Annotated in this window: 60 protein-coding genes and 2 tRNA genes (1 of these 62 cut by a window edge); 33 read left to right on the plus strand and 29 right to left on the minus strand. The window is 67.3% G+C overall.

Annotation, left to right across the window (positions count from 1 at the left end):
* Positions 1-77: 77 nt before the first annotated feature.
* From GNX95_RS38100 to GNX95_RS38125, 6 genes are all read left to right on the plus strand, one after another.
* A complete protein-coding gene (locus GNX95_RS38100) occupies positions 78-1,505 on the plus strand; it encodes a protein kinase family protein (protein WP_163512643.1) in 1,428 nt (475 codons plus the stop codon).
* A gap of 171 nt (positions 1,506-1,676) precedes the next feature.
* Complete coding sequence (sigM, locus tag GNX95_RS38105; protein ID WP_163512644.1) at positions 1,677-2,336, plus strand: RNA polymerase sigma factor SigM; 660 nt, start codon at positions 1,677-1,679, stop codon at positions 2,334-2,336.
* Positions 2,333-3,109 carry a hypothetical protein gene (locus GNX95_RS38110; RefSeq protein ID WP_163512645.1) on the plus strand — a complete coding sequence of 259 codons (777 nt, stop codon included), beginning with the start codon at positions 2,333-2,335 and terminating at the stop codon, positions 3,107-3,109. Before sigM ends, GNX95_RS38110 begins: the two co-directional genes overlap by 4 nt.
* Positions 3,110-3,226: 117 nt before the next feature.
* Positions 3,227-4,228, plus strand: coding sequence for a thioredoxin-disulfide reductase (gene trxB, locus GNX95_RS38115; protein ID WP_187369760.1), 1,002 nt, complete (start codon positions 3,227-3,229; stop codon positions 4,226-4,228).
* A 25-nt stretch (positions 4,229-4,253) separates the two neighbouring features.
* Positions 4,254-4,580 (plus strand): thioredoxin, encoded by a 327-nt coding sequence (gene trxA, locus GNX95_RS38120; protein ID WP_163512647.1) that lies wholly within the window; start codon positions 4,254-4,256, stop codon positions 4,578-4,580.
* Positions 4,581-4,737: 157 nt separating this feature from the next.
* Positions 4,738-6,582 carry a bifunctional metallophosphatase/5'-nucleotidase gene (locus GNX95_RS38125; protein WP_222854252.1) on the plus strand — a complete coding sequence of 615 codons (1,845 nt, stop codon included), beginning with the start codon at positions 4,738-4,740 and terminating at the stop codon, positions 6,580-6,582.
* A gap of 339 nt (positions 6,583-6,921) precedes the next feature.
* On the opposite strand, the gene GNX95_RS38130 is transcribed toward GNX95_RS38125, so the two are convergent.
* Together GNX95_RS38130 and GNX95_RS38135 are read right to left on the minus strand one after the other, a co-directional pair.
* Positions 6,922-7,422 carry a VOC family protein gene (locus GNX95_RS38130; protein WP_163512648.1) on the minus strand — a complete coding sequence of 167 codons (501 nt, stop codon included), beginning with the start codon at positions 7,420-7,422 and terminating at the stop codon, positions 6,922-6,924.
* Positions 7,419-7,922, minus strand: a complete 504-nt coding sequence (locus tag GNX95_RS38135) for an RNA polymerase sigma factor (RefSeq protein WP_163512649.1) — start codon at positions 7,920-7,922, stop codon at positions 7,419-7,421. The genes GNX95_RS38130 and GNX95_RS38135 overlap by 4 nt, the downstream gene beginning before the upstream one ends.
* A 119-nt stretch (positions 7,923-8,041) precedes the next feature.
* On the opposite strand from GNX95_RS38135, the gene GNX95_RS38140 reads away from it, so the two are divergent.
* A complete protein-coding gene (locus GNX95_RS38140) occupies positions 8,042-9,232 on the plus strand; it encodes an N-acetylmuramoyl-L-alanine amidase (RefSeq protein WP_246281912.1) in 1,191 nt (396 codons plus the stop codon).
* Between the two features lie 13 nt (positions 9,233-9,245).
* Here GNX95_RS38140 and GNX95_RS38145 read toward each other — a convergent pair whose 3' ends face one another.
* Positions 9,246-10,157, minus strand: coding sequence for an alpha/beta fold hydrolase (locus GNX95_RS38145; protein ID WP_246281913.1), 912 nt, complete (start codon positions 10,155-10,157; stop codon positions 9,246-9,248).
* 41 nt (positions 10,158-10,198) lie between these two features.
* Here GNX95_RS38145 and GNX95_RS38150 point away from each other — a divergent pair, with 41 nt between their 5' ends.
* Positions 10,199-10,789, plus strand: coding sequence for a TetR/AcrR family transcriptional regulator (locus GNX95_RS38150; RefSeq protein WP_163512650.1), 591 nt, complete (start codon positions 10,199-10,201; stop codon positions 10,787-10,789).
* On the opposite strand, the gene GNX95_RS38155 is transcribed toward GNX95_RS38150, so the two are convergent.
* Both GNX95_RS38155 and GNX95_RS38160 read right to left on the minus strand, forming a co-directional pair.
* Positions 10,776-11,723, minus strand: coding sequence for a threonine ammonia-lyase (locus GNX95_RS38155; RefSeq protein ID WP_163512651.1), 948 nt, complete (start codon positions 11,721-11,723; stop codon positions 10,776-10,778). The genes GNX95_RS38150 and GNX95_RS38155 overlap by 14 nt on opposite strands.
* 56 nt (positions 11,724-11,779) lie before the next feature.
* Positions 11,780-14,137 (minus strand): polysaccharide lyase 8 family protein, encoded by a 2,358-nt coding sequence (locus GNX95_RS38160; RefSeq protein WP_163512652.1) that lies wholly within the window; start codon positions 14,135-14,137, stop codon positions 11,780-11,782.
* A gap of 191 nt (positions 14,138-14,328) precedes the next feature.
* Here GNX95_RS38160 and GNX95_RS38165 point away from each other — a divergent pair, with 191 nt between their 5' ends.
* Positions 14,329-18,651, plus strand: a complete 4,323-nt coding sequence (locus GNX95_RS38165) for an endo-alpha-N-acetylgalactosaminidase family protein (RefSeq protein ID WP_163512653.1) — start codon at positions 14,329-14,331, stop codon at positions 18,649-18,651.
* A 40-nt stretch (positions 18,652-18,691) separates the two neighbouring features.
* Here GNX95_RS38165 and GNX95_RS38170 read toward each other — a convergent pair whose 3' ends face one another.
* Complete coding sequence (locus tag GNX95_RS38170; protein WP_163512654.1) at positions 18,692-19,345, minus strand: GNAT family N-acetyltransferase; 654 nt, start codon at positions 19,343-19,345, stop codon at positions 18,692-18,694.
* 133 nt (positions 19,346-19,478) lie between these two features.
* Here GNX95_RS38170 and GNX95_RS38175 point away from each other — a divergent pair, with 133 nt between their 5' ends.
* A complete protein-coding gene (locus GNX95_RS38175) occupies positions 19,479-20,804 on the plus strand; it encodes an aminotransferase-like domain-containing protein (RefSeq protein WP_222854253.1) in 1,326 nt (441 codons plus the stop codon).
* A 10-nt stretch (positions 20,805-20,814) separates the two neighbouring features.
* Positions 20,815-21,750, plus strand: a complete 936-nt coding sequence (locus GNX95_RS38180) for a D-alanine--D-alanine ligase family protein (protein ID WP_163512655.1) — start codon at positions 20,815-20,817, stop codon at positions 21,748-21,750.
* Here GNX95_RS38180 and GNX95_RS38185 read toward each other — a convergent pair.
* Positions 21,725-22,531, minus strand: coding sequence for an NAD(P)H-binding protein (locus GNX95_RS38185; RefSeq protein ID WP_163512656.1), 807 nt, complete (start codon positions 22,529-22,531; stop codon positions 21,725-21,727). The two genes, GNX95_RS38180 and GNX95_RS38185, sit on opposite strands and share 26 nt — an antisense overlap.
* 61 nt (positions 22,532-22,592) lie before the next feature.
* Between GNX95_RS38185 and GNX95_RS38190 the strand changes: the two genes are divergently transcribed.
* Positions 22,593-23,240, plus strand: a complete 648-nt coding sequence (locus tag GNX95_RS38190) for a helix-turn-helix domain-containing protein (protein ID WP_163512657.1) — start codon at positions 22,593-22,595, stop codon at positions 23,238-23,240.
* Between the two features lie 108 nt (positions 23,241-23,348).
* Here the strand turns inward: GNX95_RS38190 and GNX95_RS38195 are convergent, their stop codons facing one another.
* The 9 genes from GNX95_RS38195 to rpmH form a co-directional block, all read right to left on the minus strand.
* Positions 23,349-23,633: a PASTA domain-containing protein gene (locus GNX95_RS38195; protein ID WP_163512658.1), complete on the minus strand. Its 285-nt coding sequence runs from the start codon at positions 23,631-23,633 to the stop codon at positions 23,349-23,351.
* A 93-nt stretch (positions 23,634-23,726) separates the two neighbouring features.
* Positions 23,727-24,689 (minus strand): ParB/RepB/Spo0J family partition protein, encoded by a 963-nt coding sequence (locus GNX95_RS38200; protein ID WP_163512659.1) that lies wholly within the window; start codon positions 24,687-24,689, stop codon positions 23,727-23,729.
* Complete coding sequence (locus GNX95_RS38205; RefSeq protein WP_163512660.1) at positions 24,686-25,678, minus strand: ParA family protein; 993 nt, start codon at positions 25,676-25,678, stop codon at positions 24,686-24,688. Before GNX95_RS38205 ends, GNX95_RS38200 begins: the two co-directional genes overlap by 4 nt.
* 180 nt (positions 25,679-25,858) lie before the next feature.
* Complete coding sequence (rsmG, locus tag GNX95_RS38210; protein ID WP_163512661.1) at positions 25,859-26,545, minus strand: 16S rRNA (guanine(527)-N(7))-methyltransferase RsmG; 687 nt, start codon at positions 26,543-26,545, stop codon at positions 25,859-25,861.
* Positions 26,546-26,558: 13 nt separating this feature from the next.
* Positions 26,559-27,104 carry a Jag family protein gene (locus GNX95_RS38215; RefSeq protein WP_425483943.1) on the minus strand — a complete coding sequence of 182 codons (546 nt, stop codon included), beginning with the start codon at positions 27,102-27,104 and terminating at the stop codon, positions 26,559-26,561.
* Positions 27,105-27,235: 131 nt separating this feature from the next.
* The gene (gene yidC / locus GNX95_RS38220; protein ID WP_163512662.1) at positions 27,236-28,408 is read right to left on the minus strand and encodes a membrane protein insertase YidC; all 1,173 of its coding nucleotides are present in this window, start codon (positions 28,406-28,408) and stop codon (positions 27,236-27,238) included.
* Entirely contained in the window at positions 28,405-28,704 is a 300-nt protein-coding gene (gene yidD, locus GNX95_RS38225; RefSeq protein WP_163512663.1) for a membrane protein insertion efficiency factor YidD, read from the minus strand. The genes yidC and yidD overlap by 4 nt, the downstream gene beginning before the upstream one ends.
* Positions 28,701-29,048, minus strand: a complete 348-nt coding sequence (gene rnpA, locus GNX95_RS38230) for a ribonuclease P protein component (RefSeq protein WP_163512664.1) — start codon at positions 29,046-29,048, stop codon at positions 28,701-28,703. Before rnpA ends, yidD begins: the two co-directional genes overlap by 4 nt.
* Positions 29,049-29,056: 8 nt before the next feature.
* Positions 29,057-29,200 carry a 50S ribosomal protein L34 gene (gene rpmH, locus GNX95_RS38235; RefSeq protein WP_222854358.1) on the minus strand — a complete coding sequence of 48 codons (144 nt, stop codon included), beginning with the start codon at positions 29,198-29,200 and terminating at the stop codon, positions 29,057-29,059.
* Positions 29,201-29,826: 626 nt separating this feature from the next.
* Here rpmH and dnaA point away from each other — a divergent pair.
* The 7 genes from dnaA (at position 29,827) to GNX95_RS38270 (ending at position 36,718) form a co-directional block, all read left to right on the plus strand.
* Positions 29,827-31,323 carry a chromosomal replication initiator protein DnaA gene (dnaA, locus tag GNX95_RS38240; protein WP_343035100.1) on the plus strand — a complete coding sequence of 499 codons (1,497 nt, stop codon included), beginning with the start codon at positions 29,827-29,829 and terminating at the stop codon, positions 31,321-31,323.
* A 397-nt stretch (positions 31,324-31,720) separates the two neighbouring features.
* Positions 31,721-32,848 carry a DNA polymerase III subunit beta gene (gene dnaN / locus GNX95_RS38245; protein ID WP_163512667.1) on the plus strand — a complete coding sequence of 376 codons (1,128 nt, stop codon included), beginning with the start codon at positions 31,721-31,723 and terminating at the stop codon, positions 32,846-32,848.
* A gap of 62 nt (positions 32,849-32,910) precedes the next feature.
* Entirely contained in the window at positions 32,911-33,804 is an 894-nt protein-coding gene (gene gnd / locus GNX95_RS38250) for a phosphogluconate dehydrogenase (NAD(+)-dependent, decarboxylating) (RefSeq protein ID WP_163512668.1), read from the plus strand.
* A 70-nt stretch (positions 33,805-33,874) separates the two neighbouring features.
* Positions 33,875-35,011, plus strand: coding sequence for a DNA replication/repair protein RecF (gene recF / locus GNX95_RS38255; protein ID WP_163512669.1), 1,137 nt, complete (start codon positions 33,875-33,877; stop codon positions 35,009-35,011).
* A complete protein-coding gene (locus GNX95_RS38260; protein WP_246281914.1) occupies positions 35,004-35,528 on the plus strand; it encodes a DciA family protein in 525 nt (174 codons plus the stop codon). The genes recF and GNX95_RS38260 overlap by 8 nt, the downstream gene beginning before the upstream one ends.
* 57 nt (positions 35,529-35,585) lie before the next feature.
* A complete protein-coding gene (locus GNX95_RS38265) occupies positions 35,586-36,152 on the plus strand; it encodes an RNA polymerase sigma factor (RefSeq protein ID WP_163512671.1) in 567 nt (188 codons plus the stop codon).
* Positions 36,149-36,718 (plus strand): hypothetical protein, encoded by a 570-nt coding sequence (locus tag GNX95_RS38270; RefSeq protein ID WP_163512672.1) that lies wholly within the window; start codon positions 36,149-36,151, stop codon positions 36,716-36,718. Before GNX95_RS38265 ends, GNX95_RS38270 begins: the two co-directional genes overlap by 4 nt.
* A gap of 4 nt (positions 36,719-36,722) precedes the next feature.
* Here GNX95_RS38270 and GNX95_RS38275 read toward each other — a convergent pair whose 3' ends face one another.
* On the minus strand, positions 36,723-36,917 hold the full coding sequence (locus GNX95_RS38275; RefSeq protein ID WP_163512673.1) for a hypothetical protein: 195 nt from the start codon (positions 36,915-36,917) through the stop codon (positions 36,723-36,725).
* 156 nt (positions 36,918-37,073) lie between these two features.
* On the opposite strand from GNX95_RS38275, the gene GNX95_RS38280 reads away from it, so the two are divergent.
* From GNX95_RS38280 to GNX95_RS38320, 10 genes are all read left to right on the plus strand, one after another.
* Positions 37,074-37,904 (plus strand): helix-turn-helix domain-containing protein, encoded by an 831-nt coding sequence (locus tag GNX95_RS38280; RefSeq protein ID WP_163512674.1) that lies wholly within the window; start codon positions 37,074-37,076, stop codon positions 37,902-37,904.
* Positions 37,905-37,906: 2 nt separating this feature from the next.
* Positions 37,907-38,101, plus strand: a complete 195-nt coding sequence (locus tag GNX95_RS38285; RefSeq protein ID WP_163512675.1) for a DUF397 domain-containing protein — start codon at positions 37,907-37,909, stop codon at positions 38,099-38,101.
* A gap of 51 nt (positions 38,102-38,152) precedes the next feature.
* Complete coding sequence (locus GNX95_RS38290; protein WP_163512676.1) at positions 38,153-38,572, plus strand: hypothetical protein; 420 nt, start codon at positions 38,153-38,155, stop codon at positions 38,570-38,572.
* Entirely contained in the window at positions 38,554-38,994 is a 441-nt protein-coding gene (locus GNX95_RS38295; protein WP_222854254.1) for a type II toxin-antitoxin system VapC family toxin, read from the plus strand. Before GNX95_RS38290 ends, GNX95_RS38295 begins: the two co-directional genes overlap by 19 nt.
* 381 nt (positions 38,995-39,375) lie before the next feature.
* Complete coding sequence (gene gyrB, locus GNX95_RS38300; RefSeq protein ID WP_163512677.1) at positions 39,376-41,331, plus strand: DNA topoisomerase (ATP-hydrolyzing) subunit B; 1,956 nt, start codon at positions 39,376-39,378, stop codon at positions 41,329-41,331.
* Between the two features lie 146 nt (positions 41,332-41,477).
* On the plus strand, positions 41,478-44,084 hold the full coding sequence (gyrA, locus tag GNX95_RS38305) for a DNA gyrase subunit A (RefSeq protein ID WP_163512678.1): 2,607 nt from the start codon (positions 41,478-41,480) through the stop codon (positions 44,082-44,084).
* A 4-nt stretch (positions 44,085-44,088) separates the two neighbouring features.
* Positions 44,089-45,069 (plus strand): DUF3566 domain-containing protein, encoded by a 981-nt coding sequence (locus GNX95_RS42290; protein WP_187369762.1) that lies wholly within the window; start codon positions 44,089-44,091, stop codon positions 45,067-45,069.
* Between the two features lie 77 nt (positions 45,070-45,146).
* Positions 45,147-45,220, plus strand: a tRNA-Ile gene (locus GNX95_RS38315).
* A 30-nt stretch (positions 45,221-45,250) separates the two neighbouring features.
* Positions 45,251-45,382, plus strand: a complete 132-nt coding sequence (locus tag GNX95_RS42825; RefSeq protein WP_222854255.1) for a DLW-39 family protein — start codon at positions 45,251-45,253, stop codon at positions 45,380-45,382.
* Between the two features lie 56 nt (positions 45,383-45,438).
* Positions 45,439-45,514 (plus strand) — tRNA-Ala (locus tag GNX95_RS38320).
* Positions 45,515-45,566: 52 nt separating this feature from the next.
* Here GNX95_RS38320 and GNX95_RS38325 read toward each other — a convergent pair.
* The 10 genes from GNX95_RS38325 to GNX95_RS38370 all read right to left on the minus strand — a co-directional run bounded on the left by GNX95_RS38325 (position 45,567) and on the right by GNX95_RS38370 (position 51,976).
* Complete coding sequence (locus GNX95_RS38325; RefSeq protein WP_163512679.1) at positions 45,567-46,736, minus strand: tyrosine-type recombinase/integrase; 1,170 nt, start codon at positions 46,734-46,736, stop codon at positions 45,567-45,569.
* Complete coding sequence (locus GNX95_RS38330; protein ID WP_163512680.1) at positions 46,736-46,933, minus strand: helix-turn-helix domain-containing protein; 198 nt, start codon at positions 46,931-46,933, stop codon at positions 46,736-46,738. The genes GNX95_RS38325 and GNX95_RS38330 overlap by 1 nt, the downstream gene beginning before the upstream one ends.
* A gap of 24 nt (positions 46,934-46,957) precedes the next feature.
* Positions 46,958-48,556, minus strand: a complete 1,599-nt coding sequence (locus GNX95_RS38335) for a replication initiator (protein WP_222854256.1) — start codon at positions 48,554-48,556, stop codon at positions 46,958-46,960.
* Positions 48,544-48,720, minus strand: a complete 177-nt coding sequence (locus tag GNX95_RS38340) for a hypothetical protein (RefSeq protein WP_163512681.1) — start codon at positions 48,718-48,720, stop codon at positions 48,544-48,546. The genes GNX95_RS38335 and GNX95_RS38340 overlap by 13 nt, the downstream gene beginning before the upstream one ends.
* Positions 48,717-48,935, minus strand: coding sequence for a hypothetical protein (locus GNX95_RS38345; RefSeq protein ID WP_163512682.1), 219 nt, complete (start codon positions 48,933-48,935; stop codon positions 48,717-48,719). Before GNX95_RS38345 ends, GNX95_RS38340 begins: the two co-directional genes overlap by 4 nt.
* Before the next feature lie 2 nt (positions 48,936-48,937).
* Positions 48,938-50,509 carry an FtsK/SpoIIIE domain-containing protein gene (locus GNX95_RS38350; RefSeq protein WP_222854257.1) on the minus strand — a complete coding sequence of 524 codons (1,572 nt, stop codon included), beginning with the start codon at positions 50,507-50,509 and terminating at the stop codon, positions 48,938-48,940.
* A gap of 273 nt (positions 50,510-50,782) precedes the next feature.
* A complete protein-coding gene (locus GNX95_RS38355) occupies positions 50,783-50,962 on the minus strand; it encodes a hypothetical protein (RefSeq protein ID WP_163512683.1) in 180 nt (59 codons plus the stop codon).
* Positions 50,959-51,291: a hypothetical protein gene (locus GNX95_RS38360; RefSeq protein WP_163512684.1), complete on the minus strand. Its 333-nt coding sequence runs from the start codon at positions 51,289-51,291 to the stop codon at positions 50,959-50,961. Before GNX95_RS38360 ends, GNX95_RS38355 begins: the two co-directional genes overlap by 4 nt.
* Positions 51,278-51,490 (minus strand): hypothetical protein, encoded by a 213-nt coding sequence (locus GNX95_RS38365; protein ID WP_163512685.1) that lies wholly within the window; start codon positions 51,488-51,490, stop codon positions 51,278-51,280. The genes GNX95_RS38360 and GNX95_RS38365 overlap by 14 nt, the downstream gene beginning before the upstream one ends.
* Positions 51,491-51,559: 69 nt before the next feature.
* A complete protein-coding gene (locus GNX95_RS38370; RefSeq protein WP_163512686.1) occupies positions 51,560-51,976 on the minus strand; it encodes a hypothetical protein in 417 nt (138 codons plus the stop codon).
* Between the two features lie 157 nt (positions 51,977-52,133).
* Here GNX95_RS38370 and GNX95_RS38375 point away from each other — a divergent pair, with 157 nt between their 5' ends.
* Positions 52,134-52,919: a helix-turn-helix domain-containing protein gene (locus tag GNX95_RS38375; RefSeq protein ID WP_222854258.1), complete on the plus strand. Its 786-nt coding sequence runs from the start codon at positions 52,134-52,136 to the stop codon at positions 52,917-52,919.
* Entirely contained in the window at positions 52,919-53,389 is a 471-nt protein-coding gene (locus GNX95_RS38380) for an NUDIX hydrolase (RefSeq protein WP_163512687.1), read from the plus strand. The genes GNX95_RS38375 and GNX95_RS38380 overlap by 1 nt, the downstream gene beginning before the upstream one ends.
* Here the strand turns inward: GNX95_RS38380 and GNX95_RS38385 are convergent.
* On the minus strand, positions 53,357-53,923 hold the full coding sequence (locus GNX95_RS38385) for an HD domain-containing protein (protein ID WP_246281915.1): 567 nt from the start codon (positions 53,921-53,923) through the stop codon (positions 53,357-53,359). The two genes, GNX95_RS38380 and GNX95_RS38385, sit on opposite strands and share 33 nt — an antisense overlap.
* A gap of 249 nt (positions 53,924-54,172) precedes the next feature.
* On the opposite strand from GNX95_RS38385, the gene GNX95_RS38390 reads away from it, so the two are divergent.
* Complete coding sequence (locus tag GNX95_RS38390) at positions 54,173-54,394, plus strand: hypothetical protein (protein WP_163512688.1); 222 nt, start codon at positions 54,173-54,175, stop codon at positions 54,392-54,394.
* Between the two features lie 839 nt (positions 54,395-55,233).
* Here the strand turns inward: GNX95_RS38390 and GNX95_RS38395 are convergent.
* The gene (locus GNX95_RS38395; RefSeq protein WP_163512689.1) at positions 55,234-55,776 is read right to left on the minus strand and encodes an EF-hand domain-containing protein; all 543 of its coding nucleotides are present in this window, start codon (positions 55,774-55,776) and stop codon (positions 55,234-55,236) included.
* 186 nt (positions 55,777-55,962) lie between these two features.
* Between GNX95_RS38395 and GNX95_RS38400 the strand changes: the two genes are divergently transcribed.
* On the plus strand, positions 55,963-56,167 hold the start of the coding sequence (locus tag GNX95_RS38400; protein ID WP_163512690.1) for a hypothetical protein. The gene runs 677 nt beyond the window's last position; 205 of the gene's 882 nt are visible here — the first part of the coding sequence; it begins with the start codon at positions 55,963-55,965; its stop codon lies beyond the right edge, outside the window.

Raw genomic sequence — 56,167 nt, forward strand, 5'->3', positions numbered from 1 at the left:
AGGGCGCGCCGGAGCAGTCGACGGAGTCTGTGGATGGGTCCCCAGCGTCGCGGGCCGCTGCCGATAGGGGAGGGCCAGTGGAGGGGGAAGGCCCGCGGGGGGCGACGGTGGCCGTGCTGGCCGCAGGTCAGGTGCTGGCCGGCCGCTATCGGCTGGACGAGCATCTGGTCGATTCGACAACCGGTCGCGCTCTTTGGAGAGCGACCGATCTGCTGCTTGCGCGCGGCGTGGCCGTCGAGGTGCAGAGCACCGTCGGCGCCGACTCGCAGCAGCTGCTGGACACCGCGATGGCGATCTCACGCGTACGGCATCCGGCGATCGTGGCCATCTACGACGCCGTTGAGGAAACCGATCGCGCATACGTCGTGCGCGAATGGGCCGCCGGCGGACCACTGCGCAAGCTGCTGGCCAACGGTCCGCTCGAGGCGCACCAGGCCATCACGATCGCGCGCAGCGCCGCAGAGGGGCTCGCCGCACTGCACTCGGCCGGCGCGGCACACGGCAACCTGACCCCGACGACGGTCATCGTGAACAGCAACTTCGAGTGCACGATGACCGACCTGACGCTCGCCGAGTCGGCCGAGCCGGCGGCGGACGTACGCGCGGTCGGCGCGCTGCTCTACGCGGCGCTCACCGCCCGCTGGCCATCGGCCAACGGCAACACTCCGGAAGGCATGGTCCCGGCGACCCGGCTGGACGGCCGGCTGTGCACGCCACGGCAGATCCGCGCCGGCGTGCCGCACAAGCTCGACGCGCTGGCGATGGAGCTGCTGGACAACGAGCGGCCGGCGCCGGCCGCGCACGACCTGGCCAGCCAGCTCAACCAGCTGGAATATGCCAGCGAGCTGCGCCAGCGCGAGGGACTGACCGGCCAGCTGCCGCTGGCCGAGCCGCTCAACAAGCTGCGCGAGTCGCGGATCCGGCGGATCCCGCTGTGGGCCAAGCTCGGCATCCCGATCTGCGTGATGCTGGTGTTCCTGGCGATCCTCGCCGTGCTGGTGCTGCGTACGCCGACCGGCGACGGCAGCACGCCACCGGCCAACGCCACCAACCCCTCCAGCGCCGCGCCGGCTCTGCATGTCATCCAGCCCAAGGACGTCGAGATCGACGACCCGCAGGGTGACAACACCGAGAACAAAGGCGCGTCCAAGGCGATCGACGGCGACCGCACCACCAAGTGGAAGACGGCCACCTACAAGGGCCAGTCCAACTTCGGTGGACTCAAGAAGGGCATGGGAGTCCGGGTCTCCTACGGCACCGCGCAGACGATCAAGCAGGTGGACGCCTATCTCGACCCGGCCGGCGCGACGGCGGTGCTCTACGTCGGCAACGACATCGACGAGCTGCACGACCGGCCGGTGGTGCAGCCGACCTCGACCAACGGCGGACACCTCACCTTCCAGCTGAACGGCAAGTACAAGTACGTGCTGCTGTGGATCACCAACCTGCCGCCATACGAGACCGGATACGGGGTGGGCGTGCAGGAGATCGAGGCGAGGGGTTAAGGCGTGTCTCCAAAATCCAGGTGCGCGAGAGTCGAGATCCAAACGTCGGCCTGCCTGCGCCGGACGATGGCCCAAATAGCAGCGCTATGGTGGGTTATCGTCCGGTGCTGGCAGCCGGCGTTTGGGCTCGGCTATCGCGCACCTGGATTTGGAGACACGCCTTAGGCCGGGGTGACCACCGCGGGGTCGGAGCCGACCGACGCGGAGCTGCTCCGAGCACACGCGGACGGTGACCGCCACGCGTTCTCCACGCTGCTGGCGCGCCACCGCGACCGGATGTGGGCGGTGGCGTTGCGGACGACCACCAACCGCGAGGACGCGGCGGACGCGCTGCAGGACGCCTGCCTGTCGGCGTTCCGGTCGGCCGCCAACTTCCGCGGCGACTCGGCGGTCAGCACCTGGCTGCACCGGATCGTCGTCAACGCGAGCCTGGACCGGCTGCGCCGACGGGCCGCGCGGCCAGCCCTGCCGCTGGAGGAGGTGAGGGTCGACCCGGCCGATCCGACCGACCAGGCCGACACGCTGGCGACACAGCTGACCGTACGGGAGGCACTGGCTGCGCTGCCCGACGACCAGCGGGCCGCGCTGGTGTTGGTGGACATCGAGGGCCTGCCGGTCGACCAGGCCGCCGAGGTGCTGGAGATCCCGGCCGGCACGGTGAAGAGCAGATGTGCGCGCGGCCGTGCGCGGATGGCCGTACTGCTCGGCCAGCTGCGGCCGGGCCGAACACAGCCGGCACGTGCGCCGGCTCACCGGAACGGTTCGGCGGACGGACGCGTCACATCCAAGACGGAGGGGAAGACCGAGGTTGCCGGAGGGGGTGCGCCATGACCGACATGCCTGTCGACGTCGAGCTTCTCGCTGAATACGCCGAGGGCCTGCTGGAGGGCACCCCGGAGGCCGAGCTGGTGGCCGGCCGGCTGGCCGCCGACCCAGCGTGGCGGCAGGCGTACGAGCAGCTGCCGGCCGCCACCGCGGCGGTGTCCGCGCAGCTGGCGATGCTCGAGCCGGAGCCGCTGCCGGACGACGTGCTGAGCCGGATCGAGTCGGCTCTGGCCGAGCCGGAGCCGCCGGTCAGCTCGTTGTCGGCGGCCCGCGAGCGCAGGCGCGGCCGGCTCCGGCTGGTGCTGGCGGCCGCGGCCGCGGTGGCGATCCTGTTCGTCGGCGGAGGCGTCGTCTTCCAGCAGTTGCGTCCTGAGCCGCTGACGAGCGCCGACGGGGCCACCGGTGAGGGCCGCGCCGCGCCAAACGCGGCCGCCGCGCCGGGGCACGTCCGGATCACGTCGTCGGGGCGCGACTGGACGGTGACGACGCTGCCGATGCTCCGCCAGCCGGGCGGCGCCAAGGAGGCACAGGCCGACACCGCCGGCAAACCGGCGCAGCTGCGCCGCTTCGACGACAAGGGGATCCTGGAGGCGTGCCTGCAGGCGCTCCGCGCGCTCGGCGGCGAGCCGACGTACGTCGACCTGGCTCGATTCGGCGGCAGTCCGGCCGTGCTCGCGGTGCTGTCCACCAGCGCCGGCGACCGGGTCGTCGCGGTCTCGCCTGGCTGCGGCGACGGGCCTACCGCCGTCACGTTGTACGGTCCGGTCGCCGCTTCCTGACCGCTCACCGACGAGCGCAGTCGCGTACGTCACGAGTGAGCCGGAATGCCGGCCCTTACCATGGCGTTCTTAGAACAGATCCGAAGAGATCCGGTGGCAGCAGCCGAGGAGTGTGACGTGAGCGAACGTCGATCAGTCATCATCGTGGGTTCCGGTCCGGCCGGTTACACCGCGGCGATCTACACCGCGCGCGCGAACCTCTCGCCGCTGGTGATCGAGGGCGCCGAGTCCGGTGGCGCGCTGATGACCACCACCGAGGTGGAGAACTTCCCCGGTTATCCGGACGGCGTGATGGGCCCGGAGATGATGGAGCAGCTGCGCGCGCAGGCGGAGCGCTTCGGTGCCGAGTTCGTCACCGACGACGCGTCCGCGGTGGACCTGAGCGGTGACATCAAGAAGGTGACCGTCGGCGACACCACGTACGAGGCGCCGGCCGTCATCCTGGCCACCGGCTCGGCCTGGCGGCCGCTCGGTGTGCCCGGCGAGCAGGAGTATCTGGGCCGCGGCGTGTCGTCGTGCGCGACCTGTGACGGTTTCTTCTTCAAAAACCACAACATCGCCGTCATCGGCGGCGGTGACTCGGCGATGGAGGAGGCCACCTTCCTCACCAGGTTTGCCGAGAAGGTGACCATCGTGCACCGCCGCGACGAGTTCCGCGCCAGCAAGATCATGGCCGACCGCGCGCTGGCCAACGACAAGATCGAGGTCAGGTGGAACTCGAAGGTCGAGGAGGTGCTCGGCACCGACGGCAAGGTCTCCGGACTGGTGCTGACCGACACCAGGACCGGCGAGAAGTCGACGCTCGACGTGACCGGCGTCTTCATCGCCATCGGCCATGACCCGCGCAGCCAGCTGTTCCGCGACCAGGTGGACACCGACGACAACGGCTACGTGCTCGTCGACCACCCGAGCACGCGGACCAACCTGCGCGGTGTGTTCGCGGCCGGTGACCTGGTCGACCACGTCTACCAGCAGGCCATCACCGCCGCCGGCTCGGGTTGCGTGGCGGCGCTGGATGCCGAACGGTTCCTGGAGAACCTCAGCGACGACGAGGAGCCGCTCGGCGCCACCTGGGGGCCGACCCGCGAGGCTGCGCAACCCGTATCCGCGCAGTCCTGATCCCAAAGAAACAAAAGGAGAAGTCATGGGTGCGAACACCCCCACCGTCACGGACGCGACCTGGAACACCGCGGTCCTCAAGAGCGACAAGCCGGTGCTGGTCGACTTCTGGGCCGAGTGGTGCGGGCCGTGCCGCAAGGTCGCGCCGATCCTGGACGAGATCGCCAACGAGCTCGGTGACAAGGTCACCATCGCCAAGCTCAACGTGGACGAGAACCCCAACACGGCTCGCGACTACAACGTGCTGTCCATCCCGTTCCTGATGATCTTCAAGGACGGCCAGCCGGTGCAGCAGGCGGTCGGCCTGCGGCCGAAGTCGGAGATCCTCAAGCTGATCAACTCCGCGCTGTAGTTCGTACGAGAAGCCGCGCATCCACCGTGGATGCGCGGCTTTCTCATGTTTCGGTAAGGCCAAGGCCAGACGTCCAAGCTGCGAAAACGCTCCTCAAGGTGGCGGTCTCGGCGTACATTCCCTTCGGTCGTACGAACGAATCCGACAAGGAGTGACCGTGCCAGCACCGCACCCCGTCAGCCGTCGTCGCCTGCTCGCCGGGCTGGGTGGCTCCGCGGCGGCCATCCTGACCGCCGCCGGAATGTCGCCGGAGGCCGCCGCGGCCGCGCCCCGGCCGGCGGCCGACGACCTGCGCAAGCAGACCGCACGGCTCACCCTGCTGGGCACGACCGACCTGCACGCGCACGTCTTCAACTGGGACTACTACAACAACGCCGAGTACGACGATGCCAAGCACAACGACGTAGGCATCGCCAAGGTCGCCACTCTCGTCGCGGCGATGCGCAAACAGCGCGGCCGGCGAAATGTCCTGCTGCTCGACTCCGGCGACACCATCCAAGGCACGCCGCTGGGCACCTACTACGCCAAGGTCAAGCCGATCAGCCGCAACCGCGTCCATCCGATGGCGACCGCGATGAACGCGATGGAGTTCGACGCGTCGGCGCTTGGCAACCACGAGTTCAACTACGGCATCGACTTCCTCCGTACGTTCCAGCAGCAGCTGCGCTTTCCGCTGCTCGGCGCCAACGCGCTGGACTGGAACACCCGGCGGCCGGTCTTCCAGCCGTACACGATCAAGACGATGTGGCCCAGCGGCGCGCTTTTCCCGGTACGCGTGGCGATTCTCGGCCTCACCAACCCCGGCGTGGCGATCTGGGACAAGGCAAACGTCGAGAACAGGATGCACTTCGACGGCGTGGTCGAGCAGGCCAAGATCTGGGTGCCGCGGCTGCGCCGGATCGCCGACGTGGTGGTCGTGCTGACCCACTCGGGCGCCGACACGTCCTCCTCGTACGGTGACGCGCTGCCGTATCCGGAGAACGCCTCCACACTGATGGCCGAGCAGGTGCCCGGCATCGACGCCGTACTCGTCGGCCACGCACACGTGGAGATCCAGGACCGGTTCGTCACGAACAAGGCGACCGGCAAGCAGGTGCTGCTGACCGAGCCGCTGTGCTGGGGTGAGCGGCTCAGTGTGATCGAGCTGGAGCTGACCCACTCGCCGCTGCACGGCTGGCAGCTGGCCAGCGCCGACTCGCACACGCTGAACAGCAACACGGTGCCGGAGGACGCGCACATCGCCAAGCTGCTGACCGCCGACCACCAGGCGGTCGTCACGTACGTGAACTCTCCGGTCGCCACCTGCACGGCGGCGATGTCCGCGGCGACCGCGCGCTATCAGGACTCGTCCTGTGTCGATTTCATCAACTACGTGCAGGCAGACGCGGTGAAGACCGCCATCTCGCCGAGCCTGCCGGTGCTGTCGATCGCCGCGCCGTTCAACCGCGCCGCCGCCATCCCGGCCGGCACGGTCAGCGTCCGTGACGTCGCCGGCCTCTACATCTACGACAACACGCTGCTGGCCGTGCAGCTCACCGGCGCGCAGGTGAAGGACTACCTGGAGAAGTCCTGCGAGTATTTCCAGCAGGTCAGCGGGGTTGGCCCGTACCCGGCCGACCAGGTCACCAACGCCAAGACGCCGGCCGCGCCGAACGGCACGCCGGACTACAACTACGACATCGTCTCGGGCCTGGACGCGCGGCTGACGTACGACATCGACATCGCGCAGCCGGCCGGAAAGCGGATCGTCAACCTCGCGTACGACGGCAAGCCGGTGGCCGCCGACCAGGGATTCGTGGTGGCGGTGAACAACTACCGACAGTCCGGCGGCGGCGGCTTCCCGCACATCAGTACCGCGACCGTGCTCTACAACCAGCAGAAAGACATCCGGCAGCTGCTGATCGACTGGGCCACCAAGGAGAAGACCATCGACCCGGCCACGTTCGCGACGGTCGACTGGAAGCTCGTCGCCAACGGCCAGCCCGTACAAATAACTGGCTAGCATTATCGCAAGTTGCGATTCGCACCCTCGCACAACTAGTGGCGGAAGGTGCGAGGATCATGACATGGCGTGACAGTTCATGTTTTCGTTGACGAGTCCGAACGTGGCGACCGATATCTGCTGACGGCGGCGATCGTCGGGTGGTCAGTGGCGCTGTCGCGTCGAGGCCGCGATCATCGAGGTGGTCCAGGTCGACCTTGACGGGAAAGCGTAAAGCCCCGCCGACGACCGTCCGGACGCCTCACGGGGCTTTCTTCCTCGGCCTACGGGGCCTTGGCAACTAAGGCAATATCACCCCACTCAACCGATTAACAACCGCGACCCCCAGTCACCGCGAACTCACTGGTTGAGCATCCAGCGGTGGCCGAAGGGGTCGATGATCACCGCGACCCGGCCGTACGGGTTGTCGCTCGGCTGCCGTTCGACGGTGGCGCCGGCGGCCTCGGCTCGCCGGCTGAGGTCGTCCACGTCGGTGACGGTGAGATGCAGCGAGAACGGCCGGGTCGGCTGGTCCTGCGGACCGACCAGGCCCATCTCAGGATATTCGTCGGCCAGGAAGAGCTGCGCGCCACCGATCAGCAGCTGCGCGTGGCCGATCCGGCCGTCCGGCATCTCGTAGAGGTCACCCTGCCGTTCGGCGCCGAACACCTCGCCGTACCAGTCCATCGCGGCACGCGCGTCGCGTACGGCGATGTACGGAGTGAGGACACTCGTCTGGGTAATCACCTGTTCTCCTCCCAGGATCACCGCCTCCAGCCGCCTGCGCAGCTGAGCGGTGAAGGCTTCACGGGGTGTGACCGGCGGCGGATCGCCGCGGAGGACATCCAGCGGATCGGTCATCGGAGGCCCTCCTCTCCCTCGTACGCGGCACGAAACGCTCGCTTCGCGCGCATGAGCAGTGCCTCGGTCGCATGCAGCGTGCGGTCGAGACAGGCGGCCACCTCGGCGACCGGCAGGCCGTCCAGATAGCGCAGCGTCAGTGCGGCACGATGCGCGTACGACAGCCGGCCCAACACCTGGTGAGCCAGCGTCACGTCCAGCTGTACGTCCCAGGGGTCGCAGCTCGGGTCACGGTCGGCGAGCGGCTCGGTGCGTCGGCGATCCCGGTCACGCCAGTGGTCGACGAGCTTGTGTCGCGCCACGCCAATCAGCCAGCGCACCGACAGCTCCGGCGCCTCCGGCTTGCGGCAGGCGGCGACCGCGGCGAGGAACGACTCGGCGGTGAGGTCCTCCGCCGTGGCGGGGTCGCCGCAGCGTGCCAGCAGATAGCCATAGACCTGCGGGAGCGCCTCGTCGTAGAGCTCCAGCAGGCCCAACGCCGGATCGGGCCGTACGGTCACATCCCTATCGTCGGTCCGGCGACCGGTTTTCCGACGCCCGACTGCCGAGGTGTTACGGCGGCGTGTCGGCCCTGCCGGCAACCGATTATGAGACAACGCTTAACGTGGTCTCTTGAACGATGTTGTTCCCGAGCTGGCAAGGGGGCCTGCCGATGGAGCCGGTACGCCGAGGTGACAGCGGTCCGGCGGCCGCCGAGGTACGCGCCACGCTCGCGAGCCTCGGCCTGGTCGGCTCCGGACCGCACGGCGACAGCTCCAGCCCCGACTCGGTGATCTTCGACGCCGCCTGTGAGCTGGCGATCCGCGAGTTCCAGCAGCAGCGCGGCCTGACCATCGACGGCGTGGTCGGCACCGAGACCTGGAGCGCCCTGGTGGCGGCTCGCTGGCGGCTCGGCGACCGGCCGCTGACCCGATCGGTGACCGATCCGCTGGTCGGCGACGACGTGGAGGCGCTGCAGGAGCGGCTGCTGGAGATGGGCTACGACGTCGGCCGGCCGGACGGCGTTTTCGGTGCCGGCACCGAGCGTGCCCTGCAACAGTTCCAGCGTGAGGTCGGCCTGCTGCCGGACGGCAGCTTCGGCCCCAGCACCATGCGCGCGCTTCGCCAGCTCGGCCGCAAGGTGGTCGGGGGCCGGCCGCAGCTGCTGCGCGAGACCGCGTTGCTCCGCCAGGCCGGTCCGGCGCTGGTCGGCAAGCACGTCGTCATCGACCCCGGTCACGGCGGGCCGGACCGTGGCGTGGTGGTGCCGGACGGCATGCTGGAGTGGTCGGAGGCCGAGCTGGCCTGGGATCTGGCCAACCGGCTGGAAGGACGGCTGTCGGCACTCGGTGTGCGTACGGACCTGTCCCGTGGCCGCGACACCTGGTTTTCCGACGCCGATCGCGCGCGCTTCGCCAACGAGGCCGGCGCCGACGTACTCGTCTCACTGCACATCGACGGCCACCGCAACCCCGAGGCGAGCGGCGTCGCGACCTACTACTTCGGCACACAGTCCGGTGCGTCCTCCACCGTCGGCGAGCGGCTGGCCGGCCTGGTGCACCGCGAGATCGTGGCCAGGACCGGCCTGGTCGACGGCCGTACGCATCGCAAGACCTGGGAGATCCTCCGGCGTACGCGGATGCCGACGGTACGCGTCGAGTGCGGTTATCTGACCTCGCCGGTCGACCGCGCGCGGCTGATCGAGCCGGCCTTCCGCGACACGATCGCCGAGGCCATCCTGATCGCCGTGCAGCGCGTCTTCCTGCCGGTCGAGGTGGACTTCAAGACCGGCACCATGGACATGCGCGAGCTGCGCAGCCGCCTGGCCTGACAAGGACCGACGGTCAGCTCCAGAAAGCGCGCAGCGCGGTGACCAGCTCATGCGGCCGCTCGTGCGGGAAGAACAGCCGGCCGCCGGGCACCTCGACGACCTCCCGCGCCCCGGCGATCGTGTCGCGCAGCCAATAGGCCCACTTGAGCTCGAAGAACCGGTCGTCCGTCCCCCACACGATCAGCGTCGGTACGGTCAGCTCGCGCAGCTTCGGCTCCAGCGCCATCAGGTCCTTCGCGCTCAGCGACGTGAGCAGCCGCTCAAACTCCCGACCACGCTCCACCGTGCCGAGCACCGGCTCCAGGAACGCGCGTACGGTCACGTCGTCCGGCAGGCCGGCATCCTCGTACGCGCCGCCGAAAGACTGCCGGCGCGCGATCGCCGGCCGGGCCAGCAGCTCCGGTCCGTTCGGCGCCAGCAGACCCTTCTGGGCGGCCTCCACGACCTGCTCGAACCCGTCGGGCGGCAGGTTGTCGTGCGTGTCGCAGTTGGTCAACGTGAAGGTCGCCAGCCGCTCCGGATGAGCGACCGCGAACGTCTGGCACACCGCGCCACCGGTGTCGTTGCCGACCAGGTCGATGCCGGTCAGATCCATTGCGGCGCAGAAATCCTCCACGAATCGCGCCAAACCGCCGAGCGTGAAGTCCTGGTCGGCCGGCATCGGCGTCTGGCCGTGCAACGGCCAGTCCGGCGCCACACAGCGGTGCTCACGCGACAACTCGGCGATCACGCCACTCCACAGGTAGGCGTTGGTGCCGAGGCCGTGTACGAACAGCACCGTACGGCCGCCACTCGGTCCCACGTCCACATAACTGACCGGTCCACCGGCGAGGTCGACGGTGCGCCGGTGGCTGTCGAACTCCTGCAGGTCCATCCGTACGTCCTCCGGATACAGTGAAGATTCCAGACCGACTGTCGGTTTCACCGTTACAGACCGACAGTCGGTATGTCAATGGTGAGGAGCGTATGGACAGGCGCGTCGAGCGCGGACAGGCGACCCGCGACCAGCTCGTGGAGATCGCGACCAGGCTGTTCGCCGAGCATGGATACGACGGCACGTCGATCGACGCCGTGCTGCAGGAGTCCGGAGTCAGCCGAGGCGCGCTCTATCACCACTTTTCCGGCAAGGACGCTCTTTTCGAGGCGGTCTATCTGAAGACCATGCGGGACGCCGGCCGCCGTACGATGCAGGCCACACGTGCGGAGAGCGAGCCGTTGGCGTCACTGCGCGCCGGCTGCCTGGCCTGGATCGAGCAGGTCGCCGACCCGGTCGTACGCCGGATCGTGCTGGTCGACGCGCCGTCGGTGATCGGCTGGCAGCGGTGGCGCGAGTACGACGACAAGATGACGCTCGGCGTCATGAAGGCCTGGACGGCCCAGGCCGCGGCAGACGGCCTGCTGCCGGCCGGTCAGTCCGACCTTTTCGCGCACGTGCTGCTGGCGTCCATCAACGAGATCGCTCTGGTCACCGCGCGCGCCGAAGACGAGAGGGACGCGATCGAGGTGGCCACTGCCGCCTTGGACGAGTTTCTCCAGCGCCTTTTCAGTCGTCGCTGAGGATCGCGCGCAGCATGGCCGGCTCGATGTTGCCGCCGCTGACGATCGCGACCGCCGGACCGTCCGGCAGCTCCGAGCGATGGTGCAGGAAAGCGGCCGGAGCCAGCGCGCCGCTTGGCTCGGCGACCAGATGCGCCTCGAGCGCCAGCCTGCGTACGGTCGACATGATCTCGTCCTCACTGATCCGGACGATCCCGTCGAGATATCGGGACAGATGCGCGAAAGTGCGCTCGACGATGTTCGTCCGCACACCGTCGGCCGAGGTGCGATAACGCTGCTCGTCGGTCCACTGCACGATGTGTCCGGCGGCGAGACTGTCCGCCGCGTCGGCGGCCAGCGCCGGCTCGACGCCGATCACCCGCACGTCCGGTCGCAACGCCTTCACCGCGACCGCGACTCCGGACGCGAGGCCACCGCCGCCGACCGGCACGAGCACGCTTCTCACCGACGGCAGGTCCGCCACCATTTCCACGCCGATGGTGCCTTGCCCGGCAATGATGTCGTTATGGTCGTACGGCGGCACCAGCGCCATGCCGCGCTCGGCGACCAACTCGTCGGTCGCTGTCAGCCGCTGCGCCGGCGGCACCAGGATCAGCTCCGCGCCAAGAGCGCGCATCGCGTCGATTTTGACCCGTGGCGCCACATCCGGCACAACGATCGTCGCCGGAATGCCACGCGTGTTCGCCGCGTACGCGAGTGCCTGACCGTGATTGCCGCTGGAATGCGTGACGACACCTTTCGCGGCCTGTTCATCGGACAACGCACCGACCGCGTTGGTCGCGCCGCGGACCTTGAACGCACCGATCGGCTGCAGGTTTTCCGGCTTGAGCCACAAACCTTCGGCCCACCGGCACGGGACGACCGGCGTACGCACCGCGACACCTTCGATCCTTTTGGCCGCCGCGCGTACGTCGTCGATCGTCACCAGTTCCATGTGCCCGATCCTGCCTGATCAGCCACCGTCTTCGGCAGTGAGTTTCATTGCACCGATCAGGACAGCACGACCTTGTGCGTGCGACCGTTGCTGCCGCCGGTGGCGATCCGCAGCTCGGCGAATGGCCGTGCGCGCACCAATGTCACCGACTGGTCGCCCGACTCGATCCGCCGCACCGGACAGGGCAGATGCAAGGTCACCGATTCCTGCGTACGACTCGGGTCGGCCACCGCCAGCGTGAGTTTCGCGCCATTGCGGCGAAGCAGGACCGACGCCGGGCCGCTGGACACGAGCCGGTCGACCGAGCCGGCGGTCCAGAAATTCGCCATCGACAACCCCGGCCGGCGGATCGCCTGCACCACCGGGCTGTTGGCCGCGATGCTCATCGGCAGCACGGCCGACCATCGCATTGTCTCGGCGATGGAAGCGCCAGGCAGCACCGCGTACGAATAGGCCGCGTCCACCGGATCGATGCCGTGGTCAAACCACAACGTCAGATAGTTCCGCGTCAGCGGATCCTTGCTGCCGCTGGTGTCCGCACCCTGGTCGATGTCAAACCACGCGCCCGTACGCGACTCGCGCAACACGTTGATCGCCGCGCCAGAGCCAAACGCATATCCACCGATGCCGTGCAGATGAGCCCAGTGAGCATGCGGAAAACGGCCGCGGTCGACAGCTCTGCCATCGAGCAGCAGCTGGTTCGAGCCGGAGTGCAGGTTGCGGTTGTCCACAATGGACTCGACCGAGGTCGGTGTCGCTCCGGTGCGCGTGATGCCGGCGCCGAGTGCGATCACCGCGTCGTCGAGGCAAAACCAGGACTTCTTGGCGACCAGCGCCTTGTCGTACGACCGCAGATCCATGCCGACAGCACCGAGATCGCCGTCGGTGGTGCCACCGACCCAGGTGTTAGAGCCGACCGGCTGCACCCAGCCGCCTTCGTCGGCACGCGTACGCGGCGTGGTTTGCACGGTGATGCCTGGCAACCGGTACGCGTCGACGGTCGGCCAGAATCCGTCGGAAAACTGGCCGAGATCGCGGTCGTAGAAATACGTGACGCCGTCGCCGAGATACCAGCCGTGTAGGTTTTCCGCGTTTCCGGCCTCATATCGTGCCGTACGCGCACTCGAGAGTCCGAGGCTGAAAGACCACGACGGCCGGCGATGCACGATCCGGTCCTGATACGCGAACTGCCGGTGATAGCTCGGCTCCGGCGCCGCCGCGACCGCCTGGTCGGCGAGGATCTGTTTCGCCAGGCCAATCTGTGGCACGGTCGCCCAGCGCAGATACGGATCGGCCGTGTCGCGGAGGATCCATCCTTTCGCCAGCGCACGGAAAGTCGAGGAGTACGCGGCCGGCGCTCCGGCGGCCAGCATCAACATGCTGGCGACGACCGCGTGCCCGTCCTTGTGGTCGGACTCGTAATCGCGGGAAATGGCACGGCCGCGTACGCAGTCCATCATCCGGCCGTTGGTGATGAACGGCGCGAAGCTCGCGGTCACCGCGTCCAGCACCACGTTTTGGTGCGGATCGGTGATCTCCCATGGCGAGCCGGCCAGCAATGCGGACAGATAGGCCATGTCTCCGAGCAGCACGTTGCCGTATGTGCCGACGTACGGAATGTTGCCGTGCTGCACGAAAGATCCGTCGCGATAGATGCCGTCGCCGGATTCGACGTACTGGAAAATGCTGTTCTTGCCGCCGTCGCGTGTGTCCGACAGGCCGTCGCGAGCCTGCGCGAGCCGGTCACCGTCGCGGCCGAGAATGCCGCTCAATGCGATGATCAGGCATTTGTCCATCCGGTTGGCGCCGGTTTCGACGACCGTCGGCGCGTTGGTCCGCCGGTCCGGGTTGGGGACGAATTTGGTGATCACGTTGAGATAGTTGGCCAACGCGGCCGCCGGCACCTGGTCGAAGAGGATCAGGCAGGTCTGCGCCAACGCGCGCGGTCCGCCGATCTCCCAGTTCCACCAGTTGCCGACCTCGCGCGCCGACTCGTTGTAGCGGTGCTGATAGACGAAGGCCAGTCCGTCCACGACCGCCGACGCGACATCGGCGTTGGCGTGGAGCTCCGCGCCGGTCGTCGACCAGCCGATGGCCAGCTGCCGGAGCCGGTTGAGGCTGAGGTTGGCGTTGACCGCGTCGGTCGCGGTGAGCGGCAGGTCCGGCCAGAGGCTGGTACGCGCGGGTGCCCGGTCGAGCGCCTGCCAGAAGCCGCCCAGCTCGACGTCCATCGCGTCGAGCGCCTGCCGATAGTCGGCGTCGGACGCCTCGAACGGACCGCCGACGATCAGCTCGACGGCCCGCTTGCGCAACGTGTCGTACACATCCGCTCCAGCCGCTGGACTTGCCGCGGTCAGGCCCGCCGCCGTCATCCCCGCTGCCAATCCGAACACCTGCCGTCGTGAAAGCTGCATCCTGGCCTCCAGCGTAGAGAGCGCTTTCTTCGATGCGATATTCCGCTCTATTGGACAGGGTTTCAATCAAGTTCGAAAGTCGACGCTGACCTGGTCTGGCCACGTGACCGTTGCCAAAAGCTGCGTTCAGTTGCTAGAAACCTCTCAGTTTCGTGCAACGCGACTGCCGAGACCAAGCAGAAGGGCCACTCATGCCGTACGTCCGTACGCTCGCCACGCTGGTCGTCACCGCACTCGCCGCCTTCACACTGCCGAGCCTGCCGGCCGCAGCGGCGCCACTGATCCCCGCTGACCAGGCGGTGATCCGGTCCGGCCAGCTGGCGGTCACCGTCGACAGGGCGTTTCCACGCGTACTCGGCTACACGACCGTCGACGGCGCGCAGCTCGGCGGCTCGACCGGGACGGCCGCCACGGTCCGCATCAACGGGACCGAGCAGCGGCCGACCGTCGCGGTTTCGCTCACCGCGACCGCGGCTCGCTATCGGCTCACGCTTCCCAACGTGACGATCCGCACCGAGCTGTCGGTCGCCGGACAGACGCTGACCTTCCGGGTCACCGGCGTCGACGACCCCGGCCGCACCGTCGAGACCTTCGACATCCCGGATCTCTCACTGGTGTCCGTACGCAGCGACCAGCCTGGCGCCACCCTCGCCGCGGCCGGTTTCTCGGTCGACGCCAACAAGTCCAGCGACACCGTGACGCCGGTTGGTGACCTGCCGGTCACCTCGAAACCGGCCGGCAAGTCATACGCGTTCGTCTCGACCGACAGACTCGCCGCCGGTGTGGAGACCAGCACGCTCACCGAGCCGTTCCGGCTGGCCGTCTCGACGGTGGCCGAAGGGACGCTGAAGCGTACGAGCATCGCCAGCCAGCCGTGGGTTTATCGCGAGCACGACACGAAAAGGATCACCGAGCTGCCATGGGCCAAGGTCGCCGTCACCGGCGATCGCAACGGCGACCACGCGGTCGACTGGCAGGACGGCGCGATCGCGTTCCGGTCGATCATGGTGAACGTCCCTGGCAGCAACGAGGTCAAGGACCGCGTGGTCCCGTACATCTCCTACAACTTCGCCTCATTGGCCGGCACACCGTTCCTGAAAGCATTGGACGAGGTCAAGAAGATCTCGCTGCTGACCGACGGACTCGGCCAGAACGTGCTGCTGAAGGGTTACCAGTCCGAGGGCCACGACTCGGCGCATCCGGACTATGGCGACCATTTCAACGATCGCGCCGGCGGTCTTGCCGATTTGAGGAAGCTGATCGCTGAAGGAAAGAAGTATGGCGCCACCTTCGGTGTTCACGTCAACCGGCAGGAGGCCTATCCGGAGGCGAAGAACTTCAGCTGGAAACTGGCGAATCCGACGGCGACATGCTGGGGATGGCTGGACCAGAGCTATTGCGACGACAAGCACGGCGACGAGATCTCCGGAAACCTGGCCGCACGGCTGAAGAAACTCAGGCAGGCGATCCCGGACCCGAATCTTTCCTATCTGTACGTGGACGTCACACCGGGCGCCGGCTGGGACGCGTACGACCTCGCGCACCTGCTGTGGTCCGACGGCTGGGACGCGGTCACCGAGTTTCCGGGCGACTGGGAACGCGAGTCGATCTGGTCGCACTGGGCCAACGACCCGACCTACGGCGGCGACAACAACCGCGGCGTCAACAGCCGGATCATCCGTTTCCTGCGCAACGACCAGAAAGACGTGTGGTCGCCGGACCCGCTGATGCCAAATCCGCGACTGGCCGACTTCACCGGCTGGCAGGGCCGGGTCAACCTCAACGACGCGGTGTCCAACATCTACACCTACGATCTGCCGGCCAAGTGGATCCAGCATTTCCAGGTCACCAAATGGACCGATGACGCGATCGACTTCACCGGTGGCGTACGGATAACCAAAGGTCGCGACATGTGGTCGGAAGGTCACCTCGTCTCGACCGGCGGCGCGTATCTGCTGCCGTGGGATTCCTCGAAGCTCTATCACTGGAATGCCTCCGGTGGCACCACAACGTGGACGCTGCCGAAGTCGTGGAGCCGGCTCGGATCGGCGACCGTCGCGACACTGACGCAGACGGGCAAACAGCAGGTCCACCAGGTGCCCGTGCGCGATGGACAGGTCACCCTGGCCGCGGCCGCCAGGACGCCTTATCTGGTCACGAAAGGCCGGCCGGCAGACGTACGGATGGACTGGGGCCACGGCACTCCGGTCGGCGACCCCGGCTTCGACTCCGGCGGTTTCGCGTACTGGAAGGCGACCGGGGCGCGTCCGTCCATTGTGGACGACGTACGCGGCCAGGCCCACCTGGAGATGGGATCCGGTGCGAGTGCGGTCAGTCAGCGGTTGCGCGGCCTCAAGCCCGGTCAGCAGTATTCGGCCTCCGTCTGGGTCCAGGTGACCGGAGCCAAGCGCGTCGCGACGCTTTCCGTCGATGGCGCGAAAGTCTGGACCGACTCCTCCCCGCAGGAGGACACCTCGGGAGTCGACGACAAGACCGGTACGCGATATCAGCGGATGAAGGTGCTGTTCACAGCCAAGACTCCGGCGCCGCTCCTGACACTCTCGGCCGCGACTGGCACGTCCAAGGTGGAGTTCGATGACGTACGAGTCGTGCCAAACGCCGGCGCCGGCTCGAAAGATCATTACTACGCCGAGGATTTCGAGCACGTCGACCAGGGATGGGGGCCGTTCGTCTACACGGTCGATGGCGGCTCGTTGCGTACACATCTCTCGGAGCGGCACGCCGGCTACACGCGCGACACGATTTCCGGCAACTGGTCGCTGAAAACCTGGGCCGACGGCGTCGGCATGGTCTATCGGACCCTGCCACAGACGCTGCGTTTCCAGGCAGGGCACGCATATCGCGTACGGTTCGACTACCAGAGCGACACGGACGACGCGTACGACGTGCGGATCTTCAACAACCAGACCATTGCCGAGGATCCGCTCGTACGCACGACGGATCGGCCGCTGGACTCTCCGCCGCCGGCGACCGATCCGAAGCCGGCCGGCTGGACCGATGTGTTGCCGCCACAGGGATCGGCACCACACCAAACATACGACCAGACTTTCGCCGCCTGTGGCGACGATTCGCTCGGCATCGTGCACAACCGTGACGACAACGCGTCGATGACGCTGGACAACCTGGTCGTCGACGACCTCGGTCCGGCGCCGGCTGGCTGCCTGAAAGCTCCGCTCGGATCACTGAAACTCAGCGGCTTCGCACCGCGGCGCGGACAGACGAACGTGGTGACCGCCAGCTTCACCAACAACACCGCCGCCGCACTGTCCAATGTGGACATTCGGCTGACCGGCCCGAGCGGATGGCCGCTGCAGCCGCAGAGTCCGACGCACTTCGCCTCGGTGGCCGCCGGCGCGACGGTGACCGCGACATACCAGCTGCAGACTCCCGCGGACGCGAAAAGCGGCAGCTATCAGCTGGCAACCAACGCGTCCTACGAGATCAACGGCCACCAGGCCGGCACGACTGCCAACGCGAGCGCGGTCCTGGCGTACACATCACTGGCGGACGCTTACAACAACGTGGCCATCAGTGACGAATCGGCGACCACGGCCGGAAACTTCGACGGCTATGGCAACAGCTTCTCTCAGCAGGCGCTGACCGCGGCCGGTGCCGCGCCGGGTGCGACCGTGACGGTCGACGGCGTGACGTTCAGCTGGCCGGACGTGCCGTCGGCGCGGCCGGACAACGTCGCCGCGGCCGGTCAGACGATCGCGCTGTCCGGCAAGGGCGTGGCGGTCGGCTTCCTCGGCTCCGAGGCCGGAAACGTACGGCCCGAGGTCACCATCCACTACGCCGACGGCAGCCGATCGACCGGACTACTCGGCTTCCCCAACTGGTGCTGCGCCGACGACAACGCGTACGGCTCGCGGATCGCGATCGACACCGACCACAACAACACACCGGCCGGTCCCGGGCATTTCGGCATTCACTACAAGATCTACTACAACACCATTCCGGCCGATCCGACCAAGACGATCGCCGCGGTGACCCTGCCGAGCTCGTCGGCGTTGCACGTTTTCGCCATGGCGATCAAGCCGGCCGCGGCGCTGTCCGGTGACGTGTACGCCTCCGACCTGGCCTGGTCGGCGATGACCAACGGCTGGGGACCGGCCGAGCGCGACCACAGCCTGGGGGAGGACGCGGCCGGCGACGGCGGTCCGCTGAAGGTGGCCGGCGTACGGTTTGCCAAAGGCCTCGGCACGGCGTCGCCTGGCGCCATCACGTACGCGGTGGACGGCACCTGCAGCCGCTTCACCGCGAAAGTCGGCCAGGACGACGAGAAGGGCGCGCCCGGCTCAGTGCGGTTTTCCGTGATCGCGGACGGAAAGACGATCTACACCAGCTCGGTGCAGAAGCCTGGCATGGCCGCGGCAGCGATCGACGTGCCGCTGACCGGCGTACGGTCAGTGCAGCTCGTCACTGGCGACGGGGGCGACGGCCCCGGCAACGACCACGCCGACTGGGGTGACGCCCTCTTCTCCTGCGCCTAGGAAGACGCAATCGGATTCCGATTCCCGCGTCCGCGGCGGGTTAGGAGGAGGAGCGGGGCATCTGGCCGGCGACATCGCGCGAGGCGCCGAGCGCGACCTGCGGGTTGATCGAGCCCAGCAGCTTTTCCAGCGCGTACTCCACGTCGGACTTCCACGACACGGCCGTCCGCAGCTCGAGCCGCAGCCGCGGCCACCGCGGATGTGGACGTACGGTCTTGAAGCCGACCGAGAGCAGGAAGTCGGCCGGCACGACACAGCTCGGACCGTCCCACTTCAAGTCGGCGAAGGCCTCGATCGCCTTCAGTCCGCGCTTGGTCAGGTCCTTGGCCACACCCTGGATCAGCATCCGGCCGAGGCCGCCGCTGGCAAACTCCGGCAGCACGGTCGCGGTCATCAGCAGGGCCGCGTCCGGGCTCACCGGGCTGGTCGGAAAGGCGACCGACCGCGGCACGTACGCCGGCGGCGCGTACATCACATAGCCGGCCGGCACGCCGTCAACGTAGACGAGCTTGCCGCACGACCCCCAGTCAAGCAGCGTCGCGGAGACCCACGACTCCTTCTCGAACGCGGTGTCGCCGCTCTCGATCGCGCGATCGCGGCTGACCGGATCCAGCTCCCAGAACACGCATTTGCGGCACTGTCCGGGAAGATCCTCCAGCGTGTCGAGCGTCAGGTTGACCAGGCGTCGGGACATCGTTGGCCCGTCCTCCCCCCAACGGATGTAACCACTGTCACCAAGATCGTACGGCCAGCACGGCGAGCAGGGAATACGGGCTAGTCGCGGACGGTAAACTTCGTGGTCAGCCGACAGTTATGGAGGACCGGTTTTGAGCACCGGCGACGGCACCACACTCGACGACTACACCGATCGCTATTCGGCCGCGCTGCGCGGCATGACGCCGTCGGAGATCCGAGCTCTGTTCTCGGTCGCCAACCGGCCGGAGGTCGTCTCGCTGGCCGGCGGCATGCCGTACGTGGAGGCCCTGCCGCTGCAGTCGATCGCCGGTCTGGTCAGCGAGGTTGTCGCTTCGCAGGGTGCGGTCGCGCTGCAGTACGGCGTCGGCCAGGGGCTGCTGGAGCTGCGCGAGCTGATCTGCGAGGTGATGGACCTCGAGGACATCGCCGCCTCCGCCGAGGACATCGTGGTGACCACCGGTTCGCAGCAGGCCCTGGACATGGTGTCGCGGGTCTTTCTCGACCCCGGTGACGTGGTGCTCGCCGAGGGTCCGTCGTACGTCGGCGCGCTCGGCACCTTCCAGGCGGCGCAGGCCGAGGTCGTGCATGTGGAGATGGACGACGACGGCCTGGTGCCGGCGCGGTTACGCGCGACCCTCGAGCAACTGCGCAAAGCCGGCCGGCGCGCCAAGTTTCTTTACACCGTGCCAAATTTTCACAATCCGGCCGGCGTGACGCTGACCGAGGCGCGGCGCGACGAGGTGATCGCACTGGCCGAGGAATACGACCTGCTGGTGGTGGAGGACAACCCTTACGGCCTGCTCGGCTTCGAGGCGAGTCCGGGCCGGGCACTGCGGTCGCGCTCAGAATCGCGCGTCATCTATCTCGGCTCGTTTTCCAAGACCTTCGCCGCCGGCCTGCGGGTCGGCTGGGTCCTCGCGCCGCACGCCGTACGCGACAAGCTGACCATGGTGAGCGAGGCGCAGGTGCTCTCGCCGTCCAACCTGACCCAGAAGGTCGTCGCCGAATACCTGCTCAAGTATCCGTGGCGCGACCAGGTGAAGGTGTTTCGCGAGGTCTATCGCGAGCGCCGCGACGCGATGCTGCACGCGCTCGACCTGCACATGCCGGCCGGCGTCCGGTGGACCCGTCCGGCCGGCGGTTTCTACGTCTGGCTGACTCTGCCGGAAGGCTGGGACGCCAAGGCGATGGTGCCGCGCGCGCTCACCCACAAGGTGGCCTATGTGCCAGGCATCGGCTTTTACGCGGACGGCGACGGAGTCCGCCAGATGCGGCTGTCGTACTGTTATCCGCCACCGGAACGGATCATCGAGGGTGTCCGCCGGCTGGCCGGAGTGATCGGAGAGGAGGCCGAGCTGCGCGAGACGTTTGGTCCCGTGCTCGGTCAGGCGCCGGCGCGTACGGACGGCCGGACCCACTCGCGGGGCACCGAGGCCCCCGATCCTGGCACGGTCTAGGGGGAGCGCGATGCATGCCATGGTGTTGGCCGGCGGCCTTTCGTACGAGCGAGACGTGTCGCTGCGGTCCGGCCGCCGGGTCGCCGACGCGCTGCGCCGCGCGGGCGTCGAGACGACGATCGCCGACGCGGACGCCAACCTGCTCGCCGCGCTGCACGACACGCAGCCGGACGCCGTCTACATCGCTCTGCACGGCGCGCCAGGGGAGGACGGTGCTCTGCGCGCGGTCCTCGACGCTGCCGACGTGCCGTACGTGGGTGCCGGCGCGGCCGAGTCGCGACTGGCGTGGGACAAGCCGGTCGCCAAGACACTGCTGCGGCGCGCCGGCATCGACACACCTGACTGGATGGCGCTGCCGCACGAGACCTTCCGCGAGCTCGGCGCCGCCGCCGTTCTCGAGCGCGTAGTGAAGAGCGTCGGCATGCCGCTGATGGTGAAGCCGGTCAACGGCGGCTCGGGCCTCGGCGCGACGCCGGTCTTCGACGCGGCCGACCTGCCGTCGGCGATGATGTCGTGCTTCGCGTACGGCGGCACCGCGCTGCTGGAGCGCTTCGTCGCCGGCATCGACGTGGCGGTCACCGTGATCGACCTCGGCGACGGGCCGCGAGCGCTGCCGGCGGTGGAGATCGAGCCCGCGGACGGCGTCTACGACTACGTCGCGCGCTACACCGCCGGCGTCACCCGCTGGCACACCCCGCCGCGGCTCGCTCCAGAGGTGGCTCAGCAGGTCGCCGAAGTCGCACTGCAGGCGCACACCGCGCTCGGTATTCGGGACCTGTCCAGAGTCGACACGTTGGTCGATCCGGACGGCCGCGCCCACGTCCTCGAGGTGAGCGTGTCGCCGGGGATGACCGAGACCTCGCTGACCCCGATGGCGATCGCCGCCGCTGACCTCGACCTCGGCGAGGTCTGCCGCACGCTCATCGAGCGCGCCGCCACTCGCTAGCGACCCACTCGCGAAACGTACGAGCCGGCCGGCCGAGGACGCGCGGCACGTCTTCGGACAGCGCCTCGTTGCCGCCGGCGCGTACGAGCTGATAGCCGCGTACGGCAACCTCGACCACGTCCGCCGGCACACCAGCGGCGAGCATCGGTTCGCGCGGATCGAGCACGTCGACGATCGGGATCTGCCGGCCAAGCTCCTCGGAAAGCACGGCCACCATGTCCGGCACGCTGATCGCCTCCGGTCCTGTCAACGTCAACGCCATGCCGTCGTACGCCTCAGTGCGAAGTGCCCGCACGGCCACCTCCGCGATGTCGCGCGGATCGATGACTGCCTGCCGGCCGTCGCCTGTCATGTTTGGCACCGGCTGGCCGGCGTGGATCGCCGGCAGCCACTGCAGCGCGTTGCTCGCGAACCAGGTCGGTCGCAACGCGACCCAAGGTGCGCCTCGATCGCGCAGCGCGCGCTCGCCGGGCGCATGCCAGTCCGACGGCGAGCCGACAGAGCCGCCAACGGCCGACAGCTTCACGACCTTGCGGGCGCCGGCTGCTTCGATCATCGCCCGGTCGTGCTCGGCGACCGCACCACCAGGCGCTGTCGCCAGGAAGATGGCGTCCACACCGTCGACCGCTTTGCGCAGTGACTCGGCATCGGTGAAGTCGGCGCGTACGACGTCGTCTCCGGCGAGGCGGCGACTCATCGCGCGTACGGGCTGGCCGGCAGCCCTGAGCTGTCGCAGGACTTCGCTTCCAATGGTGCCGCTGGCACCTGTCACCAGGATCATGCGGCGATCGTCGCAACGACCGGGTCGCGCCTGATAGGAACTTCCGGCATAGCCTGGTCCGGTGAGCCTGGACGAGTGGTTCGACCGGATCGATCTGACGTCGTACGCCGGCGGGCCGTTGATCCATCCACCCGATCCGGCGACCGAGATCGTGTGGCGGCTGGCGGTCGATCGGCCGACGGCCGCCTTCGTCCGTGGGCCGCGCACGCACGCGTCGTACTTCGCCGGCAAGGAAATCCCGGCCTGCCTTCGGCTCCGGTTCCGGCGTGGTGCCGCCGCGGCGCTCTTCGGCGTACGCGCCGATCGCCTCACCAATCGCACCCTGCCGATCAGCGTGGCGACCGACGATCCGGACGTCTTCCTCGAGCACCTCGAGCGGCGCCTGCCGAGCGCGCCGGATGTGGGTCTGGTGGAGCTCGCCACCGATCGGCTCTCCGCCGGCCAGTCGGTGGCCGCCACGGCGGCGGCCGTCGGAGTGAGCGAGCGACACCTCCGCGATCTCTTCGCGGAGACGATCGGCGTCTCGCCGAAGCGATACGCCGGACTCAGCCGGCTCCGTGCCGTGCTCGCCGCTGATGGCTCATGGTCCACGCGCGCGAGCGAGGCCGGCTATTACGACCAGTCGCACATGGCTGCGCACTTTCGTGAGCTGATGCGCGTGACTCCTGGCGCGTACGCGGCCGGAAAGCTGCCGACAACCGCGTGCTGACAGGCCGATTCTGACGAGGTCAGGCCCGTTTCGCGCCGGTCGCGTCAGCCAAAACGCTCTCAGAATCGCGCAGGAACACGATTCTCCTGGGGTTTTGGCCGGCCGAGATTACGAGGCTTCGGACTCCGCGGCGCCTGAAGCGGCATCCGGATAGGGTCGGCGCGGCTCTCGTACACCGCCATCGGCGTCGCTGACCCACACCGTGACGCGTCCCCAGCGGCTCAGCCGGCTGCCGGCCGCAGGGACCTGGTCGACCACGCGACCGTTCAACACGGGAGTGGGGCTGTCGGGATTGGGGCCCTCGAGCAGGACGCCGACGTCGTGTCCGGCCAGCCACGCCTCGAGTGCTTGCTGACCACGAAAATCCGGCACTACCACTGGAAGCTCATCCATCTGGCATCACCCTCTTCAAATGCTATCCGGCAATCCCCGGAAAAGCATCGAGCGCGCGCCTAGCAGCAGGCGCGCGCTCGGAGGAGGAGTGGATCAGTCGGAGCCGCGTCCGTCGATCCCCATCACCCCGGCGATCCGCTCGAGGTCGTCCACCGACGCGAACTCGATGGTGATCTTGCCTTTGCGGCGGCCGAGGTCGATCTTCACGCGGGTGTCGAACTGGTCGGAGAGCCGGTCGGCGAGCTCGTTCAGCGCGGGGGACTGCGGCTGCTTCCGCCGCTGCACCGGCGTGCGCTTCTGGGTCGGTCCTTCGGCCTGCGCGAGTGCGACCAGCTCCTCCGTCGCGCGTACCGACAGGCCTTCGGCGACGATCCGGTGCGCCAGTTCGTCCTGCTTCTCGTGGTCGTCGAGGGCGAGGAGCGCGCGGGCGTGACCGGCCGAGAGCACACGGGCAGCGACGCGGCGCTGGACGGTCGCCGGCAGGCTCAGCAACCGAATGGTGTTGGAGATCTGCGGACGGCTGCGGCCGAGGCGCTGGCCGAGCTCCTCGTGCGTCACGCCAAACTCGGCGAGCAGCTGCTGGTACGCCGCCGCCTCTTCCAGCGGGTTGAGATCGCTGCGGTGAATGTTTTCCAGCAGGGCGTCGCGAAGCATCAGGTCGTCGCCAAGCTCGCGTACGATCGCCGGGATCTTCTCCAGGCCTGCGGCGGTCGACGCGCGCCACCGCCGCTCACCCATGATCAGCTCATAGCGGTCCGGCGCGGTCTCACGTACGACCACCGGCTGCAGCACGCCGACCTCGAGGATGGACGCCTTCAGCTCCTCGAGCGCCTCCTCGTCGAAGGCAGTCCGTGGCTGCTTCGGGTTGGGGTGGATCGAGCTGACCGCGACCTCGCGCAGCGTGGCGCCTGGCACCGGCTCGAGGTCCTCGATGGCGGGGCTGGCCGCTTCCTCGACGATCCGCGCCGCCGGCGTCGACGGCTGCTGATCCTCCGGTGCGCTGGTGGGAATCAGCGCACCGAGACCGCGGCCGAGGCCACCTCGTTTCGACTTCACCGGATCCCCCGCTCGGCGAGCTCCTTCGCGGCGGCCAGATAACTAGTGGCGCCGCGCGAGCCCGGGTCGTACGTCAACACCGACTGGCCGTAACCCGGTGCCTCGGAAACCTTGACGCTGCGGGGGATGACCGAGGTGAGGACGGTGTCCTTGAAATACTCGCGCACCTCGTTGGCGACCTGATCGGCCAGCTTGGTCCGCGCGTCGTACATGGTGAGCAGGATCGTCGACACGCGGATCTTCGGGTTGAGATGCGCCTTGATCAGGTCGATGTTGTTGAGCAGTTGGCCGAGCCCTTCCAACGCGTAGTACTCGCACTGGATCGGGATCAGCACCTCCTCGGCGGCGACCATCGCGTTGACGGTCAGCAGGCCGAGCGACGGGGGACAGTCGACCAATACGTAGTCGACCTCCTCCGGATACGCCTCGATCGCCTTCTGTAGCCGCGACTCGCGAGCCACCAGTGAAACCAACTCGATCTCGGCGCCGGCGAGGTCTATGGTCGCCGGCACGCACTTGAGGTTGGGCATCCCCTCGACGGTCTGCGCGACCTCTTTGAGGGTCGACTCGTTGATCAGCGCGTCATACACGCTCGGCGTGCCGGCACGGTGGTCCACGTCGAGACCGGTGGAGGCGTTTCCCTGCGGATCCAGGTCGATGACGAGGACCTCGAGGCCGCTCATCGCCAGTGCCATTCCGAGGTTGACCGCGGTGGTCGTCTTGCCGACGCCACCCTTCTGGTTGGCGACGCAGATCGTACGGCGGCGCGGCGGTCGAGGGAGAGACGTTGGGTGCAGCACGTCCACCGCACGCTTGGCCTCCTTGGCGATCGGCAGGTCGTCCTCGCGTGTTTCACGTGAAACATCGTCGCCAGACGTCGATGTTTCACGTGAAACAGTGGCCTCCAGGGCCTGCCTGATCCGCCGCTGACTCTCGTCGTCACTGCCGCTCGGCGCATGTCTGCCGTCAGAGGGTCCGCTCGTCGTCATGGCTCCCACCGAGGTCTCCGAATCGTTGAGTCGCTCATCGAGCCCCGCCGAACTGAGCCAACCGACGGGTGACGGGTCGAAATCACGCGCCGGACCCGCACTCCTATTCAACCAGCCGACCGGACCCGGCTCAGCGGCCGGAGGTGCCTTGGTCTTCCGCTTCTTGCTCACAGTCCCCCCTCAACGGCGCCCCTTGTTGGTCATCCGGTTTCCCCTGCCGGATGGAGCGCCTTGGTTCTTGCGTACCACCACTACGGTCGCAGGCTCGTCCACCACGCCCGCACCGCACCGCACAGTTCGCGTTTCACCGCCGCCGCGTTTTTGGATCGCCGCGCGATGCGTCTCCAACTCGACCTCCGCCGAGGAGCCCTTCATCGCCAGCAACTCGCCTCCTGGCCGCACCAGTGGGAGGCACCACCGCGCCAGCTTGTCGAGCGGTGCAACCGCTCGAGCCGTCACCACGTCCGCGCTGAGCTTTCCGGCCTGTTCTTCGGCGCGACCGCGTACGACCCGGACGTTGTCCAGGCCGAGACCGTCCACCGCCTCGATGAGAAAAGTGACTCGCCGCTCCAGCGGCTCCAGGAGAGTCACCCTCAGATCGGCTCGCGCCACCGCGAGCACCAGGCCCGGCAGCCCAGCTCCCGAGCCAACGTCGATCACAGTCGAGTCAGCCGCCAGCAACTCGGCGACGACCGCGCAGTTCAGTACGTGCCGTGGCCAGATGCGCTCCGCTTCGCGCGGACCGATCAGCCCTCGCTCGATGCCGGGACCGACCAGCCAGCCGACCAGCTCTTGCGCAAGCGGCAGCCGGCCACCGAAGACGGTGTGCGCGGCTGCCGCGAATTCGTCCGGGGGTGCGTGCCCCATCAGCGCTCTGAGGTCACTTTTGGAGACGCACCACCACGCGCCGCTGCGGCTCTTCGCCTTCGGACTCGCTGAACACGCCGTCCTGGTCCGCGATCGCGTCGTGCACGACCTTGCGCTCGAACGGGTTCATCGCGTCCAGCCGTACGTCTTCCGAGGACTGCCGCGCGCGCTCGACCGCCTTCGTCGCGATCTCGACGAGCTGCGCACGCCGCCGCTCGCGATAGCCGCCGACATCCAGCATCAGCCGGCTGCGTACGCCGGTCTGCTGCACGACCGCGAGCCGGGTCAGCTCCTGCAGCGCGTCCAGTGTCGCTCCACCGGGACCGATCAACGACTGTAGGCCACGGCCGACCACCGCCACCACCGCGCGGTCGCCTTCCACGTCCATGTCGAGGTCGCCGTCGTAGTCCACGATGTCCAGCAGCTGCTCGATGTAGTCGGCAGCGATGTCACCCTCGCGGACCAGCAGTTCCGAACGGCTCAGCCCGCTCTTGCTCTCGGCCTGGCCGGCGCCGTCCTCCGCTTCCGCGGTCTCCACCGTCGACGCTTCTTCGGTCACTACGCGCTCCACTTCTCCCGCTCACTTCCGGCGGACTGATGGCCGCAAAGGCCTCGCCGCCGCTCAAGTCTCTGGTGGACCAGGGTAAGCCCGCGCCACGGAGCCGCCCCGGCGGTCCCGTGGCCGGCCTGCTATTTGGTCCTGCTGGCGTCCGGCTTGGCCGGGCTGTCGGTCGGCCGGCCATCGCGGCGCCCGGACGAGCCCTGCTGCTTTCCGCCGGAGCCGCGCCCGTTCTGCCGGTTGCCGGCGGCCGGCTGGTTGATCGACGCGCGGCGCGCGGACGGCTGGCCCTTGCCCTTGGGTCCGCTGCCTTTCTTGGCCGGCGTCGCCGGCTTCGCGTCGTCGCCCTTGTCCAGCGACACGTCCGCCTTGCGTACGGCCGCGGCCGGCTGCGCCGGTCGGCCACCCTTCTTCGGGTTGACCGGCTTCGCGCCGGGCTTCGGCGCCAGCTGCTGGCCGACCGACGGCTTGTCGTCCTCAGCCTTCTTGGCGCCGTCCTTCGCGGCCGCGCCGGCCGGCGGGTGCTTGTGCAGCACGTAGAACTGCTGGCCCATGGAGAACAGGTTCTGGGTGACCCAGTAGACGACCACACCGATCGGGAACAGCGAGCCGGAGACCAGCAGCGACAGCGGGATGCCATAGAGCATCAGCTTCTGGATCATCGCCTGCTGCGGATCGGCGGTCGCGGCCGTACGCGCGATCATCTGCCGCTGCGTGATGTACGTCGTCGCGACCATGATCGCGATCAGGCAGCCAGCGACCACCTTCACCACGACACCGTTGGCGTTGAGCGCCGTCAGCACGTCTGCGTTGGAGTTGAACTGCGCCGCGATCGGTGCGCCGAAAAGGGTCGCGTGGGACGCGCCCTGGAACTGGTCCAACGTCCAGCCGTACTGACTCGGCCAGATCTTCCAGTTGACCGAGTCGATCGGGTTGATGCCACGCAACACGTGGAAAAGTCCGAGGAACACCGGGATCTGCAGCAGCAGCGGCAGGCAACCCATCAGCGGGTTGGCCTTCTCCCGCCGATAGAGCTCCATCATCTCGCGCTGCAGCGTCTCGCGGTCGTTCTTGTATTTCTTCTGCAGCTCCTTCACCTGCGGCTGCAGTGCCTGCATGGCCCGCTGCGACTTGATCTGCTTCATGAAGACCGGGAACAGGATCACCCGCACGGTGATCACCAGGAACACGATTGCCAGCACCCAGGCGAGTCCGCTCTGCGGGCCCAACACGACCGCCCACAGGCTGTGCCATTTGAGCAGGATCCACGAGATCGCGATGTAGATCCAGTTCAGATTGATCACCGGGTTGCTCCAGAGAATCTCGTTATGCGACGCGAGTGCCGCTCGGGGACCGGGTCATATCCACCCGGATGGAACGGATGGCAGCGCAGCAGCCGCCAGGCGGCCAGGGCCAGCCCGCGCCACGCGCCGTGGACACGCAACGCCTCGACGGCGTACGCGCTGCAGGTCGGATAGAACCGGCACCGCGGCGGCAACCCGGGACTTATCCATCGACGGTACGCCTGCACGGGAAGGATCAGCAGCCGCGCCGGCCAACTGCCGGGACGGGCACCGTGGTCGTGCGACGGCGTGCTCATGTGACCGTACGTTTCAACAAACTGCGCAAGGCCGAGTCCAGGTCGGCGCCGAGCACCGCGGACGACGTGTCCTTCGCCGCCGGCAACGCCCGTACGACCAGGTCGGAACCGGCAGGCAACAGCTCGAGCCGGTCGCGCACGAGGTGCCGCAGCTGGCGCTGCACGCGGTGGCGTACCACCGACGACCCGACGGCCTTGGAAACCACGAAACCGGCCCGGCGTACGCCGGAACCGGTTCCTACCGTCAGGTGTGCGACCAGGGTGCGCCGACCGGTCCGCCGGCCAGCCCGGACGACCCGGGTGAACTCGTCGCGGCTGCGCAGCCGCGCGGCCGCCGGCAACACGGCGACCGTCAGGCCGACAGCTTCTTGCGACCCTTGAGCCGGCGCGCCGCGAGGATCGCGCGGCCCGCGCGGGTGCTCATCCGCAGCCGGAAGCCGTGGGTGCGGGCACGGCGGCGGTTGTGCGGCTGGAAGGTGCGCTTGCTCACGTCGATATCTCCGTTACGGCTGGTGCGGTCATCTCACGGTCGTGACGTCCGGGGTGCCTGCCCACGACACGTCCGGTTCGTACCGGAAACCGCCGTTGGCTGCTCCGCCTGCCGGACGTCCTCGGTGCACTCGGTCTTGCCTTGGCGCACACAAAACTGGCCGGCACACGGCCATAGTCTCAAACAGACTACTGACGTGACCCGCGAGCGGTCAAACACACCCCTCGCATGACACGCCGGTCTGCCTGTCAGCAAAGATATCCCAAGCCTGTGGACAACGCCTTGTACGGCCCCGCCGCGCGCTGTTAGCGTGCTCGTCCTCGGCGGTTGGCCACATACCAGTGGTTGCGAGCGCGCGATCCGCTCGGGTGGGGAATGATCAACACGGTCTGGCTGACCTGCGCGGGAGGGGCATTCGGCGCGGCACCGGACCATCTAAGGGGGCGATGGGGACGTGACGGCGCAACAGCCCGTCCAGCCGGCTGGCCGGCGGTCATCCGACGCGTACACAGGGTGTGGAAATCGATGTGGACAACCGGGCCGGCAAACCCGTTTCCGGTGCCGCGCGTGTCGGGGACCAGCTGGGAAGGAGCACGCCGGTGGCTGATGACGACAAGCCCAACCTCGACGTCATCTGGGGGGAGACCACCGCTGGACTCGGCGGCGAGTCGCTCGGGGCCCAGCAGCGCGCATGGCTGCGGCTGACCCGGCCGCTCGCGCTGGTCGAGGACACCGCGATCGTCGCCGCGCCCAACCAGTTCGCCAAAGAGATGATCGAGCAGCGGCTGCGTCCGCTCATCGCCAAGGCGCTGTCCGAGCGGATCGGCCGGTCGGTCGGTGTCGCGGTGACGGTCCTGCCCGAGGACGCGCCGGTGTCGCCGGCGCCGGCCGCCGAGGCGGTCATCGCCGATGGTCCGGCCACCGACGGCTACACCTATTCAGAAGTCATCTCCACGACCAGCCGGCCGATCGCCGAGCCGCCGCCTGGACCGTCTGCTCCGGAGCCGCCGGTCGGGCGGCCGCATCTCGACGGCACCCCGGCCGCGCCCGGTCTCGGTGGTCCGGCGCCGGTCGGCAACCGCGCGCACGTCGAGCCGGCACGGCTCAACCCGAAATACATCTTCGACTCGTTCGTGATCGGCTCGAGCAACCGCTTCGCGCACGCCGCCGCCATCGCGGTCGCCGAGGCGCCGGCCAAGGCGTACAACCCGCTGTTCATCTACGGCGGTTCCGGTCTCGGCAAGACCCATCTGCTGCACGCGATCGGCCATTACGCCCAGCGGCTCGGCCACGCCAAGTCGGTCCGGTACGTGTCCACCGAGGAGTTCACCAACGAGTTCATCAACTCGTTGCGCGACGACAAGGCGCAGATCTTCCAGCGCCGCTATCGCGACGTGGACATCCTGCTGGTCGACGACATCCAGTTCCTCGAGCGCGCCGAGCGTACGCAGGAGGAGTTCTTCCACACCTTCAACACGCTGCACAACGCCAACAAGCAGATCGTGATCTCCTCCGACCGGTCGCCGAAGCAGCTGGCGACGCTGGAGGAGCGGCTGCGTACGCGCTTCGAGTGGGGCCTGCTCACCGACATCCAGCCGCCGGACCTCGAGACGCGCATCGCGATCCTGCGGAAGAAGGCCGCTCAGGAACGGCTCGCCGCGCCGCCGGAGGTGCTGGAGTTCATCGCCAGCAAGATCGCCAGCAACATCCGCGAGCTGGAAGGCGCGCTGATCCGGATCACCGCCTTCGCCAGCCTCAACCGGCAGGAGGTCGACACCGGCCTCGCCGAGGTGGTGCTGCGCGACCTCATCCCGGCCGACGGCGGACCGGAGATCACCGCGACGCAGATCATGGGGGCCACCGCCGAGTACTTCGGCGTGACGATCGACGACCTGTGTGGCCAGTCGCGCAGCCGCGTACTGGTCAACGCGCGCCAGGTCGCCATGTATCTCTGCCGCGAGCTGACCGACCTGTCGCTGCCGAAGATCGGCCAGTCGTTCGGCAACCGCGACCACACCACGGTCATGCACGCTGACAAGAAGATCCGCCAGCACATGGCCGAGCGGCGTGCGCTCTACAACCAGATCGCCGAGCTGACCAACCGCATCAAACAGCGGGCCCAGCAGTGAGCCGCGTACGCACCGGAGACGTCCACAGCCAGAGTGCACAGCCTGGGGATAACTCTGGGGATAACGGTGGATGGACGTGGACAACGGATGAACAACGGTCGGTTGTCGACAGGCCGTTCACCGATTCGCCCGCTGTCCCCACCGGACGTCCACATGGCCATTTTGGCGCTGACCTGGAAATACGGCCGTCGTCCACGGTTTCCACAAGTGCGAAGACGTCTACGAACTATCTATCTCGAGGACTTCTTCACAGCGCTTCGCTTCGGCCCGATCTGGGGACAACGGCCAGACAGCGCCGAAAAACGGATGATCCGGCCGTGATTCCGGTCCCGGTGAACCGTCCGTTTCGGCGGACGTGCACACTGACGAATCGAAAAGCATCTCCAGGAGGGCCTCGATGAAATTCCGGGTCGAGCGTGAGGCGCTCGCGGACGCGGTCGCGTGGACGGCCAAGAGCCTGCCGGCCCGACCGCCGGTTCCGGTGCTGGCCGGCGTGTTGCTGACCGCTGACGCCGACAGGCTGATGGTCTCGGGTTTCGACTACGAGGTCTCCACTCAGGTTGGCATCGACGTCTCGAGCGACGAGGCCGGCAAGGTGTTGGTGTCCGGCCGGTTGCTGGCCGAGATCACCCGCGCACTGCCCGCGCATCCGGTGCAGGTCGTCGTCGAAGGCGCCAAGGCCGAGATCACCTGCGGCAGCGCCCGGTTCACCTTGCCGACCATGCCGGTCGAGGACTATCCGACGCTGCCGTCCATGCCCACCGTCGCCGGCACGTTGAACGGCGCGACCTTCGCAAACGCGGTGCATCAGGTCGCCATCGCGGCGGGTCGCGACGACACGTTGCCGATGCTCACCGGCGTACGCCTCGAGCTGGAAAGCGACCGCGTCACGCTGGCGGCGACCGACCGCTATCGGCTGGCCGTACGCGAGCTGACCTGGCATCCGGGCTCGTCGGACGTGTCCACGACCGCGCTGGTGCCGGCGCGTACGCTCTCCGACACCGCCAAGGCGCTGGCGAGTGCCGACGAGGTGCAGCTCGCGCTTTCGCAGCCGGAGACCGGCGAGGGCATCATCGGTTTCGCCGGTGCCGATCGCCGCTCGACGACCCGCCTGCTCGACGCGGAGTTCGTGAAATACCGCTCGTTGCTGCCGGACAGCTTCGCGGCTCGAGCGACCGTCCCGACCGCCACGCTGACCGAGGTGATCAAGCGCGTGGCGCTGGTCGCCGAGCGCAACACGCCGATCCGCCTGTCGTTCACCAAGGACGAGCTGACCGCGGAGGCCGGTGGCAGCGACGACGCGCGCGCGTCGGAGACCACGGAGGCCACATACGACGGCGACGAGATGACCGTCGCGTTCAACCCGGCGTATCTGCTCGACGGCCTCAACGCGATCGAGTCCGACACGGCCGTGTTGTCGTTCACCGCGCCACAGAAACCTGCGGTCATCACCGGCGCGGACGAGAATGGGTCCGACAAGGTCGACTACCGCTACGTGTTGATGCCGGTGCGCCTGACCGGCTGAGGCCCGGAGCACACAACATCAACCGTGCCTGCTCGAGGTGCGGGTCAGGGGAGCGATAACGCATGCAGCTCGGCATGATCGGTCTCGGCCGGATGGGTGGCAACATGGCCGCCCGGCTGAAGAAGGCGGGCCACACCGTCATCGGCTATGACCGCGACCCGAAGGTGTCCGACACCGAGAGCCTCGCGGACCTGGTCGGCAAGCTCGAGGCGCCTCGAGCGATCTGGGTGATGGTGCCGGCCGGCAAGATCACCGCCGGCGTGATCGACGAGCTGGGCAGCTTGCTGTCCGCCGGCGACGTGGTGATCGACGGCGGCAACTCCAAGTGGCTCGATGACGCCAAACATGCCGAGCAGTTGGCCGCCAACGGCATCGAGTTCGTGGACTGTGGTGTGTCCGGCGGCGTGTGGGGCCAGCAGTACGGCTATGGCCTGATGGCCGGCGGTGACGCGAAAAACGTCGAGCGGCTGATGCCGATCTTCGACGCGCTGCGGCCGGAAGGCCCGCGTGAGGAGGGCTTCGTCCACGCGGGCGGCGTCGGTGCCGGTCATTACGCGAAGATGGTGCACAACGGCATCGAATATGGCCTGATGCAGGCATACGCGGAAGGCTTCGAGCTGCTCGAGGCGTCGTCGGTGACCACCGACAACGTGCCGAAGATCTTCAAGGCGTGGACCCGCGGCACGGTCGTACGCTCGTGGCTGCTCGACCTGATGGTGCGCGCGCTCGAGTCCGACGACGATCTTTCCGAGATCAAGGGCTATGCCGACGACTCCGGCGAGGGCCGGTGGACGGTCGAGCAGGCGATCGAAAACGCCGTACCGATGCCGGTCATCTCCGCCGCGCTGTTCGCGCGTTTTTCCTCCAGGCAGCCCGATTCTCCGGCGATGAAGGCGGTCGCCGCGCTGCGCAACCAGTTTGGCGGACACGCCATCCTGCCGGAGAGCGGCGGCTGACGTTTCACGGGAAACATCGGACGTACGATCGAAGGAACGCTCCGGTCAGCGGTGAGGGGGTCAGGCACTCGTGCGCGTACGGCATCTGAGCCTGGTCGACTTCCGCAGCTATCCGACCGCGGAAGTGCCGATCGATCCCGGTCCGAGCGTCTTCGTCGGTCCCAACGGCCAGGGCAAGACCAACCTGATGGAAGCCATCGGCTATGTGGCGACCCTCGGCAGTCACCGGGTCGGCACGGATGCGCCGATGGTGCGGTCCGGCGCGTCTCGAGCGGTGATCCGCGCGGCGATCGTACGCGACGACCGCGAGCTGCTGACCGAGCTGGAGATCGTGCCGGGCCGAGCCAACCGCGCGAAGCTCAACCGCACGCAGGTGCGTCCTCGGGAGGTCCTTGGCGCATTACGCATGGTGATGTTCGCGCCGGAGGACCTGTCGCTCGTACGCGGCGATCCCTCCGACCGCCGGCGCTATCTGGACGAGCTGCTGGTCGCGCGGACGCCTCGCTATGCCGGCGTACGTGCCGACTATGAGCGCGTACTCAAACAGCGAAACGCGCTGCTCAAGACCGCTGGCATGGCCCGCCGCGCGGGATCGGCCGGTGACCTGCGGACGCTGGACGTGTGGGACAACCACCTGGCCGTCCATGGCGCCGAGCTGCTCGCCGGCCGGCTCGAGCTGGTCAGGGCGGTGCAGCCGTTCGTCGCGAAGGGTTACGACGCGGTGAGTCAGGGCGCCGGTCCGGCGACCGTGACCTACCGGTGCTCGGCGCTCGAGGAAGGTGAGTCGGTCGACGAGCTGGCCGCGCAGAAGGACGTGTTGACCACGCGGTTGTTGACGGCGCTGGCCAAGGCGCGGCAGTCCGAGGTGGAGCGTGGCATCACACTGGTCGGTCCGCATCGCGACGACCTGGTGCTGCAGCTCGGTGACCTGCCGGCGAAGGGCTATGCCAGCCACGGCGAGTCGTGGTCGTACGCGCTGGCGTTGCAGCTCGCCGCGTACGATCTGCTCAGCGCCGACGGCGGCCAGCCGATGCTGATCCTGGACGACGTGTTCGCCGAGCTGGACGCCGGTCGCCGCGACCGGCTGGCCGAACTGGTCGCGCCGGCCGAGCAGGTGCTGGTCACCGCGGCCGTGCCTGGCGACGTACCGGCAAACCTGCAGGGTGCGCGCTATGAGGTGTCCGCTGGTGAGGTGCGCCGTGTCTGACGACGAGCTGTCCTTCGAGGAGCCGGCCGGACCGGAGCTGGCACGCGCGGCGCTCGAGGCGGCTCGCGGTCGCAATTCAAGCAAGTCGAAAAAACGACGTAGCGTTTTGTCGACAAATCCACAATTGCGACGCTCCGGATATACCTCCGCTGGTCCCGATCCGCGCGATCCGCAGCCGTTCGGACGGCTGCTGCGTCGGCTGGTTTCCGAGCGTGGCTGGGAAAAACCGGCCGCCGAGGGCCAGGTGATCGGCAACTGGGACAAGGTGGTCGGTCCGGACATCGCCGCCCACTGCACGCCGGTCAGCCTGCGCGACGGCATGCTGACGCTGCAGGCCGAGTCGACCGCGTGGGCCACGCAGCTGCGGCTGCTGACGCCGAAGATCCTCGGCATCCTGGCGAAGGAGATCGGCTCCGGCGTGGTCACCAAGCTGGCCGTGCACGGTCCGGCGGCGCCGTCGTGGAAGAAGGGTCCGCGTACGGTCCGCGGCCGCGGTCCTCGAGACACCTACGGCTGATTGTCACGCGGCCCAGCCGGCCGACCACTAACTGGTGTGCCTACCAGAGGAGGTCGCATGGCCGACCCACCGCAGACAGCGCGGATCGGACGAGATCCAGACGCATTCGAGGATTTCTATCGCCAGCACGTCGACGCGATCAGCCGTTTCGTCGCGCGCCGCGTCGACGACCCGTACTTGGCGGCCGACCTGACCGTCGAGGTTTTCGTCGCCGCTATCGAGGCCGCACGAAAACCGATCACGATCCGGGGATCGGCCATCGGCTGGTTGTACGGCGTCGCACGTAACGTCATGGCCGCCGAACGCCGGCGGCAGGTGCGCGAACAACGGGCGGTACGCCGGCTGGCCGGACACGCCATGGTCGGCGAGGACGATGCCGCACGGTTGACCGAAAAGATCGACGCCGAGGCGCATGCGCGCGCTCTTTACCTTGCTATGGACGGATTGTCCGACGCCGAGCGTGCCGTGCTCGAGCTGGTGGCGTTGGACGGTCTGGCCGTACAGGAGGCCGCCGAGGTGCTCGGCATCCGTCCGGCCGCGGCGCGCAAACGACTTCAACGAGCACGGCAGCGCGTACAGGTGCGGTTGCCGTCTTCTCTCGCTCTTTCGGAGGTTTTCTCATGACCACCACTTTCGAGGAACGCGCTTTGGTCGCGTTGAAGGAAATCGTCACCGAGCCGTCGCCGCGGCGTCGCCATGGCCGCAAGATCGCCGCGATCGGTGCCGCAACGGCCGCGCTCGCCGCCGGCGTCTTCGCGGCTTCGATCGCGTCGGCACCGAGCCCCGCCTTTGCGGTGAAATCAAACAACGACGGCACGGTCACCGTGACGGTCCACTCGTGGACGGACGCCGCGGGCCTCGAGCGTGAGCTCGGAAAGCGCGGAGTGCCGACGGTGGCGGCATACGTGCCGGCGCACAAGCAATGCCGACCCGGTTGGTACAAGCCGATCGCCCTTGAGCGATTCCACAAGGTGCTCAAGCGAGCCGACGAAGGCCCTGACGGCGTTACTTTCGTTATCGACAAAAGCGTCCTGCGAAAAGGTGAGACACTGATCCTCGAGGCGGCTGCTCCGACGCAACCCTATGTCGGCAAGGACGGGAACACGTACGTCGATCCGGGGCCGGGCTATTCCGTCGCGTCGGGGCCGGTCGGCAAGTGCGTACTCATTGATCTCCAGCCAGGCAAGTAGTTCCTCAGTCGAGGACTTCAGGGTCTTCGCATTCGAAATAGGTCTCGACCGTCTCGAGCCTGGAATAGAGCGCGATCACCTGTTTGAGGGTCAGCGGCGCCGGCGGACCGTTGCCGATCTGGATCGTCAGCGCCGGCCGGTGCACGCTGATGGTCAGTTTGTTGTCGCCTTCGATGATCCACGTACGCAGCGCTTCCATCTTGTCCCCTCGGTTTCGCAGGTCTGCGGACAACCGCTACCTTGACAGCCAGTTACCGGAGGTACACGTTTATTCACCCGATGCATACGTCGATGGAGGCTGGCCGTGACCGAGCCGGACGGGGTCGTCAGCTCCGGGACCGTACGGTCCCGCCAGGTGTCCGCGGAGCTGCGCCGGCTGCGGCGGACTGCCGGGTTCACGTCCGTACAGGTGGCACGTGAACTCGGCATGTCGCAAAGCAAGATCAGCCGGATCGAGACCGGCCGGTGCGGCCTTGAGCTCGAGGAAGTCGTGTTGCTGCTCGGCCATTACAGCTGTCCGCGCGGCAAACGTACCGAGATCATCGACCTGGTCCGCAAAGCCGCCGACCCCGGCCTCATCGAGTCACACGTCGGCCGTCTGCCAGACCAGTGGCAGGCATTCATCGAACACGAAGCACGCGCGACGGCGTTGTGGAGCTATCAACCGCTGTGGATTCCGGGCTTGCTTCAGACCGCGGACTACGCCCGTGCTGTGATCGCCGGCGCCAATGAGCGCCCGTTACCCGAGAAAGATGTCGAAACGCGGGTGGCGGCGCGACTCGCGAGGCAGGCGATCCTGCGTCGACCGTTGCCGCCGGAGCTTCACTTTCTCCTCTTTGAGCCGGCATTGCGCGTCCCGGTCGGCGGTCGACAGGTTCTCGGGACCCAGCTGTGGCACCTGGCGCAGATCGCTCGGCGACCGCGTGTCCACATCCGGGTCGTGCCGCTTGCCGTCGGAGCACATCCTGGCCTCGAGGGTCCGTTCGTGATCATGGCCTTCGAGGCGAGTCCAACCTTGGTACATCTGGAAAATCGCGTGCTGAGCGCATTTCTCGAGAAGGAGGGCGAGATCGCGAGCTATAGGCTGGCGTGGGATCGAATCGCGGCCAAGGCCCTGTCCGCCGAGCGTTCGGTGGAGGTGATCCGGCGAGTTGCCGCGCAACTGACCAGCCGCACGGAGGAGTGACGATGACCGATGCTGATCTTTCTGTGTCTCAGTGGCGAAAAAGCACTCGCAGCGGCAGTTCGAGCGACTGCGTCGAGGTGGGACAGGGTGAGCAGGTGATCGGCGTACGCGACTCCAAGAATCCGACCGCCGGCACGCTCGCCGTCGCCGCGTCCGCCTGGTCGGCGTTCCTCACCATGTTGACCACCTCGCGTTAGACCGCCACCCGACCTCGAACCGGCATTGCCACCCTTGGTAGCATAGCCACCGTGACGGCAAACGCGTACGACTCGACGGCCGATGGCTCAGAGGTGCCGATCGGCGACATCCGCCAGGTCATCGACCTGGTCCGGCGGCTCGCGTCGCTGCAACGGTCCCATCGTCCGTACGCCATCGAGGTCAACATGCAGGATCTGCTGAGCATCGACTTGGGTTCGACCAACACCGACGCGCCGCCAGGCATGGGTCGCGTACGCAAGGTCAGCGTGTCGCTGCCGGAAAACCTGATCGCGACCCTGCAGCAGCGGCTCGGCAAGGGCGAGTTCAGCCAGTACGTCACCGAGTCGGTCGCTCGCCAGCTTCAGTTCGACCTGCTGGCCGAGCTTGCCGACGAGCTGGACGAAAAGTACGGCCCGGTGCCGGAGGAGCTGGTCGAGGAGGCGCTCGCCGAATGGCCGGACGCAAAGTAGGTGTCGGCGGGACGCTCGTGTTCGACAGCGAGGGTCTGGCCAAGCTGGCCGCCAACGACCTGCGCGCTCGAGCGCATCTGGAAGGTGCGCGGCGGCGCGGCGCGCAGCTGGCGGTCAGCGTGGTCACGCTGACCGAGGTGTTGCGCGGCGGTCCTCGAGACGCGCGGGTCCACCGGCTCCTGCGTGGCACGGGCATCGCCGCCGTGCCGGTGAGCGCCGAGCTCGGCCGTGCGGCCGGCGAGTTGCTGGGTCGCACCGGCATGTCCGGCCACCGCTGTGCGATCGACGCGATCGTGGCGGCGACCGCACTGAGGATGCCGCGTCCGGTCGCGGTGCTGACCAGCGATCCAGACGATCTCGGCCGGCTGGTCGAGGAGCCGGCGTGTCCGAAGGACCTGCGGGTCGCCGTGGTGAAGGTGTGACGACACGCCGTGGCGTGAACGGCGCCTGGACCTCAGATGTCCCAACCGTCACGAGGCAGGCGAGAGCGTTTCTGTCGCCGTGAGCGTGTGGGGGGATGCGCGAGAGGGCTCTCAAGCCGGCTGAGAGGACATTAGGGGGTGGCAATGCACTGCCTTATGTCGCGGAAGCGGTATCATCGACGTAGTACATCGGCGTAAGAGTGCCTCACTCGGCCGCAGACGCGTTCCATCCAAGATCGCGAAGCGGCCGGGGGCCTGCTGGGCCCGGTGTCGTCGAGGCACACCGCCGAAGCGGCATCGGACCTGCGACAAAAGGGTCGGCACAACTCTACCGCTGACCGATCCCGCGCGCCCGCGCCGCCATAGAAGGAGCCTTTCCGCGTGGCCGATAACGACAACCAGGAGAGCTACAGCGCCAGCTCCATGCGCGCGCTGGAGGGCCTCGAGGCGGTACGCAAGCGTCCCGGCATGTACATCGGATCCACCGGTGAGCGCGGTCTCCACCACATGATCCAAGAGGTTGTGGACAACTCTGTGGACGAGGCCATGGCCGGCTATTGCGACCGCGTAGAGGTGGTGCTTCTCGCCGACGGCGGCGTACGGGTTGTGGACAACGGCCGCGGCATCCCGGTCGACGTGAACCCGGTGCAGAAGAAGACCGGTGTCGAGATGGCGCTCACCATGCTGCACGCCGGCGGCAAGTTCGACGGCAAGGCATATGCGGTGTCCGGCGGTCTGCACGGCGTCGGCGTCTCGGTGGTCAACGCGCTGTCGACGCGGCTCGAGGCGCTGATCAAGAAGGACGGCTACACCTGGTTCCAGCCGTACGCGGAGCACAAGCCGACCGCGCCGCTGGTCAAAGGCGAGCCGACCGAGGAGCAGGGCACCACGATCACCTTCTGGGCCGACCCGTCGATCTTCGAGACCGTCGAGTACAGCTTCGAGACGATCTCCCGCCGGCTGCAGGAGATGGCCTTCCTCAACCGCGGCCTGACGATGGTGCTGCGCGACGAGCGGCCCGAGCACTACAACGAAAACAACGAGCCCAACGTCGTCACCTACCACTACCCCGGTGGCATCGAGGACTACGTGCGCTTCCTCAACCGGACGAAGTCGGCGATCCATCAGTCGGTGATCGCGTACGGCGGCAAGGCCGAGGGTCTCCAGCTCGAGGTCGCGATGCAGTGGAACGAGGGCTACTCCGAGTCCCTGCACACCTTCGCCAACACCATCAACACGCAGGAAGGCGGCACCCACGAAGAGGGGTTCCGTGCCGCACTCACCAGCGTGGTCAACCGCTACGCGCGCGACAAGAAGCTGCTCAAGGAAAAGGACGACAACCTCACCGGCGACGACATCCGCGAGGGTCTCGCGGCGATCGTCTCGGTGCTGATCGCCGAGCCGCAGTTCGAGGGCCAGACCAAGACCAAGCTCGGCAACACCGAGGTCAAGTCGTTCGTCCAGAAGACCACCAACGAGTGGCTGGCCGACTGGCTGGAGCGCAACCCGGCCGAGGCGAAGACGATCATCACCAAGTCGATCTCGTCGGCGCAGGCCCGGATCGCCGCGCGCAAGGCCCGCGAGCTCGTACGCCGCAAAGGCGCGCTGGAAATCGGTGGCCTGCCGGGAAAACTCGCCGACTGCCGGTCCACCGACCCGAGCCGTTCCGAGCTCTACATCGTCGAGGGTGACTCGGCCGGCGGCTCGGCCAAGTCCGGCCGCGACTCGATGTTCCAGGCGATCCTGCCGATCCGCGGCAAGATCATCAACGTGGAGAAGGCGCGGATCGACCGCGTACTGAAAAACACCGAGGTCCAGTCGCTGATCACCGCGCTCGGCACCGGCATCCACGAGGACTTCGACCTCACCAAGCTGCGCTATCACAAGATCGTGCTGATGGCCGACGCCGACGTGGACGGCCAGCACATCCGTACGCTGCTGCTGACCCTGCTGTTCCGGTTCATGCGGCCGCTGGTCGAGGAGGGCCACGTCTTCCTCGCCTGTCCGCCGCTCTACAAGCTGAAGTGGCAGCGCAGCGAGCCGCAATACGTCTACTCCGACCGTGAGCGCGACGCGATGATCGCCGCCGGCATCGAGGCGGGCCGCAAGCTGCCGAAGGACGACGGCGTACAGCGCTACAAGGGCCTCGGCGAGATGAACGCCAAGGAGCTGTGGGAGACCACCATGGATCCGGCCAACCGGCTGTTGCTCCAGGTGACGCTCGACGACGCGGCCACCGCCGACCAGCTGTTCAGCATCCTGATGGGTGAGGACGTGGAGTCGCGCCGGCACTTCATCACCCGGAATGCGCGCGATGTCCGCTTTCTGGATGTTTAGGAATATTGTGGCTTTCCTCACGGACCTCCGGCAGATTATCCACAGTTTCCACAGGATTACCCACAGTGGAAGGCAGCTTTTCCTCGCATGATCGGCAAATCCGCGCCGCATAGAAGTGATCTCGCGCACATCAGGAAGGCCGCACGATGACCGAAACCCCGACCACGCCGCCAGGGCCCGCCGGGCCGCCGGCCGGCGATCGGATCGAGCTCGTCGACATCCAGCAGGAGATGCAGCGCAGCTACATCGACTACGCGATGTCGGTCATCGTCGGCCGCGCGCTGCCGGACGTACGCGACGGCCTCAAGCCGGTGCACCGCAAGATCCTCTACGCGATGTACGACGGCGGCTACCGGCCCGACCGCGGCTATTCCAAGTGCTCTCGGGTCGTCGGCGACGTGATGGGCCAGTATCACCCGCACGGTGACTCGGCGATCTACGACGCGCTCGTACGCATGGCGCAGCCGTGGTCGCTGCGCTATCCGCTGATCGACGGCCAGGGCAACTTCGGCTCGCAGGGCAACGACCCGCCGGCCGCCATGCGTTACACCGAGTGCCGGATGGACCCGCTGGCGATGGAGCTGCTGCGGGACATCGACGAGGACACCGTCGACTTCGGCCCCAACTACGACGGCCGCTCCCAGGAGCCGTCGATCCTGCCGGCGCGGTTCCCCAACCTGCTGGTCAACGGCTCCTCCGGCATCGCGGTCGGCATGGCCACCAACATGCCGCCGCACAACCTGCGCGAGGTCGCCGACGGAGTGCAGTGGGCCCTGGACAACCCGGAGGCCTCCAGCGAGGAGACCCTGGCCCAGCTGATGCTGCGGATCAAGGGACCCGACTTCCCCACCTCCGGCCTGATCGTCGGCACCAACGGCATCGCAGAGGCATATCGCACCGGCCGCGGCTCGGTCCGGATGCGCGCGGTCATCGAGGCCGAGGAGGACTCGCGCGGCCGGCAGATCCTGGTCGTCACCGAGCTGCCATACCAGGTCAACATCGACAACCTGATCGAAAACATCGCCAGCCTGGTGAAGGACGGCCGGCTGGCCGGCATCGCGGACATCGCCAACGAGTCCAGCGACCGGATCGGCATGCGGATCGTGATCACGCTCAAGCGTGACGCGGTCGCCAAGGTCGTGCTGAACAACCTCTACAAGCACACGCAGCTGCAATACAGCTTCGGTGTCAACAACCTGGCGATCGTCGACGGCGTGCCGCGTACGCTCCGGCTCGACGAGCTGGTCCGGCTGTGGATCACCCACCAGGTCGAGGTCATCGTCCGGCGTACCCGCTTCCGGCTGCGCAAGAAGGAAGAGCGCGCCCACATCCTGCGCGGCTATCTGAAGGCGCTGGACGCGCTGGACGAGGTGATCGCGCTGATCCGCGCGTCCGCGACGGTCGACGACGCGCGTACCGGCCTGATGCAGCTGCTGGACATCGACGAGATCCAGGCGACCGCGATCCTGGACATGCAGCTGCGCCGCCTGGCCGCCCTCGAGCGGCAGAAGATCACCGAAGAGTACGAGCAGATCATGATCGAGATCGCCGAGCTCGAGGCGATCCTGGCCAGCGACGAGCGGCAGCGGCAGATCATCGGCGAGGAGCTCGCCGAGATCGTGGAGCGCAACGGCGACGACCGGCGCACCAAGATCATCCCGTTCGACGGCGAGTCGTCGATCGAGGACCTGATCCCGGAAGAGGACGTCGTCGTCACCATCACCCAGACCGGCTATGCCAAGCGGACCAAGGTCGACCTCTACCGGTCGCAGCGCCGCGGCGGCAAGGGTGTGAAGGGCGCGCAGCTCAAGCAGGACGACATCGTCAGCCACTTCTTCGTCGGCTCGACCCACCACTGGATCCTGTTCTTCACCAACAAGGGCCGGGTCTATCGCGCGAAGGCGTACGAGCTGCCGGAGGCCAACCGCGACGCGCGCGGCCAGCATGTGGCCAACATGCTCGCCTTCCAGCAGGACGAGCACATCGCGTCCGTCATGCAGATCAAGGACTACGCGGTCGCGCCTTACCTCGTACTGGCCACCAAGCGCGGCCTGGTGAAGAAGAGCGAGCTGGCCCTGTTCGACTCGGCTCGGCAGGGAGGACTCATCGCGATCAATCTCCGGGAGGACGACGAGCTGGTCAGCGCCGCTCTAATCTCGGAGACGGACGATCTGCTGTTGACCAGTCGGCAGGGCCAGTCAAACCGGTTCCGCGCCTCCGACGAGTCGCTTCGTCCGATGGGCCGGGCCACCTCCGGTGTGATCGGCATGCGGTTCGACGAGGCCGACGAGCTGCTGTCCATGGAGGTGGTGAGCGAAGGCATGGAGCTGCTGATCGCGACCGCCTCCGGCTATGCCAAGCGGACGCCGGTGGAGGAATATCCGACCCACAACCGCGGTGGCAAGGGCGTGCGCACGTTCGAGTATGACGAACGTCGCGGCAACCTGGTGGCCGCTCTGGCCGTCCATATTGATGACGAGATCTTCGCCATCACCTCTGTCGGTGGGGTCATCAGGACTCCGGTCGAGCCTGTACGGTCGTCAAAGCGGCAGACTAAAGGTGTCAAGCTGATGGATCTGCCGGACGGAGTGACTTTGCTCGCGGTCGCGCGTAATGCCGACGAGGCCGACGAGTCGGACACTCAGGATGGTCAGCAGGCCACCGCTGCGTCTGACGCAGAGGCGGACGTACGGCCTGATGAACAGCCGGATGCGCAGCAGCCGGATGGACCGCAGGATGGACAGGACGGGTGAGACGATGAGCGACGGAACCCCGAGCGGCGGCGGCCAGCCGGTCGTCGGCAGGGCTGCCGTCGGCCAGGCCGGTGCCGCCGGCTCTGACGACAACGTGGACGAGACCGCCAGCACCGCTCCGACCAGCGGCAACGGCGCGGCGCCGAGCAGCGGCGGGCCGTCGGTGGACAGCGGCTCCTCGTCGGCGGCCTCCGGCCGCGCGTCCGTGCCTCCGTCCACGGCGACCCAGACCATCAACGTGCCGTCCGCCTTCGGTGGCAACGGCACGCCCGGTTCGTCCAGCAGCTATCTCGGCGAGTCGTCCTCCGACTCGTCCTTCGGCTCCAGCTCCAGCTCCAGCTTCGACTCCGGTTACGGCTCGAGCTATGACGACAGCTCGTCGGCGCCGAGCTCCGGCGCCGGCCGCTACGGCGTCAGCGAGCCGGGCGCTCCGTCTTACGGCATCCCGCCGGGCACCGGCTCCACCATCGGCACCAGCTACGGCTCAGGTGCGGGGCCGGAGTCCAGCTCCGTCGGCACCGCGACCGGCACCGCGACCGTCGGTGGCTCCGGCGGCGCGCTCGGCTCGGTCGGCCGTGCCGTACGCAGTGCCAAGAGCACCATGCAGGCGGCCGCCGCTCGCGGCCCGCGGCGTGCCCGGCTGCAGCTGCGCCGGATCGACCCGTGGTCGGTGCTGAAGTTCTCACTGGCCGTCTCCGCCGTGCTGCTGATCGTCTTCGTGGTCGCGACCACAGCGATCTACGTGGCGTTGTGGAGCATGGGAGTCTTCGATGACGTGAACAACACGATCAAGACGTTCACCTCCGACAGCTCCGGCACCGGCGGATTCGCCATCAGCCCGCAGCTGGTGATCGGCGGCGCCGCGGTGATCGGCCTGATCAACGTCGTACTCTTCTCGGCGCTGGCGACCATCGGTTCGTTCATCTACAACGTGTGCGCGGACCTGGTCGGGGGCATCGAGATCACCCTGGCGGAGCGTGACTGAGGTTGCCGCGCTCACACAAGGGGATACTGCTTTGAGGCGGCCGCGACGCGTACGGTAGTGTCGTTTCTCGTGCCCGCGGGGCTATAGCTCAGTCGGTTAGAGCGCATCGCTGATAACGATGAGGTCGCTGGTTCGATTCCAGCTAGCCCCACTCCGCACTGCCCGTGAAAGGGGTAACACGGTGAAGAAGGTTCTGATCATCCTGGGTCTGCTGCTCGTGGGTGCCTTCATCGCGAAGAAGATCAAGGACGCCAACGACGAGCGCGACCTGTGGCACGAGGCCACCACGGCCCCGGAGACCGACCTCAGCTAGGGCGTCGTCGACCAGGCGGCCCGAAGCCGGGCCGCCCCTTCGGCGTACCGGGACCCGGGGATGTAGCTCAACTGGCAGAGCACTGCCTTTGCAAGGCAGGGGTTAGGGGTTCAAGTCCCCTCATCTCCACCACACACGAAAGCCCAGGTGAACGAGCCTTTCGCTCGCTTCCTGGGCTTTCGTGCTAGCTGGCGATGGCGCCTTGCGTGCCCTCCGCGTGCCCCTCAGGTTCGGGAGGCTCCGTACGGACCTGCCGTGCCCCTTCGGCGTTCGCGCTGATGGCCTTGGCGATTTCGCGGTCCCGCTCGCGGGAGCTGTGCTGGTAGATGATCGCCGCGCGCATCGAAGCGTGGCCCATGCGAGCCATCAGTTCCTTGGTGGACGCGCCAGCCTTGGCGGCCAGGTCGTTGCCGGTGTGCCGCAGGTCGTGAAAGTGGACATCCTGGTGCCGGATCTTCGAGTCCTCTACTGCCTTGCGCCAGATCCGCCGGAAGTTGTGGCGCTGGAGTCGACCGCCGCGTGGACCGATGAACACGAAGCCGTCCGAGGCAGGATCGGCGTACTCGTCCAGGTGATGTTTGAGTACGGCCTTGATCAGGTCGGGAATCGAAACGTCACGCTTGCCTGCCTCCGACTTCGGCGCCTTGATGATCTTCTTGCCGTTCTGTAGCTCGGCCTGTGCTTCCCGTACCGCTACGTCGAGCGTTTCGAGGTCGACGCGGTTACGGCGTAGCGCCGCCAGCTCGCCGAACCGGAGACTCGTGAACGCCGCAAGGAGAACGAGTGCGCGGTATCGCTTGGGGATGGCGTCCGCGACCGCGAAGACCTCCGGAACCGTGAGGACCGTACGCTCAGCCGAGCCGTCTTTGCCGGCACCCTTGATGCGGCACGGGTTCCGGCGGATCAGGCCATCATCGACGGCTGTCTCCATGATGGCGTGGAGCAGCCGATACGCCTTGGCGATGCTGGGCTGTCCGACGCCGTGATCTTGGCGGTTCTTGCGCCACGACCGGACCTGCTGCTCTTTGATCTTGTCCAGCGATCGAGTGCCGAGAACCGGCGAGATGTGTCCCTTGAACGCATTGAGGTAGCGCTCGCGCGAAGTCTCCTCAAGCTTGCGCTCTTCGATCCAGCGCATGCCGAACTCATCGAGCGTGACGGCCGCTTTCGTCGGGTCGATCCACTCGTCCCGCAGAATCTCGGCGCGCTTGCTGACCAGCCACTCGGCAGCGTCCCTCTTGCGGCTGAACGTGTCGGGTGCGGGCCGGAGTACGTCATCCGGGCCGGGATAGCGCGCCTGCCACCGGCCGGACGGCAGTTGGCGGACTCGGCCCCAGTCGCGGCGGCCGGCCATCAGGCGGCCCGACCGTACGAGTGCGGCTCGACGCGGCCAGCATTCATGAATGCGTCGACATCAGCGACGGCCAGGCGCACGTGCCGGCCGAATCGGTGAAAGGCAATGCGCCGCTCCTCGACCAACCGCCGTACGAAGCGCACCGGGACGTTCATCTGTTCGGCCGTTTCCTCGACCGTGAGGTATGTAGTGCTCATCGTTGGTACCTCGCTTTCTGCTGGTCAGGCCGCTTCAGCGGCAGTGTTGATCTTGGTTGCGGAATTACTGTGGGCCAGCCGTTCGCGTGCCCGTTCGTATTGCTCGCGCCATTGCTGGCGTTGGGTGATGAGCTGGGAAAGTACGGTCACGACCGGCACCGGGTCGTCGTTGGGCCGTACTGGTTCCCAGATCCAGCGGGGGCGGCCGTTGGCGTCGAGCTCGTCGCGGGTGGCGCCTTCTGGCAGGTCGATGCCGGCCGCTTCGAGGACCAGGCGCACGACCTCTTTCCGGTCGGCGCGGTGCTGGTCGAGCGTTTTGCCGGTCCACTTGCGGGAGACCAGGACGCGGCGGCCGCCGAGGCCGAGGGTGTGCCGCTTGTGCGCCTTACGCGGGCAGCAACCCGGCCGCATGCCGGCGTGTGCGTCTTTGGGCTGGACGCCGTACCGGAGCCAGTTCGCGCACTCCGGCGAGCAAGGCAGCAGCCGGACCTGTTCGTGCAGTCGGCTGATGTGCGACTGCTGTGCGGCGCTGGGTTCGTCCGAGCCCGTACCGGCGGTAGCGCCGGCGGATATGGACTTGGTGAGGTATTTGCACAGGTAACCGATGGCACGGTCGGACTTGGGTCCACCGATCAGGCCCTGAACGTCAGTCTGCGTACCGAAAGTCAGCACGTGCGCCGGTTCGGCGTGCTCGTCGGCGTCGATCCGGTCCAGCGCGGCATCCCAGGTGACCAGCTCGTCCCCGGTGTCGGGGTCGACGTAGGTGCCGCCGCCGTCGCGGTAGGGTCGCCAGACCGGCAGCCGCGTCGTATAGACGGGCTTTTCGTGACTAGGCCACCAAAGTTGAAAGTAGGTCGCGGCCACCACTTCCCGCATGACCGCTCGCGGGAAGGTGCCCCGCATGGCCACGTGCAGGTGAGGGGCCAGTCGTCGTTGTGGTTCGACGGCGGCGAAGTACTGGACGTTGTAGCCGACGCAGCGGCGCATGTTCTGCACCAGCCGGTCCCAGAGTTTGGAGAAATGCATGGCATCCAGCGCGGCCCGCCGGTAGTCGTAGGTGGACGGGTCGACCGGGGTGCCGTCCGGCCGCACTTTGCCGTAGCTCGGCAGCGTCACCGTCAGGAACGTCGACGGGCGGTAAACGGTGCCGTCGTTGCCGACGAAGGACCGGCCGACCGTGGTCTTGGCCATCGGCAGACGCGGCAGGTCCGGCATGTCTTGCCGGCGACGGGTGGAGCGGGACCGTACCGACCCCTCCTCCTCGGTACGGGCACCCTCCTCCCCGTCGCCGGAAACCTCGTCCTCCGCCTGGTCCAACTCGTTGCCACCACCGGCCAGCTCGTCCGCCTGGTCCAGCTCGTCGGCCTGGTCGTCGCCGGGGTCCGCGTCCAGGTGCCAACCCTCGCGGCACTGCTGAATCCGCAGCCGCCGAGCCCGGTCCGCGCACGGTGGGCATTTGCTGTCCAGCGTGGCGCCGCAGGGAATCGGCACGATCCGGGACTCACCCGTCGTGGAGTCGGTGAGCCGTTGCAGGACGGGCCGCACGCACACGCCGGTCGAGATGGCGACATCGCGCAGAGCTTCAGTGGTCATCAGCTCTGCGGGGATGCTCAGGACACCCACGACGGGTCACCTCCCGGAGTCGGCGTGGTGGTGGGGCGGGTGGCGAGTTCGCTGGCGACGTGCGCCGCGTACGCATCCGGCCGGCAGTGCGGGCACGGGCCGAGGTTGGCCAGGTCGCCGAAGTCCAGGCAGGTCCAGCACTCGGGCATATGAATGTGGTTCATTGCGGGTGCCTCCGAGGCCGCTGGCTCTCGTCCGGGTAGCCGTCCGGTGAGGTGTCCAGCAGCGGAATCACGTCGAGGTAGATGGTGAAGCGGTGCACGCCGCCGGGACCGGCACCTTGGTGCGGCTCCGATTTTTCGCTGATGTGAAACAGAAGCCGTACGGTTTGCAGCGCCACAGCGAGTTCGCGGTGGGTCCCGATCAGCGTCATTTTCATGGCTACGCGGCCTCCGGCCAGGTCTTCACAGGAGCAGCACCGCGACCGGCGGTGTGGAACTGCGCCATGGTGCGGATGTCGTCGTCATTCGGGTATCCGGCGCGTACTCGGACCGGTTCACGGACGCCTTCCAGCGCGACATAGCCGACGCCGGGAGTGCTCTCGGGGATCAGGTCGCAAACGGCCCCACGGTCACGTGCTCCCTTGCCGAGCACCAGATCCACCTGCTCGGCCTCAGTGAGCCGCAGCGCGATACGGGTCGGGAACAGGTCCCGGAACGGCACGGTTTCTTTGCGGGGGTCTTGTACGGCGCCGACGACCAGGACGCCGACCGCGCGGCCTTGGGACAGGATCAGCGCGAGCGCTTTGGCGATGCGTTGCTTGGCGTCTCGGTCGACGACGTAGGCGGACAGCGAGGCCAGCTCGTCAATGATGATCAGGATCAGCGGGTCATCCGGCATCGGGACGTGCAGCCGGGACACTCCGCGTAGCCGTGCCTGCCGGCGCCGCAGTTCGGCTACCGCGTCCTCTAGGAACTCGGCGTAGGCCAGTTCGTAGGACTTGCGTTTGTCGGCGTCTTTCTCGTCGTCGTCGCCGTAGCAGAACCGCTTGAACATCGCCGCGCCAAAGGCCAGTTCCATGCCGCCTTTCGGGTCGATAGCCCAAATCTCGACCGCGCCGGACCCGATAGCGGCGTCCAGGGAGCGGATGATCGACCACAGCACCGAGCCCTTACCGGCGCCGGTCGCGCCGGAGATCAGGATGTGCGTACCGATCAGCCGCAGCAGCCACAACGACCGCCCCGCCAGCCCCGTACCGACCTCGACTACATCGGGTCGGCGCAATCCCTTACGTATCAACGCTTTCACCGCGTCGACCCGCTTGGCCGGGGCGTACTGCTCGCGATGACCGATCGGCAACGCCGCCAGGTCCGGCGACGGCGGCGACGGCAGCGCCGGAATCGGAGCCGCGAGTACGTCCCGGCGAAGGAAAACGAGGGTGAGGTCTTGCGGGCTGTTGACGATGACTCGGCAGGACGCGGCTTTGAACACGTGCGCGAGTGCTTCGGCGGCGTCCTCGAAGTCTTTGGGGACTTGGCCGTAGATCATCCCGACGCGCACCAGGTCGTAGGCGTTGTCGGAGACGACCCGCCGCAGGACCGGCAGGTATTCCACTCCGGCGCAGTCGTCAGACAGGTCCGAGAGCACCATGGCCGGTTGCCAGTGCCGGCGGTAGACCAACTCGCGACGCCAGGCCGAGCGGGTGGGTACGGCGACCCAGGTCCGAAACGCCGCCGGCCAGCGCCACCGCCACGCCACGAAAGCGAGAGCCAGACCACCGAGATAGACCACGGCCGCCAGCCAGTGCACCGTACGACACAGCACCGCAGTCGTGACGATCAACGACGTCAGGAACGGATGCCGGCCCAGCAACATCAGCAGCCGGCCGACCAGGACCGCGAGCCATTGCAGCAGAACCAGCCACAGCGGCGGTTTTTCCTTGGGGATCATCACCATTTCGGGCGGGTCTTTGCGGACCGCCTTGCCGACACCGCCGATTCCACGCCCGATCATCGCGACCACCTCCGCGTACTGGTCGCGCGCAGGGTGCCGATAGCGAACAACTCGCCCTGTCCGGCGCAGGCACGGCAGTACGGCCCGACGACCTCCGGTGCCGGTCGGTAGAACTTGCCGCAGCCTTGGCAGTTGCCGGGTTTCCTATCGTTGCTGCTGCCCGTGTTTTGGGCAGACGTCTCCTGAGGCATGAATTCACATCCTTTGAGAAATAGCCCCAAAACTCCGGGGGCTGGAGGGCGGCGCCGAGCCGATGGTCCGGCGCCTGCCCTGTCAGAAGTCGTACGGTCCGTACGACAGACCCAAGCCGCGGTGAATCGCGCGCACGACCTCGGGATACTGCACGTTCAGCCGATCAAGAATCTGTTTCGTCCACCGGTCATCCTCAGACCGGACAGCCAGCGTCAGCGCGTCCAGTTCCTCGCGCACGGTCGGAGGCGGCATCTTGTTCATGCCACGTCCTCCAGATCCGGTTTCACCGCGTCGGAGTACGAGCTGAGGGCATAGTGCTTGGCCATCGCCTCGCGGAAGATGTACAGCGCGTAGTAGTCGCCGAAGACCACCTTGATGCCGTGATTGCTGTCCTCGTAGACGACTGCCGGCACGCCGAGCGATCGCAAGGCGTTGGCCAGGCGCTCAATCTCCGCCCTGCCCTCAGCGTCCGTACGGGCCGACACAACGCCACTGCCAGGATGGGGAACCGGCAGCTCCGGCACCCGCTCGCACAGGTCAGCCACGAAACGCAGGGTCGCAATCCTGCCGGCTCGTTCACTCGTGTTCATGCTCGCCCTCCCCGATAGCCGCCATCATCTGCCGTGCCCTTTCCAGGTCGACCTCGCCGTACGCGTTGCGAACTCCGGAAATCGACATGCCGGCCGCTTCAGCGATCTCGACCAACCTGTACTTGCGAGTCGTCGCCAGCTCTCGCGCGTACGCGACGAGTGCGCGTACAGTCGCGTCGGCCTCGTTCCGTGCGGCCACGAATTCCCGAATAGCGTCCAACAACGGATCAGGTCCGCGCCGCATTCTCATCGCCCCCACACCCGGCGGTTACGCCGCAGCCGGCTGCGAAGCAGACGCCTTGCCGGTCGCCTTACCGGACACGGCACGGATGCCATCGGCGTACACGGAGAACGCGACGCGCGCTTTCGGGCCACTGTCATCGATCCACGGCACGACCGACACGCCGGTCAGCTCGACCGCCGTGAACGGACCGCCGGGCAGGACCGGCTGGACCTCGGACGCGACCTTGACCTTGATCTCTCGCGAACCGTCCCGCGCCTCCGGATCGGCGTCGAAGACTGCGACCTGCCACAGCCGCATGCCGGTCGCCTTGTCCCGCTTGTGGTTGTCACCCCGCTTGACCTCGAAGTCCGTCACCGCCGAGACTCCGCCGGCCAGTACGCAGCCGTTCGGGCACAGCACCTCGAACGGGACCGCGAACCGCTGTCCAGGCTTGAAAGCCATGACTACCTCCCACTCTGTGTGTTGCGAGCAAAGAATTTCTCTCGCAGCAAAAGAAAACCGCAAAGAGTAGGGACTTCGTCACCACGTCAAGGGACGTGTTGGGACGTTTCTGATAGTCTGTAAACGTCCCAAGGCGTCCCACGGGGAGGTACGGCGAATGCCGAACGAACGGCTACGAGGGTCAATCACTGCCGCTGGGCTGCACCTCAAAGACGTGGCGAAGCACGTCGAGGTCAACCAGAAGACCGTCGAGCGTTGGATTATGAGCGGCCGGGTGCCGCACCGTACACACCGATGGGCCGTCGCGAAGCTACTCGGTACGGACGAGGCGTACCTCTGGCCGGACGTTATGGACGAAACGCGAACGAAGGTCGCCAGCGAAGCGGAGTTCATCGCCCTTTACCCGAGCCGCATCGTCGTTCCACACGACCGCTGGCGGTCCCTCGTGGACAACGCCAGCGACTCACTGGACATCCTGGTGTACGCCGGACTGTTCCTACCGGATGGCGGTCATCCCGACCTTGCCGGCGCCATGATCAAGATGGGAGCCGAAGGCGGACGCGTCCGCGTACTTCTCGGCGACCCAGACGGCGATGCCGTCGACCTGCGCGCCGAAGAAGAAGACATCGGCTCCAGCATGGCCGCGCGCGTCCTGCTCTCCCTGAACTACCTCAAGCCCGCGCTTGGCGCGCCAGGTGTCGAGGTTCGTTTGCATAACACCACGCTGTACAACTCGATCTATCGCGGCGACAACACGATGTACGTCAACACCCACGTCTACGGCGCGCCCGCCTCGCAATCACCCGTGCTGCACCTGCAACGGGTCCCCGGCGGGCGGCTCTTTGACCACTACCAGGCGAGCTTCGATCGAGTGTGGGACCTGGCCGTGCCGTACGAACCGCAGCCCAAGCGACGCACGCCACGGCGTGAGAAGGTGAGTTAATGCCGCGCATCGACTACTTCAACGACCCGAACGCGCCAGCGGCCAACAGCATGGTGCCATCCGTCACCGCGATCGTCCCCGACGAGACCGGCGCAATCTTGATGGTCCACCGCACCGACAACAAGCTCTGGGCCGTACCCGGCGGAGGCGTCGACATCGGCGAAACAGTCGCCGACGCCGTGGTGCGCGAAGTCGAAGAAGAAACCGGCATCAACGTCGAGGTCACCGGACTGGTCGGCATCTACAGCAACCCGCACCACGTCATGGCCTACGACGACGGCGAAGTCCGGCAGCAGTTCTCCATGTGCTTCACCACCCGGATACTCGGCGGCACGCTCCGGACCAGCGACGAGACCAGCGAAGTCGTCTTCGTACAGCCCGCCGAGCTGGACAAGCTCAACATCCACCCGTCCATGCGCCTACGCATCGACCACTACCTAGAACACCGAACCGAGCCCTACATCGGCTAGCCGCCGCCGAGTACGGTCCACCGATCCCGCCAGGCTCTCCCGCGCCGCCGTGATGGCGCGATGCACGGGAGAGTCCTCGTCGTACCGCCGCAGAATCTCGGCCATGCGCTCATCGAACGACAACGGCTGACCTTGCGGACCGGTCGTCAGGTCCGCACAGACCAGCGCGTCCATGGTCGGGCCGTCCTCCAGCTCGAACGCCGCCAACTCCGCCGACAACCCACGTTCCGCGGCTTCAAACCGAGCCCCAGTGTGATGAGCAACCAGGCACACCAGGCGCTCCGGATAGCCCAGCTCACGAAGGTGCACCGCACCATCCAGCGAATGAAAGCCCATACGCGCGATCTCCGGCGCATACCCGATGTCATGCAGCCAGCCCGCCATGACCAACAGCTCGCCGTCATCTTCCGGCACTGCCGGCGCCAGTACGGCCGCGCGGGCACCCACGGCCTGTAGATGCTTCCACCGGTCACCCAGCGACGACACCAGCGCCTCAGCCAGCGCCTTCGCCTCCTGCAGACGTACCTCGACCACACGATGAAGCTACTCGTACCAGCTCAAACGCAACCAACGACCACATGGCCACCTGCGGACCCGTTGTTTGTTTCGCATCAGCGACGAAGCCGACGCCGAATACCTGCGCCTCCGCGCGCTTGACCGGAGATTCACCAAGCGCCCGTGTTCGCTCCTCCTCCTGTCCAGTTCATCGCGAGGCCGGCTGAATAAGCAGGCGAGGGCGAAGCGCGTTCAGAGCTTGTCCCTCACGGCTTCATCGAGGAGACCATGCACCACGAACTGGCAAAGATCATCACAGACGCGGTCGGCGTCATATCTCGCGCGGCCGTCACCGTGCCAATCGTGTTACTGGTGATTCCGCTATGCGTCCTAATCGTCGTCGTATCGTTCGTGGTCTGGGCACAACGAAAGCCCGATCCGACGAACGACAGCGTAGGCGCGCGGCACGTCGAGATGGTTCGCGCACTCTTGCGGCTCGACAAAAAGTAAACGCTGGCGGCAGTACGGCCGGATTCTCTGCACTGGTTGACGAGTTGACCTCTCTTGGATCAAGAGCGCGCCTGCGGCGCGCTCGCCGCCGCCCGCCGCTGCGGGCGGCGCTGGGGCGCCGTCCTCGGACGACCGTCGCCGCTCGCGCCACTGGCGCGCAAGATCACGTAGAGGCCAGGCGTCAACGGCGGATCATGACCAGGTCGATGCCGAGCTGATCCAAGCCGCCGAGTCAGGCGAGATCGTGCAGCCGCGTCGTGCGTACTCGGGGGTCCTCGCCGGCCCCCGAACCCCCTGGCGCCTCCGAGAAGCCCGGTACGGATCTGGCGGTACGCGGCACTGGCCGGTCTTCCCGTCGACACCTCAAGGCATGCAGATCAGGTCTCCAGGGTCAACCGGTGAGGCGTTGGTTGACCCTGGAGACCTGATCTGCACGGGCTACGCCTGCCGACGGGAAGACCAACCAGCACACTCATGACGGGGAGCCGGCCGTGTCCTTTGCGTGCCCCTCACGTGCCCGGACTGGCGGTATCTCACGGGGAATGATCATGGTCGTACGGGGAATCCGTTACACACGGCGAAATTCCTGGCTCACGCGGGTACGGAGCGTGAAGGCTCGTACCTTTGCAAGGCAGGGGTTAGGGGTTCAAGTCCCCTCATCTCCACTCGTTCCTTGGCGTGGCGTGCTCGGCGGGCACGCCTTCGGGCTAGCGGAACATCGTTATTTTCCTGAGGGCGGAGCCCCCAGATCCCGCCCCGGGGGCGGGCCCGGACCCCCATCCGTGTGGTCCAGTTTGGTTCGGGGGCTCTGCAGGTGTCCACGCTCCATGTCGTCGTTGTTAGTGGGCTGGTTCTGCCAGGTGGCCGAAGACCCAGGTGCCGGGGGCCGTTGGGTCATCCTCGACCCAGAACTGGGTCCACAGCCGGCGAAACTCCTCGTGCGAGATGTGGCCATCGCCATCCAGGTCGAGGCGTTCGAAGATCTCGTCGGTGTCCGTCTCCTGGCCCGTCCAGGCTTCGACCAGCTGGCGATATTCCGAACGCGAGATCCGGCGGTCGCCGTTTTCGTCAATCGCCTCGAACATCGCGTCTGCGGTCGCGTTCACCGCGCCGGTCATGGTCGGCAACTGGTCGACCACCGCCATCACGTCGTCCAGCGTGACTCGTTCGCCGTTCTGCGCCGACGCACTCAGTGAGTCCCACCAGCCGAGCATGATCGAGCGCAGGTGCGCGTACTCGGCGGAGTCAGGCACCAGGCCGCGCAGCGACGTCCACCGCGCGGCCAACGCTTCGAAACTGTTTCTGGTCAGATAGCCGCGGTGCTCGTCGTCCATCGCGTCGAAGACACCACCGACCTTGCGGCGCTGGAAATCGCTCGCCATGACCTCATCTCCTCACGTTATTGCGTGAGATTCTGATACGTCGAGCCAGCGTCGGCTCCAACTCGAGTTGGTCAGGCATTGAGGAGCGTACGGCTCGAAATTCGTGCATCCGACCGTTCCAGAGGCGAGACCCGGACGTCTGATCTGTTCAAGACGGCGACCGGGTGTGTGGTCAAGGATCGCTCCATGACCATCGATCTGACCGCAGCCTCGGACTTCATGGCAACGCACGCGCGGCTCCTCGACCGGCGCCGCTATGAGCATTTGTTTGCCGGAGGTGACCCCGAAGCGGCTGTCGCCGCGCTGGAGGCATATCGGAACTCGGACGGTGGCTATGGCTGGGGACTGGAGCCGGATCTGCGTTCGACCGAGAGCCAGACCGGTGCGGCGT

It is taken from the genome of Fodinicola acaciae, assembly GCF_010993745.1.
Lineage (GTDB): Bacteria > Actinomycetota > Actinomycetes > Mycobacteriales > HKI-0501 > Fodinicola > Fodinicola acaciae.

Coding starts and splice junctions, on each gene's coding strand:
- GNX95_RS38110 (WP_163512645.1), top strand. CDS start 2,333: ATGACCGACATGCCTGTCGACGTCGAGCTTCTCGCTGAATACGCCGAG.
- trxA (WP_163512647.1), top strand. CDS start 4,254: ATGGGTGCGAACACCCCCACCGTCACGGACGCGACCTGGAACACCGCG.
- GNX95_RS38130 (WP_163512648.1), bottom strand. CDS start 7,422: ATGACCGATCCGCTGGATGTCCTCCGCGGCGATCCGCCGCCGGTCACA.
- GNX95_RS38140 (WP_246281912.1), top strand. CDS start 8,042: ATGTTGTTCCCGAGCTGGCAAGGGGGCCTGCCGATGGAGCCGGTACGC.
- GNX95_RS38150 (WP_163512650.1), top strand. CDS start 10,199: ATGGACAGGCGCGTCGAGCGCGGACAGGCGACCCGCGACCAGCTCGTG.
- GNX95_RS38155 (WP_163512651.1), bottom strand. CDS start 11,723: ATGGAACTGGTGACGATCGACGACGTACGCGCGGCGGCCAAAAGGATC.
- GNX95_RS38160 (WP_163512652.1), bottom strand. CDS start 14,137: ATGCAGCTTTCACGACGGCAGGTGTTCGGATTGGCAGCGGGGATGACG.
- GNX95_RS38165 (WP_163512653.1), top strand. CDS start 14,329: ATGCCGTACGTCCGTACGCTCGCCACGCTGGTCGTCACCGCACTCGCC.
- GNX95_RS38170 (WP_163512654.1), bottom strand. CDS start 19,345: ATGTCCCGACGCCTGGTCAACCTGACGCTCGACACGCTGGAGGATCTT.
- GNX95_RS38180 (WP_163512655.1), top strand. CDS start 20,815: ATGCATGCCATGGTGTTGGCCGGCGGCCTTTCGTACGAGCGAGACGTG.
- GNX95_RS38185 (WP_163512656.1), bottom strand. CDS start 22,531: ATGATCCTGGTGACAGGTGCCAGCGGCACCATTGGAAGCGAAGTCCTG.
- GNX95_RS38195 (WP_163512658.1), bottom strand. CDS start 23,633: ATGGATGAGCTTCCAGTGGTAGTGCCGGATTTTCGTGGTCAGCAAGCA.
- GNX95_RS38205 (WP_163512660.1), bottom strand. CDS start 25,678: ATGACGACGAGCGGACCCTCTGACGGCAGACATGCGCCGAGCGGCAGT.
- rsmG (WP_163512661.1), bottom strand. CDS start 26,545: ATGGGGCACGCACCCCCGGACGAATTCGCGGCAGCCGCGCACACCGTC.
- yidD (WP_163512663.1), bottom strand. CDS start 28,704: ATGAGCACGCCGTCGCACGACCACGGTGCCCGTCCCGGCAGTTGGCCG.
- dnaN (WP_163512667.1), top strand. CDS start 31,721: ATGAAATTCCGGGTCGAGCGTGAGGCGCTCGCGGACGCGGTCGCGTGG.
- gnd (WP_163512668.1), top strand. CDS start 32,911: ATGCAGCTCGGCATGATCGGTCTCGGCCGGATGGGTGGCAACATGGCC.
- GNX95_RS38265 (WP_163512671.1), top strand. CDS start 35,586: ATGGCCGACCCACCGCAGACAGCGCGGATCGGACGAGATCCAGACGCA.
- GNX95_RS38270 (WP_163512672.1), top strand. CDS start 36,149: ATGACCACCACTTTCGAGGAACGCGCTTTGGTCGCGTTGAAGGAAATC.
- GNX95_RS38275 (WP_163512673.1), bottom strand. CDS start 36,917: ATGGAAGCGCTGCGTACGTGGATCATCGAAGGCGACAACAAACTGACC.
- GNX95_RS38285 (WP_163512675.1), top strand. CDS start 37,907: ATGACCGATGCTGATCTTTCTGTGTCTCAGTGGCGAAAAAGCACTCGC.
- GNX95_RS38295 (WP_222854254.1), top strand. CDS start 38,554: ATGGCCGGACGCAAAGTAGGTGTCGGCGGGACGCTCGTGTTCGACAGC.
- gyrA (WP_163512678.1), top strand. CDS start 41,478: ATGACCGAAACCCCGACCACGCCGCCAGGGCCCGCCGGGCCGCCGGCC.
- GNX95_RS42290 (WP_187369762.1), top strand. CDS start 44,089: ATGAGCGACGGAACCCCGAGCGGCGGCGGCCAGCCGGTCGTCGGCAGG.
- GNX95_RS38325 (WP_163512679.1), bottom strand. CDS start 46,736: ATGGCCGGCCGCCGCGACTGGGGCCGAGTCCGCCAACTGCCGTCCGGC.
- GNX95_RS38330 (WP_163512680.1), bottom strand. CDS start 46,933: ATGAGCACTACATACCTCACGGTCGAGGAAACGGCCGAACAGATGAAC.
- GNX95_RS38340 (WP_163512681.1), bottom strand. CDS start 48,720: ATGAACCACATTCATATGCCCGAGTGCTGGACCTGCCTGGACTTCGGC.
- GNX95_RS38345 (WP_163512682.1), bottom strand. CDS start 48,935: ATGAAAATGACGCTGATCGGGACCCACCGCGAACTCGCTGTGGCGCTG.
- GNX95_RS38350 (WP_222854257.1), bottom strand. CDS start 50,509: ATGATCGGGCGTGGAATCGGCGGTGTCGGCAAGGCGGTCCGCAAAGAC.
- GNX95_RS38355 (WP_163512683.1), bottom strand. CDS start 50,962: ATGAACAAGATGCCGCCTCCGACCGTGCGCGAGGAACTGGACGCGCTG.
- GNX95_RS38360 (WP_163512684.1), bottom strand. CDS start 51,291: ATGAACACGAGTGAACGAGCCGGCAGGATTGCGACCCTGCGTTTCGTG.
- GNX95_RS38370 (WP_163512686.1), bottom strand. CDS start 51,976: ATGGCTTTCAAGCCTGGACAGCGGTTCGCGGTCCCGTTCGAGGTGCTG.
- GNX95_RS38375 (WP_222854258.1), top strand. CDS start 52,134: ATGCCGAACGAACGGCTACGAGGGTCAATCACTGCCGCTGGGCTGCAC.
- GNX95_RS38380 (WP_163512687.1), top strand. CDS start 52,919: ATGCCGCGCATCGACTACTTCAACGACCCGAACGCGCCAGCGGCCAAC.
- GNX95_RS38390 (WP_163512688.1), top strand. CDS start 54,173: ATGCACCACGAACTGGCAAAGATCATCACAGACGCGGTCGGCGTCATA.
- GNX95_RS38395 (WP_163512689.1), bottom strand. CDS start 55,776: ATGGCGAGCGATTTCCAGCGCCGCAAGGTCGGTGGTGTCTTCGACGCG.